Genomic DNA, 57671 nt, shown 5'->3' with positions numbered 1-57671 from the left:
CAAGGCCTTGCCAGCGAAGGTTCAGGCTGGTAAACCTTGGCCTCGCACTGTCGCCAGCGTCCAACAGGAACTGGCAACAACTCGCTGAAGATTCGGCGGCCTTACCCAGGCCGCCTCTCCAAGCACCTCAAAATCTCTACAAGTGCGCGCCGTCTCTACAGACCGCGTGCCTTGTGGTGTCTGCGTCACAGTAGTCTTTGAGTCGTTGCGGTCAAAATTAAAAAAGTTTTGACTAGCACAGCAGATCGCTTTAAACCTTTCACAAATGCGACATGAATTTGCGACATTTCGTCGTCAAATTTGTGAGCCTCTGTGTCGCTGTGTACAATGACCACCCTTTTGCCCCCGCAAAGCCGGCGTACGTTCGGCGCGGCAAGCAAGTGGTTGAATTGAAAAGAAATTTGCCTCGTTAAGAGGCAGCCTGGTGAGAAAGTGTCTATGAAAGCAGGTCTGTACCAACCAGATGAATTCAAGGATAACTGCGGTTTCGGCCTGATAGCCCATATGCAGGGCGAACCCAGTCATACCCTTTTGCAAACGGCCATCGAGGCCCTGACCTGCATGACCCACCGCGGTGGGATTAATGCCGACGGCAAGACCGGTGACGGTTGCGGTCTGCTGATTCAAAAGCCCGACGCCTTCCTGCGTGCAATTGCCCAGGAAGCCTTCAGCGTCGAGCTGCCCAAGCAATATGCCGTGGGCATGGTCTTCTTCAATCAGGATCCGGCCAAGGCCGAAGCCGCTCGCGAGAACATGAACCGCGAGATCCTGGCCGAAGGCCTGCAACTGATCGGCTGGCGCAAAGTGCCGATCGACACCAGCGTCCTCGGCCGCCTGGCCCTTGAGCGCCTGCCGCAGATCGAGCAGGTGTACATCGGCGGCGAAGGCCTGAGCGATCAGGACATGGCGGTCAAGCTGTTCAGCGCCCGTCGTCGCTCGTCCGTGGCCAATGCCGCCGACACCGACCACTACATCTGCAGCTTTTCCCACAAGACCATCATCTATAAAGGCCTGATGATGCCGGCCGACCTGGCCGCGTTCTATCCGGACCTGGGTGACCAGCGCCTGCAAACCGCGATCTGCGTGTTCCACCAGCGCTTCTCCACCAACACCCTGCCGAAATGGCCGCTGGCTCAGCCATTCCGCTTCCTCGCCCACAACGGCGAGATCAACACCATCACCGGCAACCGCAACTGGGCGCAGGCCCGTCGGACCAAGTTCACCAACGATCTGATGGATCTGGAAGAACTCGGCCCGCTGGTCAACCGTGTCGGTTCCGATTCCTCGAGCATGGACAACATGCTCGAACTGATGGTCACCGGCGGCATCGACCTGTTCCGTGGCGTGCGGATGATCATTCCGCCAGCGTGGCAGAACGTTGAAACCATGGATCCGGATCTGCGTGCGTTCTACGAGTACAACTCGATGCACATGGAGCCGTGGGACGGCCCGGCCGGCGTGGTCATGACCGACGGTCGCTACGCGGTGTGCCTGCTCGACCGTAACGGTCTGCGCCCGGCGCGCTGGGTCACCACCAAGAACGGTTTCATCACCCTGGCTTCGGAAATCGGCGTCTGGAACTACCAGCCTGAAGACGTGCTCGCCAAGGGCCGTGTCGGCCCGGGCCAGATCTTCGCCGTGGACACCGAAACCGGGCAGATCCTCGACACCGATGCGATCGACAACCGTCTCAAATCCCGTCATCCGTACAAGCAATGGTTGCGCAAGAATGCCCTGCGTATCCAGGCGACCATGGAAGACAACGATCACGGTTCGGCTTTCTACGACGTCGATCAGCTCAAGCAATACATGAAGATGTATCAGGTCACGTTCGAAGAGCGCGATCAGGTGCTGCGTCCGCTCGGCGAACAAGGCTACGAAGCCGTTGGCTCGATGGGCGACGACACGCCGATGGCGGTGCTGTCCCAGCGCGTGCGCACGCCGTACGACTATTTCCGCCAGCAGTTTGCCCAGGTGACCAACCCGCCGATCGACCCGCTGCGTGAAGCGATCGTGATGTCGCTTGAAATCTGCCTCGGTGCCGAGCGCAACATCTTCCAGGAATCGCCGGAACACGCCTCGCGCGTGATCCTCAGCTCGCCGGTCATTTCCCCGGCCAAGTGGCGTTCGCTGATGAACCTCGACCGTCCGGGTTTCGAGCGGCAGATCATCGACCTCAACTACGACGAAAGCGTCGGCCTCGAAGCGGCGATCCGCAACGTCGCCGATCAGGCTGAAGAAGCCGTGCGTGCCGGTCGTACCCAGATCGTTCTGAGCGACCGCCATATCGCTCCGGGCAAGCTGCCGATCCACGCCTCGCTGGCCACTGGCGCGGTGCACCACCGCCTGACCGAAAAAGGCCTGCGCTGCGACTCCAACATCCTGGTGGAAACCGCCACCGCCCGCGATCCGCACCACTTCGCGGTGCTGATCGGCTTCGGCGCCTCGGCGGTCTATCCGTTCCTGGCGTACGAAGTGCTGGGCGACCTGATCCGGACCGGTGAAGTGCTGGGCGACCTCTACGAGGTGTTCAAGAACTACCGCAAAGGCATCACCAAAGGTCTGTTGAAGATCCTGTCGAAGATGGGCATCTCGACCATCGCCTCGTACCGCGGTGCGCAGCTGTTCGAAGCCATCGGCCTGTCCGAAGAAGTCTGCGAGCTGAGCTTCCGTGGCGTGCCGAGCCGTATCAAGGGTGCGCGTTTCGTCGACATCGAAGCCGAGCAGAAAGCACTGGCCACCGAAGCCTGGAGTCCGCGCAAGCCGATCCAGCAGGGCGGTCTGCTGAAGTTCGTCCACGGTGGCGAATATCACGCGTACAACCCGGACGTGGTCAACACCCTGCAAGCCGCCGTGCAGCAGGGCGACTACGCCAAATTCAAGGAATACACCTCGCTGGTGGACAACCGTCCGGTGTCGATGATCCGCGACCTGTTCAAGGTCAAGACCCTCGACACGCCGCTGGACATCAGTGAAATCGAACCACTGGAATCGGTGCTCAAGCGCTTCGACTCCGCCGGTATCTCGCTGGGCGCGCTGTCGCCGGAAGCTCACGAAGCCCTGGCCGAAGCCATGAACCGCCTCGGTGCGCGTTCCAACTCCGGCGAAGGCGGCGAAGACCCGGCGCGCTACGGCACCATCAAGAGCTCGAAAATCAAGCAAGTTGCGACCGGCCGTTTCGGGGTGACCCCGGAATACCTGGTCAACGCCGAAGTGTTGCAGATCAAGGTCGCCCAGGGCGCCAAGCCGGGCGAGGGCGGGCAACTGCCGGGCGGCAAAGTGAACGGGCTGATCGCCAAGCTGCGTTACGCAGTGCCGGGCGTAACCCTGATTTCGCCACCGCCGCACCACGACATCTATTCCATCGAAGACTTGTCGCAGCTGATCTTTGACTTGAAACAGGTCAACCCGAAGGCGCTGGTCTCGGTGAAACTGGTGGCTGAAGCGGGCGTCGGCACCATCGCTGCCGGTGTGGCCAAGGCCTACGCGGACTTGATCACCATCTCCGGCTACGACGGCGGTACCGGTGCATCGCCGCTAACCTCGATCAAATACGCTGGCGCTCCGTGGGAACTCGGCCTGGCCGAAACCCACCAGACCCTGCGCGGCAACGACCTGCGCGGCAAGGTTCGGGTCCAGACCGACGGCGGCCTGAAAACCGGCCTCGACGTAATCAAGGCAGCCATCCTCGGCGCCGAAAGCTTCGGCTTCGGTACTGCGCCGATGATCGCGCTGGGCTGCAAATACCTGCGTATCTGCCATCTGAACAACTGCGCCACCGGCGTCGCGACCCAGAACGAGAAGCTGCGCAAGGATCACTACATCGGCACCGTCGACATGGTGGTGAATTTCTTCACCTACGTCGCCGAAGAAACCCGCGAGTGGCTGGCCAAGCTCGGCGTGCGCTCCCTCGAAGAGCTGATCGGCCGTACCGATCTGCTGGAAATCCTCGAAGGCCAGACCGCCAAGCAGCATCACTTGGATCTGACCCCGCTGCTGGGCAGCGATCACATCCCGGCGGACAAGCCTCAGTTCTGCGGCGTCGAGCGCAACCCACCGTTCGACCAGGGCCTGCTGGCCGAGAAAATGGTCGAGATGGCGACGTCGGCGATCAACGACCTCAGCGGCGCCGAGTTCGATCTGGATATCTGCAACTGCGACCGTTCGATCGGCGCACGGATCTCCGGCGAAATCGCGCGCAAGCATGGCAACCAGGGTATGGCGAAAGCGCCAATCACCTTCCGCTTCAAGGGCACTGCAGGTCAGAGCTTCGGCGTGTGGAACGCCGGCGGTCTGAACATGTACCTGGAAGGCGACGCCAACGACTACGTCGGCAAAGGCATGACCGGTGGCAAGCTGACCATCGTGCCGCCGAAGGGCAGCGTTTATAAGACTCAGGAAAGCGCCATCATCGGCAACACCTGCCTGTACGGCGCCACGGGCGGCAAGCTGTTCGCCGCCGGCACCGCAGGCGAGCGTTTCGCCGTGCGCAACTCCGGTGCCCACACGGTTGTGGAAGGCACTGGCGATCACTGCTGTGAGTACATGACCGGTGGTTTTGTCTGCGTTCTGGGCAAGACCGGTTACAACTTCGGCTCTGGCATGACCGGCGGTTTCGCCTACGTGCTCGACCAGGACAACACCTTCGTTGACCGGGTCAACCACGAACTGGTGGAAATCCAGCGGATCAGCGGCGAGGCGATGGAAGCCTATCGCAGCCACCTGCAGAACGTGCTGAACGAGTACGTCGCGGAAACCGACAGCGAGTGGGGTCGTGAACTCGCCGAGAACCTCGATGACTACTTGCGCCGTTTCTGGTTGGTCAAGCCGAAGGCTGCCAACCTGAAGTCGTTGCTTTCCAGCACCCGTGCCAACCCGCAGTGATATGCGCCTGAAGAGTTTGATGAGGTTTTAACAATGGCTGAACGTCTGAATAACGACTTCCAGTTCATCGATGTCGGGCGCAAGGATCCGAAGAAGAAACTGTTGCGTCAACGCAAGAAAGAGTTCGTGGAAATCTACGAACCGTTCAAACCCCAGCAGTCGGCCGACCAGGCCCACCGCTGCCTGGGTTGCGGCAACCCGTATTGCGAATGGAAGTGCCCGGTGCACAACTTCATTCCGAACTGGCTGAAGCTGGTGGCCGAGGGCAACATCCTCCAGGCCGCCGAGCTGTCGCACCAGACCAACACCCTGCCGGAAGTCTGCGGCCGGGTGTGCCCGCAGGATCGTTTGTGCGAGGGTGCCTGCACCCTTAACGACGGCTTCGGCGCGGTGACCATCGGTTCGGTCGAGAAGTACATCACCGACACTGCGTTCGCCATGGGCTGGCGCCCGGACATGTCCAAGGTCAAGCCGACCGGCAAGCGTGTCGCGATCATCGGCGCGGGCCCGGCGGGTCTGGGTTGTGCCGACGTGCTGGTGCGTGGCGGCGTGACCCCGGTGGTGTTCGACAAGAACCCGGAAATCGGCGGTCTGCTGACCTTCGGCATCCCCGAGTTCAAGCTCGAGAAGACCGTGCTGAGCAATCGCCGCGAAGTCTTCACCGGCATGGGCATCGAATTCCGTCTCAACACCGAGGTCGGCAAGGACGTGACCATGGAGCAACTGCTCGCCGAGTACGATGCCGTGTTCATGGGCATGGGCACCTACACCTACATGAAGGGCGGTTTTGCCGGTGAGGACCTGCCGGGCGTTTATGACGCGCTGGACTTCCTGATCGCCAACGTCAACCGCAACCTGGGCTTTGAAAAGTCGCCGGAAGATTTCGTCGACATGAAAGGCAAGAAGGTCGTGGTGCTGGGCGGCGGCGACACGGCGATGGACTGCAACCGCACGTCGATCCGCCAGGGCGCAAAATCGGTGACCTGCGCCTATCGTCGTGACGAAGCAAACATGCCCGGCTCGCGCAAAGAGGTGAAAAACGCCAAGGAAGAAGGCGTGAAATTCCTCTACAACCGTCAGCCGATCGCTATCGTTGGCGAAGACAAGGTCGAAGGCGTGAAAGTGGTCGAGACCCGTCTCGGCGAGCCGGACGCCCGTGGCCGTCGCAGCCCCGAGCCGATCCCGGGCTCCGAAGAGATCATCCCGGCCGACGCCGTGGTCATCGCTTTCGGTTTCCGTCCGAGCCCGGCGCCGTGGTTCGAACAGTTCGAAATCCAGACCGACAGCCAGGGCCGCGTCGTTGCGCCCGAGCAAGGTCAGTACAAGCACCAGACCAGCAACCCGAAAATCTTCGCCGGTGGCGACATGGTGCGCGGTTCCGACCTGGTGGTGACGGCGATCTTCGAAGGTCGCAATGCGGCTGAAGGGATCCTGGATTACCTGGGCGTCTGATTACATTTCAACCTGAAATGCGATCAAAAATGTGGGAGCGGCGGTGCGACGATTCGACTTGCTCGCGAATGCTTTGTATCAGTCACCTGATGTATTGACTGACACACCGCTTTCGCGAGCAAGCCCGCTCCCACATTGGTTTCCGGGTGTTGCTGAAATCCGCCAAATCATTGCGACAAATTGACCCGATAGACAAAAGGCTGACCTGCATCCGTGCCTTTTGCGTCGCGCTCTGAGAAAATGCCCGCACTTTTTTTCCGGATGCCGACATGACTGCCCTGAAGAACGACCGTTTCCTCCGCGCCCTGCTCAAGCAACCCGTAGACGTCACCCCTGTGTGGATGATGCGCCAGGCCGGCCGCTACCTGCCGGAATACCGCGCCAGTCGAGCCCAGGCCGGTGATTTCATGAGCCTGTGCATGAATCCGGAATTCGCCTGCGAAGTCACGCTGCAACCGCTGGACCGCTATCCGCAACTGGACGCGGCGATCCTGTTCTCCGACATCCTCACCATTCCCGATGCCATGGGCCAGGGCCTGTACTTCGAGACCGGTGAAGGTCCGCGCTTCAAGAAAGTCGTCAGCACCCTGGCCGACATCGAAGCCCTGCCGATCCCCGATCCGCACAAAGACCTCGGTTACGTGATGGACGCGGTCAGCACCATCCGCCGCGAACTGAACGGCCGTGTACCGCTGATCGGTTTCTCCGGCAGTCCGTGGACCCTCGCCACGTACATGGTCGAAGGCGGCTCGTCGAAAGACTTCCGCAAGACCAAGGCGATGCTCTACGACAACCCGCAAGCCATGCACCTGCTGCTGGACAAACTGGCGCAGTCGGTGACTTCGTACCTCAACGGCCAGATCCAGGCCGGTGCGCAAGCGGTGCAGATCTTCGATACCTGGGGCGGCAACCTGTCGGCGGCGGCGTATCAGGAATTCTCCCTGGCCTACATGAAGAAAATCGTCAGCGGCCTGATCCGCGAGCACGACGGTCGCAAAGTGCCGGTGATCCTGTTCACCAAGAACGGCGGCCTGTGGCTGGAAAGCATCGCCGAGGCCGGTGCTGATGCGCTGGGCCTGGACTGGACCTGCGACATCGGCAACGCCCGCGCCCGCGTGGGCGACAAGGTCGCGCTGCAAGGCAACATGGACCCGACCGTGCTGTACGCCAAGCCGGAAGCGATCCGCACCGAAGTCGGGCGCATCCTCGCCAGTTACGGCAAAGGCAGCGGCCACGTGTTCAACCTCGGCCACGGCATCACCCCGGAAGTCGATCCGGAGCACGCTGGCGCGTTCCTGCGTGCGGTGCACGAGTTGTCGGCGCAGTATCACGAGTAATCGGCGCTCAGCTCTAATAGTAGAAAACAAAAACGCCCGGCTTATGCCGGGCGTTTTTGTTTGCGATGGGTTTAGCGACCGAGGAGTTGTTCGGCGTAGCGGGCGATGATGTGGTCGAAGGGTTTTTGATTGGGAATCGCGGTATTTCTGATCGCCGTCACCAACCGCTCAAGCTCTTCCTCGCTGACGTGCATGACGAACTCATCATCGAAGAGGCGGCGGATTGTGTCCTGACGTCGATTTTTGAGATAGGCGATGTCTAACGCCAGCACTTCAATCATCTTGGCAGCAGGAGGGTCTTCAGCGTTTTTCGGTTGGATTTCGCCGGTTCGCAGATATCGGAAACGCTGTTCACAATTCTCGTCGGTGGGAGAAATGTGTTGGTTTTCGTCGAACCAGTTGCCTTTCTTATGGCCGCAGTGCAACGGGTTGCCGGGTTTGGTTTCTCGCAGGCAGGAGGCATGAAGGTTGTGAAAATCCAACGCTAGCTCTTCAAAATGCTCTTGTGGTCTGAAGTGCTCGATATGGCTGGTCGAGGCATCTATTTCCCGGCCGCAATAACAGCAGAAGAAGCCTTGCTCCTTAAGCAGAGCATTATGCAAATCCCGCTTTTGCGGGTTTTGTAGCGTTGGGTAAGTTGGACTCCACTCGTCGTTCGCCGAGTTTTTCCAATCTGTAAATGAAGCTGGTTCAGTTCCTTTGAGCACTCGCTTCATTTGCCGAGAATCTCCTTGCGCCTGATCAGTGCTTCGGCGCCGGCAAATTCCGGTAGGTCGGGGGCTTTCTTTTTCAGCGCCTCAAGTTGTGACTTTGCCTTTTCGAGGTCGTTGTCTTCCAACGTGGAAAAAAGTTCGGACAGCAGATCTTCGATTTCTGGTTCGCGCTGCGTAACGCCCATTACCTCTTCAAGCACGCTGCTGGAATCCAGACCGTAGGTGACCCGCGGATGAGTCGGATCTCCGTTCTGCAACACGATCACTTCCTCAGGTTTCAGGCTGCCGATGATTTGCGGGGAGTGGCTTGCAGCGATGAACTGGACTTTGGGGAATGCCTGTCTCAGCGATGGCACGATGCTGCGTTGCCAGGCCGGGTGAAGGTGGATGTCCAGTTCGTCGATGATGACCACCCCGGAGGTGTTCTTCAAAACGTCTTTGCCCATTTGGGGGTTGAGGATGCACATGCGGCGGGCGATATCTGCGAACAACGCAATCATCCCGCGTTGACCGTCGCTAAGCTCATTGAAAGGAATGGTTTTTCCATCCAAGTCGATTAACAAGCTTTGCAGCCTGAGGTCGTAGCGCAAATTTTGTGCGTGGGGTATAGCGCGCTCAATCGCAGTGTTTACCCAGTAAAGTTCGTCGTCGAACTCAAGTGACTGAGTATTGGAGTCAAGAAGGTTCTGCATCCGCTCCAGCGTTCTGCCGATTAACCAGCTTTCAAAATCTCTGAGATCCGCAACCGCATCGAACCAGTTAACGTAGGCATCGAAGCGCGAGACGCGCTGTTTTGCGGCGAACTCAGCAGATACTCCCACCCCCTGCCAGCGGCGATTGGATCGGTAGAAAGCAAGCACAGGCAAATCGACCTGAATGGCCAAATTTATTTTCTGTTGTAGTTTTTCTATCTCTGCGTCGAATACTGAATCTACAAGATGGGGCAAGTCTTCTGCATCTCGTTTCAGAACCCAGTCTGTAGCTCCGAAGAAGCTGCCTATGCCATGTACCAGTAATGGGAACTTGCGCTCGAAGCGGCTTCTGTTTTCAAAACGATCTATGACAAAACGAATGTCTTCATTTTTTATAGAGGTCTGACTTGGCTTCATAGCATTGCCAAGTTCGATGAACGAAACGGCAACCGCCTGCAACAACGACGTCTTCCCGCTCCCATTAACTCCCACCACCAGATTGAATCCCGGCTGAAAGTCGAACGTGGCATCTTCGTAGCAACGAAAATTCTGAATGTGGAGACGGTCCAGGCGCATTCTGGCTTCCTTTACCAAAGCAGGTGAATGCCGTCAGTGTACCTTGGCCCGTGATTACCGCTAGGGCGCAGTTGTGGCTAAACCTTTTCGCCACCCCCCAGCGGCGGCAACTTCGCCAGCTTCAACGCCACCAACAGTGCCACCAGCAACAGCGCGCCGATAAACAGCCCAATCCCGTTCCACCCGGCCATGTGCCAGAACACCCCGCCCGCTGTCCCGGCGATGCTCGACCCGGCGTAATAGCTGAACAGGTACAACGACGACGCCTGGCCCTTGGCCTTGAGCGCCCGGCGGCCGATCCAGCTGCTGGCGACCGAGTGGGCGCCGAAGAAGCCGAAGGTGAAGATCAGCATGCCGATGATCACCAGCGGCAGCGGTGTGAACATCGTCAGGGCGAGGCCGGCGAACATCAGGGCGATGGTCGCCCACAGCACTTTGCGGCGGCCCAGTTTGTCGGCCAGCGAACCGATTTTTGCCGAGCTGTAGATGCCCGACAGATACACCACCGACAACAGCCCCACGAACACTTGATCCATGTGATACGGCTCGGCCAGCAGGCGGTAACCGATGTAGTTGAACAGGGTGACGAACGCGCCCATCAGCACGAACGCCTCTAGGAACAGCAGCGGCAGGCCGGCATCGCGAAAGTGCATGGTGAAGCCGTCGAGCAGGCTACGCGGATGCAGCGAGCGGGAGCGGAAGTTGCGCGACTCCGGCAGGATCTTCCAGAACACTGCTGCGGCGATCAACGCCAGGCCGCCGATCACCATCATTGCCGTGTGCCAGCTGACGAAGTCGATCAGCACCCCGGTGATCAACCGCCCGCTCATACCGCCAATCGCGTTGCCGCCGATGTACAGACCCATCGCCAGACCGATGTGCTGCGGATGGATTTCCTCGCTCAGGTAAGTCATGGCCACCGCCGCCAGGCCACTCAATGACAGCCCGATCAGCGCACGCATGATCAGCACGCCATGCCAGCTCGGCATCATCGAACTGGCGATGGTGCACAGCGCCGCGGCAAACAGCGCGGCGACCATCACCGGTTTGCGCCCGACCCGATCGGAAATCGGGCCGGTGATCAGCAGACCGAACGCCAGCATGCCGGTGGCCACCGACAGGATCAGGCTGCTCTGCGCGGCGTTGATCGAATATTCGTGGGACAGCAGCGGCATCATCGGCTGCACGCAGTACAGCAGGGCGAAGGTGGCGAAGCCGCCGCTGAACAGCGCGAGTACCGTGCGCATGAACGCGGGCGTACCTTTCTCGATGTAGATCTCTTGCAGTTCGGTCAGTACATCGTCCGCCGCAGCGGGCGGAACTTCATGGGCCAGTGGAGCGACGGCGGTTTTCACATCAGACCTCGGAGGGCGCAGGCAGGCAGGCAATGAAAAAATCATATAGCTGGCTAATGTTTCTATCCAATATATTGTTCGACCTGTTTGATAGCTTTAACGACCTAATGGGGTGTTCATGGAATTGCGTCATCTGCGCTACTTCATCGCCGTCGCCGAAGAACTGCACTTCGGTCGCGCCGCACAGGTGCTGGGGATCTCCCAGCCACCGCTGAGCCAGCAGATTCAGGCGCTGGAACAGGAAGTCGGCGCGCGACTGTTCGAGCGTACCAATCGTCGGGTCGAGCTCAGCGAGGCCGGGCGGTTGTTTCTGGAGGAAGCGCGGCTGGTGCTGGCTCAGGTCGATAAAGCGGCGGACGTGGCCCGCCGCGCGCAGCTTGGAGAACTGGGGGAGCTGAAGATTGGCTTCACCTCATCGGCGCCGTTCAACTCGACCATTCCCCAAGCGATTTTTTCCTTCCGCCAACGCTTCCCGGCGGTGCATCTGAACCTGCGGGAGATGAGCAGCACCATGGTGGCCGACGCGTTGGTGGACGAATCGATCGAGGTCGGCATCATGCGACCGCTGGGCCTGCCGGATTCGCTGAGCGTGGTCGAACTCATGCGCGAGCCATTGGTGGCCGTGCTCAGCTCCAAACATCCGCTGGCGCAGGGCTCTGAAGAGGGGCTGTTCCTCTCGGCGCTGGCCCTTGAGCCGTTCGTGTTCTTCCCGCGCAGTTACGGCAGCGGACTGTATTCGCAACTGATCAGCCTGGCCCGCGATGCGGGGTTCAGTCCGCACTTCGCCCAGGAGGCCGGCGAAGCCATGACCATCATCGGGCTGGTGGCAGCCGGTCTGGGCGTGTCAGTGATGCCGGCGTCGTATCAGCGGATGCGCATCGACGGCGTGGTCTATCGACCGCTGCTCGATCCCGAGGCCGTGACGGCGGTGTGGCTGGTGCAGCGCAAGGACCAGAAATCGCCGATGGCCAAGGCGTTTGTCGAACTGCTCACGCGCAAGGTCGAAGCCGGTTGATCAAGGCAGCCGCACCAGATCACCCTTCAACGCCACCCGCGTGACAAAGATGCCGGCCCGACATTCGTAAGTGTTCAGATCCTTGCGCACATGCTGGTCGTAGTAGCTGACGATGTTGGTCACCGCATTCGCCCCGACACGCTTGGCCTCGGCCTGCAGCGCAATCAGATTCGACTGCAACACCCACTCGCAGGAGTCGTGATCGCTCTTGTTGAAGCCGTTGGTCTTCAAGTCACTGATCACTCCGCGCTGCAACAACCGCTGAGTGCCTTGAGGCCCGTTGCCGACCAGATAAAACGTTGTGGTGCATGGATTTGGTTGGTTTGGCTCCGTACATTTCGAGTAACGGAACTGTCGTAGGGAATATGGCCGTTGTTGCGCAAAATCAGTTCTTTTTCAAACGAGTGTCACGGATGCCACTTCGATATCAGCCTAAGGAGGGCAGCGTTTTGATTTGCGATTTCAGGGGTTATGAAATCCCCGAGATGGTCAAAGTCAGACCTGTTGTTGTGATACGTAAACATCGAACCAACAGCCTATTGGTAACAGTAGTGCCGCTGAGTACCACCGCCCCTGATTGCTTGCTCGGGCACCATCTTGAACTTGCAAGTCACCTTCAGGGAGCCAGCCCGACCTGTTGGGCAAAGTGCGACATGATTGCCACGGTCAGTCTTTCGCGGCTTGATCGGATCAAAAGCCGTGATCGGCAAGGCAAGCGCATTTACTTGATCTCACATCTTGCAACAGACGAATTTCACGCCATTAAAACCGCAGTCAGACGGGCGTTGGGACTGTGATGGCAACGGAAGTGGCGCATCGAAGCCAAATGCCAGCCGTTGCTCGACATGAGGTTTCAGGCAATACTGCCGGCGTTCCCGAAAGGGGCTTGTGAGACTCTGAGGATCCTGGGCAACCAGCCATCGCAGAGCCAGACAGGTGACAGGCGATGACAAGCCAACCTGTTTGTGAAAGGGCGCCGAAAGGCGCCCTTTGTCGTTTCCGGCCGTTACTTAACCGTCGCCAGATCGCCCTTCAACGCTACGCCGGCCATGATGGCGCCCGCGTGGCATTCGTAGGTTTTCGCATCCTTGCGCTCGTTGCTCTTGTAGAAGCTGACGATGTTGGTCACGGCGTTGGCGCCGGCATTTTTTGCGGCCTGGTGCAGGCTGATGATCGCCGATTGCACGACCCACTCGCAGGCTTCCTGGTCGGTCTTGTTGAAGGCGTTGGTCTTTTTGTTGGTCACGGCGCCGGGGCTGACAACGGTGACTTTGCCAGCCGGGGCGTTGCCCGCCAGATAGAACTTCACGCTGCCATCGATCTTGCCGGTGCGGGTCGCTTCGGCGACGGCCTTGTCGAACGGCAGATAGACCGCCGTGTCACGGGCCTGACTGACGGCCGGCAAGGCGCAGATGAGCAGGGTGGCAGCGAGTTTCTTGAAGTGCATGAAGGTCTCCTTGACCTGGATTAATTCGGTTGGGGCCAGCGGCGGAAGATCAGCGAGGTGTTGACCCCGCCGAAAGCGAAGTTGTTGTTCATCACGTATTCGTGGCTCATCTGTCGGAACTCGCCGCGCAGGTAGTCGAGCTTGCCGCAGTGCGGATCGACCTCGTCGAGGTTGAGCGTGTGCACGTACAGGTCGCGGTTGAGCATCTCGATGCTGAACCACGATTCCAGCGCCCCGCAGGCACCGAGGGTGTGGCCCAGGAAGCTCTTTTGCGAACTGATCGGCATGCGTTCGCCGAACAGAGCACTGGTGGCCAGGGTTTCGGCGACATCGCCCTGTTCGGTGGCGGTGCCGTGGCCGTTGACGTAGCCGATGACGTCCGGCGCAAGGCCTGCGTCTTCCAGCGCCAGTTCCATCGCCCGGCGCATGGTGACTTGTTCGGGGCGGGTGGTGTGCTGGCCGTCGGCGTTGCTGCCGAAGCCGACGATCTCGGCGTGAATGTGCGCACCGCGCGCCAGGGCATGTTCCAGCTCTTCAAGCACCAGCATGCCGCCGCCTTCACCGATCACCAGACCGTCGCGGCCCTTGTCGTAGGGGCGTGGCGAGGTATGCGGTGCATCGTTTTTCAGGCTGGTGGCGTACAGCGCGTCGAACACCATGGCTTCGGTTGGGCACAGCTCTTCGGCGCCACCGGCGAGCATCAGCGGCAGGCGGCCGAACTTGATCGCCTCGTAGGCATAACCGATGCCCTGGCTGCCGCTGGTGCAGGCGCTGGAGGTCGGGATCAAGCGGCCGGTGAGGCCGAAGAAGATGCTGATGTTCGCCGCCGTGGTGTGCGGCATCATCCGCACGTAGGAGTTGGCGTTGAGGCCTTCGGCCACCGAGTTGAGCAGCATGTTGCCGAACGCCTTGATCTCGTCGGTGCTGCCGGTGGACGAACCACAGGCCACGCCCATGCGCCCGTCCTTGATCGATTCGTCGCCGAGCAGGCCGGCGTCGGCCAGCGCTTTTTCCGCCGCGCCGACGGCCAGCCGCGAAACACGGCCCATGCTGCGCAGCTGTTTGCGTGTCCAGTGCGCCGGCACCTGGAAATCATCGATGGGCCCGGCCAGGCGCGTGTTGAGCTCGCTGAAGCGATCCCACTCGTCCATCCGGCGAATTCCGCTGCGGTTGGCGGCGAAATTGCCGGCGATGGTGTCCCAGTCGCTGCCCAGCGAGGTAATGCCGGCCATGCCGGTGACGACGACGCGCTTCATCAGCACAAGCCTCCGTTGACCGCCAGCACCTGGCGGGTGATGTACGACGCTTCCGCCGACATCAGGAAATTCACCGCACCGGCCACCTCTTCAGGCGTGCCCATGCGTTGTGCGGGGATCATTTTCAGCAGTTCTTCCACCGGCACGTTTTCATCCAGCATCGCCGTATCGATCAGGCCCGGCGCGACGCAGTTGACCGTGATCTTGCGCTTGGCCAGTTCGATCGCCAAGGCTTTCGCGGCGCCGATCACGCCGGCCTTCGAGGCGCTGTAATTGACCTGACCACGGTTGCCGATCAGCCCCGACACCGAGGTGATGCACACGATGCGACCAGCGGCGCGGCGGCGGATCATCGGCATCATCACCGGGTGCAGGACGTTGTAGAAACCGTCGAGGTTGGTGCGCAACACCACGTCCCAGTCATCGTCGCTCAGGGCCGGAAACGCGCCGTCGCGGGTCAGGCCGGCATTGAGCACCACGCCGTAATAGGCGCCGTGGGCTTCAACGTCGGCTTCGAGGATGGCTTTGCAGGTTTCGCGATCCGCCACGTCGAATTGCAGGATGCGCGCGTTGCGCCCGAGCGCTTCGACTTCGGCTTTCACCGCTTGCGCGTCGCTCACGCCGCTGCGGCAATGCAGAACGATATCGTGGCCGGCGCTGGCCAGACGCAGGGCGATGGCGCGGCCGATGCCACGGCTGGAGCCGGTGACCAGGATGGATTCAGTCATCGTTCGACTCCTTGTTGGTTTCGTCGCGGGATTGTTCCAGATAGTCCGCCGCCTGCGGCGGGCGGAACACGTTCAGCCGGGCGCTGGCCTCGATGCCGGGCGCGTTGATGTGGCATTCGAATACGCCCATGCCGTTGTCGTCTTCCAGCGAGCGCAGGCCATGGATGGTCAGTTCGCTGCCAACCGGAAAGGCCGCCACATTGCATTCGAACTTGCGTGTGCCGAGCAGAAAGCCCAGCTCCACCGGGTTGCCTTTCTGCCGCGCATGGCAGCCGGCGAACGCGGCGACGCTTTGCGCCATCAGCTCGACGCCGACCCAGGCCGGCAGGCTGCCGTCGGGCAGGCTGAACAGGCCGCCAGGCCGGACGGTGAGGGTGGTGTGGATCTGTTCGTCGTCAAAGCTCAGGATCCGGTCGATCAGGATCATGTCGCCAGCGTGGGGCAGCAGTTCGGCGAGCGGCCAGTGGCTCATGGGGCGTCTCCGATAATCAGGCTGACGTTATTGCCACCGAAGGCAAACGAGTTGCTCATCAGGTAGCGGGGTGCAATGGACGCCAGGCGTTCGCTTGCGGTCACCCACTTCAGCGCTGGCAGGTCGGGATCTGGTTGGCCATCCCAGACGTGCGGCGGCAAGGCGTTGTCGGGGTTGTCGGCACTCAGGCTCAACCAGCAGAACGCCGCTTCCAGTGCGCCGGCGGCGCCGAGGGTGTGGCCGGTCATCGGTTTGGTCGAGGAACATGGCACGCCTTCGGGAAACAGGGAGGCGACGGCCAGACTTTCCATCGCGTCGTTGTGCTGGGTCGCGGTGCCGTGCAGGTTCAGGTAACTGATGTCGCCGGCGTGCAGATGGGCTTGGTCGAGCGCCTTCTGCATCGATTGCAGGGCGCCACGGCCGGTCGGTTCCGGTGCGGAAATATGGTGCGCGTCGGAGCTGGCGCCGGCGCCGAGCAGGGCGATGCCCGGCCCAGCACCGCGCTGTTTGCTCATCACGAACAGCACCGCCGCTTCGCCGATGTTGATGCCGTTGCGGTTGGCGGAAAACGGATTGCAGCGCTCGTCCGACACCGCTTCCAGCGCACTGAAACCGTTGAGGGTCAGTTTGCACAGGCTGTCGACACCGCCGCACAGCACCGCGTCGCACAGGCCCAGATCGAGCAGGCGTCGGGCGCTCATCAGCGCGCGTGCGCTGGAGGTGCAGGCAGTGGAAATCACATAGGTCGGGCCGCTCAGTTGCAGCCAGTCGGCGAGGAAATTCGCCGGGGCGCCGAGTTCCTGTTGCCGGTAGTCGTAATCGGCCGGGAACTGTTGGTCGCGAATGTAGTGCGCAAGGCCTCGGCTGGCTTCGTCGATGCCCGAAGTGCTGGTGCCGAGCACCACGCCGATGCGCTCGCGGCCGTAAGTCTGGATCGCCTGCTCGATGTCATCGCGAATCTGCAACGCGGCTTCCAGCAGCAGTTGGTTGTTGCGGCTGCGCTGGTCGGCCAGCGCCTCGGGAATCGGCGCCAGATCGCCGTGCACGGCGGCCACCGGCAGTTCGCGCTCCGGCACCCAGCCGGACTCGCGGCGCATGCCCGAACAGTCGCCGGCAAACAGGTTGCGTGCCACGGCTGGCTTGTCGCGCCCCAGGGCGCAGATCACGCCAAGGGCATTGAGGTAGGCGGTCATGACGTCGGTTCACCGAGTGGCGTTACGCGATAGTGCGGGCCTTGTGGCAGGTTCAATTCGAAGCTCAAGGGTTGGGTGTAGCGGATGTCCCAGCGCGCTGGCAGGGAACGTTGGCCGCCCTGTTGCTGCGCGTCGGGGTAGTTGCGCGACAGCTCGCCCGCTGGAGTCAGGGCGAACAGCAGCGCGGCGAACAGCTCCCGGGCTTCCGGGTTGGGCGGCAGCAGGCCGTCGGCCTGCCAGTGCCCGTCGATCAACTGCTGACGCGCCTGGGGAATGCCCAGCGGATCCATCATCGACCAGCGGATGCCGGGCCCTTCACGCTGAATTACCAGCAACCAGTCTTGCTGCTGTCCGGCCAGGTGCCGCTCGATATGCAATTGCAGGGGCAGCGGCAGGTTCGGGTTGCCGGCCGGCAGCGGCGCCTGACTGGCGCAGGCACCGAGCAGGCTGATGCAAGCCAGCAGAATAAGTCGTATCACCGCGGAAAATGTGGGAGCGAGCCTGCTCGCGATGGCGTCGGAACATCCAGCATTGAAGCCAGCTGATCCACCGCTATCGCGAGCAGGCTCGCTCCCACCAGTAAAGTGCGACATCAGCAAATCCCTTCAAGCGGTTTGCGGGCCACCACGTTGACCAGGGTTTCTTCCCGCTGGCCAAAGGGCTTGGGTTGGCGCAGACCAAAACGTTCGAGCAGACCGAAATCCTTCGACCGGCTCCACCACAGGTACGGGTACGAAACGTTCTGTTCGCCGAACTCGAAACCCTGCTGGCGAATCATCTCCAGGTACTGCGCCGCGCTCTTTTGCACGTGCATCGGATGCCGGAACAGCCAGCGAATCACCCACGTATCAATGTAAGCCTCGGTGGACTCGGCGAACAGCAGGTAACCGCCCGGCTTGAGCACCCGATAGAACTCGGCGAGGGCTTTTTCCTGCTCCACCAGATGATGGAAGGTCTGGTGACAAAACAGCAGGTCGACGCTGGCGTCCGGCACATTGAGCGTCGCGCAGTCGCTGCCGATCAGCTCGACGTCGAAGCCCAGACGCGCGGCCTCGGCGGCGCTCAGTTCAAGGCTGTGCGGGTCGGCATCGACGCCGATCAGGCGCTGTGGCGCGAAGGTCTGGCGCAGATGGCCGAACGACTTGCCCTGACCGCAGCCGGCATCCAGCAGCACCGGGTTGGCGGGCAATGATTCGCTGAACAGCCCGCGCAGATCGTTGATTGCCACGCGCAGCACATGGTGCTGCCAGGTGTGGCTGCGCAGGAACCAGAAGCCGAAGCGGGTTTCCTCGACGTAGTTGTCGCTCAAGTAATTCAAGTGTCGTCCCTTGCACAGAGTTCGGAGATCGTCTTCAGCCGACGGCGCGCTTCACTGACGAACGGGTTGCGTTCGTCCCAGGCGTAACCGGCGAGGATCGAGCAGATCATGCGGCGGATTTCCGGGGAGCCTTGCTCGTGGAAAATCACGTCCTGGAAAGTGCCGGCGTACCAGCCTTCGACGTAGCAGCGGAAAGTGTCGACCCCGCGTTTCAGCGGCTCGGCGAATTCCCGTTGCCAGTCCACCGTTTCGCCCTGCAACTGTCGATGCAGCACAGCGGCGGCCATGCTCGCCGAACGCATGGCGATGGTCACGCCCGAAGAGAACACCGGGTCGAGAAATTCCGCCGCGTTACCCAGCAGCGCAAAGCCCGGGCCGTGCAGGGTTTTGACGTTGGCCGCATAGCCGCCGAGAGTGCGCGCCGGGGTATCCCACACCGCGTTGTGCAGCACTTTGGCCAGGCTCGGGGTCTCGGCGATGAACCCGCGCAGGCAGGCGTCGAGGTCGGTATCGCGCCCTGCGAAATGTTCGGCGGCAGCCACCACGCCTACCGAGCAGCGACCGTTGCTGAACGGGATCGACCAGAACCAGATATCGCGGTGCTGCGGGTGGGTGGTGATGAGAATCTTCTCGCGGTCGAAGCCGGGATGATCGATGTGGTCTTCGACGTGGGTGAACACGGCTTGGCGAACCGGGAAATTCGACGGCGCTTCCAAGTCCAACAGGCGCGACAGCACGCGGCCGTAGCCGCTGGCGTCGAGGACAAAGTCGGCTTCGACGCGGTACTCGCTGCCGTCTTCGCGACGCACATTCAGCTGTGGTCGCGGACGTTCGAAATTGACGCTGACAATCGCGTCGCCATAGCGGATTTCCGCGCCCTGCAACGCCGCCTGATCGGCCAGCAGCTTGTCGAAGTCGGCGCGTTGCACCTGCAGGGTCGTGGGCTTGCCGGCGGTGAAGGTGTCGCCAAAATCGAAGGCGCTGTAGCGCTCGCCCCAGGCGAACGCCGCACCGTTCTTGCGTTGGAAACCGGCGGCATTCACCGCCTCGAGCATGCCGGCCTCTTCGACGAAATCCAGGCAATGGCAGAGCAGGCTTTCACCGATGGAGAACCTCGGGAAATGCTGACGCTCGATCACCAGCACGTCGTGCCCCTTGCGCTTGAGCAATGCGGCGGCGATGGCGCCGGAGGGGCCGGCGCCGATGATCACGACCTGACGGGATTCCATTTCAACGATTGGCACGTGAGCTCCTGGGTACGGCAATAGGGTTCAGTGACGCCCGGTGCAGGCCGATGAAGGCCGGCAACAGCGTCGCGATCAGACCCATCAGCATCAGCGCAAAGTACAGCGCCGGGCTGATGAGTTGTTGTTGCAACAGCAGGTTGAGAAAGACGATTTCGCTCAAGCCGCGAATGTTCAGCAGCACGCTCTCGCGCCAGCGGCTGGCGCCTTCGAACGACGCGCCGGCCCAGCCGAGGCCGAGCCAGTTACCCAGGATTTTGCTGGCGACCGGCAACAGCAGCAGCGCCGTCCATTGCACGGCACCGAGGCTGGCAAGGGCGCTGTGCACGTCGATCTGGACGATGCCGAAAGTCAGGATCAGCGGAATTGCGACCCAGGTCTGCAAGCGGTTCATCCAGTGCGCCGGCAGCGGCAACACCAGTGGCACCTTGAGCGCGGCCATGCACAGCAGATAGCCGATGCCAAAAATCAGCGCGTTGAGTTTGTAGTGTTCGGCCAGCACCAGCAGCGCAAAAAAGCCGAGGCTGTAGGTCAATGGCCGGCGGATGCCGAACACCCGCAGCAGCACGGGTACGCAGGCCAGCCCCAGCGGCAGCAACAGACTGCTCAGGTGCAGGCTGCCCTGGGCGAGACCGAACAGGGTCCAGCAGGTCAGGTCGATCAGGATCGCGGTCTGCACCAGACGCCGGGTGGCGGCGGGCGGGTAGTCGATGTGGCGCAGGTACAGGTACAACACCGGAATCGCGGTGATAGCGAACACCAGACCGATGGCCAGCGAGTTGATCCACGGTTGTGTCGGCAGCAGCCAGTACGCCGTCGCCAGGCCGCAGGCGAACGGTACGGCGAAACTCGGCAGGGCGATCTTCACGCTCTGACGGTCCAGGCGCAGGTCGATCACGTCGCTGAGGATGTGCCCCAGCAACAGGGCGAAGCTCAGGCTGTAGAGATTTTTCAACCAGCCCGGCGCGATCAGTGCGGCGCCGTTGAGTTGCCAGCCCGGTTCGATCCAGAAGTACATCAGCAGCGGCAGGCCGAAGCTGGCCAGCAGCAATTGACTGACGATCGGGATCAGCCCGAAATGCCGGCCGACCCGGGTGGCGACGAAGAACAGCGCCAGGGCCATCAGCCAGAAAATCACCACCATCATGCTGCAGGCTCCGTGACGGAAACCGCATGGGCCTGACGCCCGGCCCACGGCGCGAGCATGAAGCTGAACGCCAGACCGAGGCTCACCGACAGGCCGAAGTTGCTCACCGCCGGGGTGCTCGACACCGCCAGCAGTCCGAACGACAGCCAGGTGGTGGCGGCTGCGAGCAAAGTGCCGAGCAGGCTGACGGCCGCGCCGCCGACCTGTTCGCGCATGAGGATCGCGTAGTCGACGCTGATCGCCGTCACCAGCAACAGGCCGAACAGGCTGAACAGGGTCAGCGGCTGACCGAGCCAGCCCAGGCTGGCCAGGCTGCACAACGCAGCGAGCAGCGGTAGAGCAACGATTCGCAGGGCGCCACCGAGACCGAACGGCAGCATCAGCACCAGCACGATCAACACGCAGGACGCGAGTTTCAGTTCCGCGGCGCTGATCTGGGTCTGGGCGAACACCTTGTTCAGATCGCCGAGCCGGTCCACCAGCATCACGCCCGGCAGATCCAGCGCCTGCACCCGCAGCAGCGACGGATTGTTCAGGCCTTGCAGGCTGACCATCGCCGCCACGCCGTCCTCGGTCGGGCCGAGCCACAGCGTGCGGTAGGGCTCGCCGAGCGGGCCGGCCAGCGCCGCATCGATGTCCTCGGCGGGCAGGGCCTGCAACTGTTGCAGTTCGGTTTGCAGCGCCGCCAGCGGTACGCCGACCTCCAGCAACGGCTGCCAGAATTGCGGCAACTTGCTCAGCGCTTCCCGCACCTGTTGCTGCTGAGCCGGCGGGCAGACCAGTTGATTGAGCGCCAGATAACCCTGCAACTTGTCGAGATTGACCAGTTGATCCAGCCGCTCGCTCAGGGCTGCTTGCCGTTCCAGCAATTGCTGCTGATCGGCGGCGCGCACCAGGAAGAATTGGCTGGTCGGCTGATAGCCGGTAATCCGCGCGATGGTCTGCGCTTCATCGGTCAGGCGTTGCGGCGCACCAACCCACTGGCGGATGTCGTTCTTGCTCTCCAGTTGCAGCAGGCCGCCGACGCAGAAGGCGATCAGCAGGGCCAGCAACACTGGCGTCCTGACGTGCTCGAGCAGAGTTTCCCGCAGTCGCACCAGACGCTCGGCCAGTTGCAGCGGCCATTGCGCCGGGCGCAGTTCGACGTTTTTCAGCAGCGCCGGCAACAGGCACACCGCCGACAGGTAGGCGCCGAGCAAACCGGCGGCGGAGAACACGGCGATTTGGGTCAGGGCCGGGAAGGGCGTCCAGGCCAGCGCCAGGTAACCGATGGCGCTGGTGATCAGGCTCAATGTCAGCCCGGACAGGGTCAGGCGCAACGCCGGCCAGCTGTGCCAGGGCTTGAGGCTCCAGCTCTTGGACAGATAGTGCAGCGGGTAATCCACTGCCACGCCGATCAGGCTGGAGCCGAGCACCAGCGTCATCACATGCATGTGCCCGAACAGCGCGACACAGGCCACCGCGCCGAACAACATGCCCACCAGCACCGGAATGAACGCCAGCAGCACCCGCCAGCGGCGGAAGGCGAGCAGCAACAGCAACAGGATGCCGATGGTGGCGCCGCCGCCGACCCAGGTCATTTCCCGGGTCGCCTGCTGCTGGCCGTTGGCGGCGTACAGCAGGCCGCTGGCGGCCAGCAATTGCACGTCGGCGCGAGCCGCTTGCTCACGGCTGTGTTGCAGCAGGGCGGCAACTTGCAGCGGTTGATTCATGTCGAAGGCGTTGCCGGTGGTGCGTGCGCGCAGCAGCACCCAGCTTTTGCCGTCGGCGTCGGCGATCAACGCGCCGCTGCCGATGTCCAGTTGCACCGCGCCATGTTGCGGCTGGCTGTTCTGGATGCGTCCGGTCAGGCCCAGCCAGTCGTCCTGACTCGGCACCAGACTGAACCCGGTGAAAGGGTCGAACAACGCCTGTACCCGTTGCTGGATAAAGGCGTCGGGATGTTCGATCAGCAGTTGTCGGTCATCCGCCGAGAGCATCGCCAGCCGTCCTTGCAGCAGTTGCGTGCGCAGGGCCGGCAGATCGGCTTGCAGGTTCCACTGGACCTTTTCGAACAGCCCGCTGGCCTGCCATTGCTCGCCCAGGGTCTGGGCCATGGCGACGGCTTGCTGGCGATCGGCGTGGCCGACCAGCACCAGCATGTCGCGGTTGAGCGGTTCCTGCATGCGTTGTTCGGCGCGCAGTTCGAGGGCGTCCGGGTGGGTGCCGGGCACCAGTTCCATCAGGTTGGCCGACAGCGGCGCGCCGTCGCGCCACTGCCAGGCGCCCAGTGCGACGACAGCCAGCAGCAGGATCAGGAACAGCCAGGGCAGCCTGCGTTCACTCGGCAAAGTCATGTTGCTCCGCGTCGCTCAGAGGTTGGCCGGCAGTGCTGTCCTGCATGCGCAGCACGGTGCTGTCGCCCTGGGTTTCCAGCAGTTCGATGGTGTTCACCAACGTGCCGCCGCTGATGTTGATCTGGTTGAAGACCTGCTTGAGCAGCACCGAGCGCGGGGTCAGGGTCAGTTGCCATTTCTGTGCATCGCCGCTCAGGGCCAGTTCGAAATCCCGTTGCAGACCGCTGCTGTCACCTTGCAGCACCGCCAGGAACAAGCGGTTCTGCTCGGCCCCGGCGCTCTTGTTCGGCAGCAGTTGCCAGCCGGTGGCATCACGCCGGGCGATACCCTTGGCGCTGATCCGGTAATCCTGTTGCAGCGGGGTTTTCAGTAGCCACAGCAAGCCGTGGTTTTTGGCGAGGACAAAACTGCCCTTGCTGATCAGCGGCTGGGGCAGGGCGCGCAGGTGTTTTTCCTGGATGAACCGACCGTGGATCACGTCCGGCTTCGCCAGTTGCTCGCTCAACTGTTGCAGGTCGAAGGCGTTGGCCAGCGACGACAGCGTCAGCAGCGCCAGGGCCCCAAGGGATTTCAACCACACATTCATCGCAGCATCCTTTCCACGGCATCGGTGAAGACTTTTGGCGAAGCCAGTTGCATCTCGCGGCTGCTGACTTCGACGGCGACCTGCACCGAGCTGGCGCGGGTCAGGCGTTCGCCGGTCTGGGCGTCGGTGATCAGGTAGTGGATCTTCAGGCGGTTTTCCCACTCCACCAGACTTGCGCGCACGTTCAACCGTTGACCGAACACCGCGCCGCGCACATAGCGCAGTTGCAGGTCGATCACCGGCCAGGCATAGCCCGAGTCGACCATCTGGTTGTAGTTGTGGCCGATCTTGTCGAGCAGTGCGCAGCGCGCCACTTCCAGGTATTTCACGTAATGGCCGTGCCAGACGACGTGCATGGTGTCGACGTCAAAGAACGGCACAAGGATTTCCGTATCGGCGTGAAGCACTCCGGCACTACGCATGCAGCCTCCAGTGTTGCTCGGCGATGCGTTGCAGGCACAGGCGCAGTTCGCCTTCCAGGGCGCGGTCTTCGATCACTGGCGGGAAGTCCTGGGCCAGTTGTTCATGCATGGCGGCCAGCGACGGTGGCAGCGCACGCGCGTCTGCATCGCGGCCGCGCAGCCACACGCCCTGATTGGCCGCGAGCAGCGTGGCGGCGGCGACCTGTTCGGTCAGCTCCAGCACACGAATGGCGTCGCGGGCGGCGATGGTGCCCATGCTCACCTTGTCCTGGTTGTGGCACTCGGTGGAGCGTGAGAACACGCTGGCCGGCATGGTGTTTTTCAACGCTTCGGCGGTCCAGGCGCTGGCGCCGATCTGCACGGCCTTGAAGCCGTGGTTGAGCATCGCGCGGTCGGCGCTGGCGCCGGACAGGTTGCTCGGCAAGCCGTGGTTGTAACGTTCGTCCACCAGCAGCGCGAGTTGTCGGTCGAGCAGGTCGGCGACGTTGGCCACGAGGTTTTTCAGGCTGTCCATGGCGAACGCGATATGCCCGCCGTAGAAGTGCCCGCCGTGTAGCACGCGCTCGGCTTCGGCGTCGATGATCGGGTTGTCGTTGGCGCTGTTCAGTTCGGTTTCGATGAACGAGCGCAGCCAGTTCAGGCTGTCGGCCAGCACGCCGAGCACGTGCGGTGCGCAGCGCAGCGAGTAGCGATCCTGCAAACGGTGCAGCGGCGCGGTCGGCGCGTCGATCGCCAGATCCTTGCGCAGCCACGCGGCGACCTGCATTTGCCCCGGATGCGGCTTGGCGGCGAACAGGCGCTCGTCGAAGTGCTCGGGATTACCTTGCAGCGCCACCACGTTCAGCGCGGTGATGCGAGTGGCCAGTTGCAGCAGGTAATCGGCGCGGGCATAGGCCAGGCAGGCGAGGCCGGTCATTACGGCGGTGCCGTTCATCAGTGCCAGCGCTTCTTTCGGCCGCAGCACCAATGGTGTCCAGCCCAGTTCGCGATGCACATCGGCAGCCTGGCGGCGTTCGCCACGGAACATCACTTCACGCTCGCCGGACAGCGTCGCGGCGACGTAGGACAACGGCGTCAGATCGCCGCTGGCGCCCACCGAACCCTCTTCGGGGATCAGCGGCAGAATGTCGTGTTCAAGAAACGCATGCAGGCGTTCCAGCAGTTCTATGCGCACCCCGGACACGCCGTGGCACAGCGACTGCAAACGCGCCGCCAGCACCGCGCGGGTGGCCTGGGCGTCGAGCAGTTTGCCCAGTCCGCAACCGTGGAACGTGTAGAGATGACGCGGCAGCGCCTCGACGTGATGCAACGGCACCGCGACCACGCAGGAATCGCCGTAACCGGTGGTCACGCCGTAGATCACGCCTTCCTTGTCCAGCAGCGAATCGAGAAACCGCGCGCCCTTGGCGATGCGTTCGCGATAAGGCGCGTCGCTCTGCAACTGCACGGGCGCCTGACGGTTGGCCAGGGCCAGCACGTCTTCGATGCGCAAAGGGCGTTCGCCGAAGGTGACCGGCTCAGGAGTTGGCGTTGTCATCGGTTTTCCAGAATGGGTAAAAGTTGAACCATTGGCACGGTGCTTCGAGGCAATAGTGACTCAGGCGTTGCGCATAGCGGGTGGCCCACTGATGAATGACCTGTTCGCGCTCGCGGCGTGACCACACCACGGCGTCGGCGAACGGCTCGAGGGTCAGACGATAGTGGCCGTCGGGCTGTTTCAGGCACATCAGCAGGTTGACCGGGCATTTCAGCAGGCCGGCCAGCAGCCACGGCCCTTGCGGGAACGGCGCCGGGTGGCCGAGAAAGTCCACGGTCACACTGCGCCCGCCATGCAGTGGCACGCGGTCGCCGGCAATCGCCAGCCACTCGCCGCGCTCCAGGCGTTCGTGCAGTTGCAGCATGATCACCGGGTCCAGTTCGCTGACCTGGATCAGCCGCAGGTTGGTCGCGCCGGCCTCGCCCAGCAGCCGATTGAATTGCTCGGCGTGCTTGGTGTGCACCAGCACGTTCATGGTGACCTTTTCGCCCAGCTCCGCCAGCGCCCGGCACACTTCGAGGTTGCCCAGATGCGCGCCCACCAGCAGTTGCCCGCGACTGCCGCGCAACTGATTACGCAACAGCGCCGGGTCGATGATTTCGATCTGCTCGATCTTCAGCTTGCCATTCCACACGTCGAGCTTGTCGAGCAGCGAATCGGCGAATGCCATGAACTGGCGGAACACCCGCCACCGGGTCGGGCGCAATTCGTGGCGACCGCTCCAGTCGGCGAGGCGCTGCTGATACTGCCAGGCACTGCGCCGGGCGGTGCGACCGAACAGGAAAAAGTACAGGACGATGCCGTACAGCAACGGGCTCAGCAGGCGTCGGCCAAGGACTTTGGCGGCGAACGCGGTGAATTTCATCAGCAGGAAACTGCCGCGCTCTTCGCGGTCGGCCCAGTGCTTCTTGTCGGTCTCGACGGTCATGCGCGCCACCGTCGCCAGAGGATCACGGGCAGGCGCAGCAACATGCCAAAGAACAGGCGCGTGTGCATGCTCGAGATCAGCACGTTGTCGTGGAACAGGCGAAAGTGCGACACGCCGTCCAGCGGGTAATGCACGCTGGTCTGCAACCAGCGCATCGGCTGATTGCGCCACGCCAGGCGCACCAGAATGTCCGAGTCGAAATCCATGCGCTTGCCGATCCGCGCCGAGTCGATCACGCCCAGCGTCGGTTGCAGCGGATACACCCGGAAGCCGCACATCGAGTCGCGGATCTGCAGCGACAGGGTGTTGATCCACACCATCACGTGGGTCAGATAACGCGCATACAAACGGCCCTTGGGCACGCTGGCGTCGTACAGCGGATAACCGCAGATCAGCGACTTGGGGTGAGCGCGGGATTCTTCGATGAACCGCGCGACATCCTGCAGGTCATGCTGACCGTCGGCATCGACCTGCAAGGCATGGCTGAAGCCCAGTCGCGCGGCTTCACGCAGACCGGTCATCACTGCGCCGCCCTTGCCCTGATTGGCAGTGAGGCGCACCAGATGAACCCGCTCGCGCTCGGCCAGCACGTCCAGCACCGCCGCGCACGATTTGCTGCTGGCATCGTCCACCAGAATGCACGGCAGATCCTCGGCGAGCAGGGCGTCGACCACCGTGCCGATGGCGGTTTCGTGGTTGTAGACCGGGATCACGGCGCAAGGATTATGCATCGCCAGCCCCCAGCAGAATCCGCCCGCTGGAGCAGGTGGCGGTGTCGTTGCGGTAGGCGAAATACAACTTGCCGCGTTCCGGATCGAAGCGCAGGTGCAACTGGACTTCATCGCCGGGGCGCACCAGTTGCTGGAACTTCAGCACTTCCATGCCGGCGAACGCGCCGGGCAGGTTCAGCAGTTGCCGACCCAGATTCAGTGCCCATTCGACCTGTACCACGCCGGGCAGCACCGGGGCCTTGGGGAAGTGGCCGCTGAAATAGGCCAGATCCGGCGGAACGCTCAACTGCAGGTTCCATTCGCCCTCGGTTTCGGCCTGCTCCAGAATCTCCGGCGCTTTTGGCCGTGGCGCCAGCAGCAGGGCTTCGACGTCGGCCTGAGGCAACTTGCCCTGCGAGTTCAGCGGCAACTGTCGCAGCAGGCGCCAGCGGCGGGGCAGGGCCAGGGCTTCGCAGTGGTCGCCGAGATGACGGCGCAGGGTTTCGGTCAGACTGCGCCGACCGTGTTCGCGCAGGGCAAACAGGCCCGATTCGCTGAGCACCAGCAGAGCGCCGAGGGACGCGCGGTTTTCCTGCACCACGCCCAGACGCGCTTCGGCGACCCAGTCGTGGGCCACCAGCGCCTGTTCTAGCATCGGCAGAGAAATACGTTTTTCTTCGAGTTTGACGATCCGGTCGAGCCGTCCGAGCAATTCAAAGCGGCCATCGGCCTGAATGCGTGCCGCATCGGCGGTGTGTTCGACATGCCCGGCGGGCAGGTAAGGCGAAGCGATCAGCAGGGCGCCGTCGCTGTCCTGGCTCAACTCGACACCGGCAAACGGCTGCCACAACGATTCGCCCTGGCGCCAGGCGATGCCGCCGGTTTCCGAGCTGCCGAGGATTTCTGTCGGCCACTGTCCCAGGCGTTGATGCAGGCTTTGTGCGGCGTCTGCCGGCAGTGCGCCACCGGAGGAAAACACCCGGCGCACGGCGCTCAGGGCCGGCCAGTCGAGGTTGTCGCCCATACGTTTGAGCAGCGCCGGGCTGGCGACCCAAGCGAAGGCCGGGTGTTCGCGGCTGGCGCGTTGCAGGTCTTCCGGGAAGGCCAGTTGCTTGCGCAGGAACGGACGCCCGGCGCACAGCGGCCACAGCACGCGGAACAGCAAACCGTAGATGTGCTGGGTGGCGACGCTGCCAAGAATGCAGGCCTCACCGAGATCGGCGCCCCAGAGTTGCTCAAGGGCTTCGACTTCGTTGGCCAGTTGCCGCAGGGATTTGTCGATGCGCTTGGGCTCGCCGCTGGAGCCGGAGGTGCACAGGCTCAGGCGGCACTGGTCGAGGTCCAGTTCGGCAGCGGGCAGGGGAGGTTGCAGCAGATCACTCAGGCGGGCGTCATCGGCATGGTCGGTCAGCCACAGATCGACGTCGTTCGACCAGCGCTGACGGGTCTGCGCTTGCAGATCCGAAGGCAGCAATACGCTGACCCCGGCGCGCCAGGCACCGAGCAGGGCGATAGCCAGATCGGCGGCATCTTCAAGATGCACGGCCAGACGCTGCACGCCCTTGGCTTGCAGACCGGCGGCCAGGCCCAGGGCCTGTTCGCGCAGTTGTGCGTGATCGAGTGCCGGTGCGCTTGTTACAGCACGCGCCGGCAGGGCCTTGAGCAACAGCTGCTCAAGTTTTATCCAATTCATGGGCGACCTCTTACCCGTTGTCGTATCAGCCATTCAATGGCAAACATCAGGCCGATCAATCCGTAGGAGATCAGGCCGGTGTACAACATCCACCAGTTCAGCGGCGCCCACAGTGTCAGCAGGGCGGCGCACAAACCGTTGCAAAAGAAAAACACGCTCCAGGCCACGGTGACCTGGCGGGTGTAACGAATCGCCTTGGGCGGCAGTTGCGGCTCACGCAGGCGCGCCAGACGCTCGACCATCGGCGGGCCGTATTTCAGGCTCAGGCTGAACAGCACCAGCATGAAGCCGCTGATCAGCACCGGGTACCAGCGCAACAGCAAAGGGCTGTCGAACACCGCCAGCAGCAGGCAGAACACGATCGCCACGAAGGCCATCCACAGGCTGCCGGGCTTGCGTTCGCCGGTCAGCGCCCGGGCCAGCCACAGGCCGCCCAGCAGCAGGCCGAACTGCCATGGCGCGAAATGCTCCATGCCGAAATACACCGCAAAGGGATACAGCAGGCCTGCCAGCAGCAGGCCGAGGCCGATCAGTCGGCTCATGCGGCCGGTTGAACCAGACGGTAGACCGCCTCGACCACGTCGCTGACGGTGCGCACCGACTTGAATTCCTCGGCGGCGATTTTCTTGCCGGTCTGGCGCTTGATGTGATCGATCAGGTCGACGGCGTCGATGCTGTCGATTTCCAGATCCTGATACAGGTTGGATTCCAGGCTCACGCGGGCCGGGTCCAGTTCGAACAGCTCGACCAGGGCATCGCGCAGGGTGTTGAAAATGTCGTCACGAGTTTGCATGGTCCGGTCTCAAGCTGCCTGTTTTGCCGTGACGAACGCCGCAAGGCTCGCCACGTTGGTGAAATGGTTGCGGGTGTCCTTGGCGTCGGCATCGATCTTGATGCCGTACTTTTTCTGGATCGCCAGGCCGAGCTCCAGGGCGTCGACGGAGTCCAGGCCCAAGCCTTCGCCGAACAGCGTCTGGTCGTCGCCGATGTCCTCTGGGCTGATGTCTTCGAGGCCCAGGGCGTCGATGATCAGCTCTTTTATGTCACGGTTTAGATCGCTCATCTTCGGCGAGCTCCTTGATAAAGAATTGGTGCAAATAGTCGTTGAGCTTGCGCGAAGCCTGGGGCGGGGGGCCCTGCGCGGCGAAAGTCTGTGGGTCTATATCGGCCCCGACGTGAAAACTGAAGTGCACGCGGCGACTGGGAATGCGATACCAGGGCTCGGCTTTGGTCAGGGTGGTCGGATTGACCTTGATCACCACCGGGGTGAGGATTTTCGCACCGCGCAGCGCGATGGCCGCCGCGCCCCGATGAAAGGCCGGCGCCTGACCCGGCTGGGTGCGGGTGCCTTCGGGAAAAATGATCAGGGTCTGCCCGCTCTGCAATGCGCCGGCGGCGGCGTCGAGCATGTCCATGCTGCCGTCGTTGCTGATGTATTCGGTGCTGCGCAGCGGGCCGCGGGTGAAGGGGTTTTCCCACAGGCTTTTCTTCACCACGCAATTGGCCCCGCGCACCAGACCGATCAGGAATACCACGTCGATCAGCGACGGGTGGTTGGCGATGATCATCTGCCCCGGACGGCCGAGCCGTTCGGCGCCCTGGATGTCGTAGGTCAGCACGCCGGTACGGGCCATGAACCGGACGAAAAACCAGAACAGCCGACTGACGGTCTGGCGTGCCCGCTCGCGATGCGCAATGGCGTCGCCCGGCAGGCAACCGAGCAATGGAAATACCAGCAGGCGCAGGCACAGACCACCGAGCCCGAACAGGGCGAAGCTGGTGGCAGTGGCCAGCAGACGCCAGTAATAGGCGTCGCGGTTTTTTCCGATCACGGGTTGCGTTGCCAGGTCCATAGACGATTCTTCCAGGCATGTTGGCAATGGGGTTGCTGACCGAGCAGGGTTCGCAGCAGATTCAGTGCGTGGGGCCACTGCGGTTTTGACCGTGCTTGCGGGGCGCTGTTCAGGGTCAGCCGCCAGTCGGTACCGGGGGTGAGCAACAGCCCGACCGCGTAGGGAAACGGTACGTCGTCGATCCACGTCGAATAGGCTTCGGGCGGTTGTTCCTCGGTGATCACCAGCAGCACGGCGGGGGCCCCTTCGTTCAACAACGTCGCCGCTTCGAGCATGCCGTGTTCGAGGCCGTCGCCGGCCGCGGCGAGTGCGGTCATTTCGCTGGTTTCGCCGCGCATGATCGACCACAGGCCGATGATCGCGTTGTGCACCGACAGGCTGAACTGGGTCGGCGACAGCGGCTGTTCGTTGGCCAGATCGCTGAGGATTTCAAAGGTGCGCGGGGTTTCGCCGTGCCGGGAGACGAACACCAGCGGCAGATTTTCCCGACCGTCGGCCAGCGGCCAGCCGACACTGAACGCCATCCGCGCCAGACGGCTGAGACGACGGCGCTGCATGGCCGGCAGAAACGAAACATCGGGTGCGGCATCGCTGCCTTCGAGCACGACCGGCTGTCGGCTCCAGGCTTGCCAGGCTTCCACACTGTCGAGCCCGGGAGCCCAGGCGCGCCATTGGGCGATGTTGAAGTTGATCACGGACATTTATCCCGCCCCTGCGGGCTGAGTTGACGCGGTTTCGCCAACGTCGCCGCTGAGCTGATTTAGCCAGAAATGGCATGGCGCGTGGCGCCGGGTGGCGCGCATTATCCCGGTGCGACGAGTGTGTAGCAAATGCTGGTTACGTTTTGAACGACGAAATGAACCGAATGGTACGCGGCAAGAGCTGTCACTTGGCCATTATCCAGATTGTCGGGTGTCTATCTGTCAGGCGAATCCGCAATCAAGGAGTGTCTTTGCGCCGTATTCATTGGGAGATTGGCGCCTGACTTTGTAGTCCGCGTCCATCGAGGTAGCGAACCGGCACCGGGCACCACTACACTCGGTCATTCTTTGATACACGGAGGTTTTGTCATGCGGCGCGTGGTGTTCAATCAGAAAGGTGGCGTGGGCAAATCCAGCATTGCCTGCAATCTGGCGGCGGTAAGCGCCAGCGAGGGTTATCGCACGCTGTTGGTCGACCTCGATGCCCAGGCCAATTCCACTCAGTATCTGACCGGCCTCACAGGTGATGACATTCCGATGGGCATTGCCGATTTCTTCAAGCAGACCCTTTCTTCCGGACCGTTCTCGAAAAAGAACCAGGCGGATATCTACGAAACGCCCTTTGACAACCTCCACATCATTACCGCCACTGCCGAACTGGCCGACCTGCAGCCCAAGCTCGAGGCCAAACACAAGATCAACAAGCTGCGAAAGCTGCTCGACGAGTTGTCGGAGGATTACGACCGGATCTATCTGGATACGCCGCCGGCGCTGAATTTCTATGCGGTCTCGGCACTGATTGCCGCCGATCGGGTACTGATTCCCTTCGACTGCGACAGCTTCTCGCGTCAGGCCCTCTACGGTCTGATCGCCGAAATCGACGAGTTGAAGGAAGACCACAACGAAGGCCTGGAAGTCGAAGGCATTGTGGTCAACCAGTTCCAGGCCCGGGCCAGCCTGCCGCAGCAGATCCTCGACGAACTGATCGCCGAGGGCCTGCCGGTACTGCCCGTCTACCTCGCCAGTTCAGTGCGCATGCGCGAATCGCATCAGGCCAACACGCCGCTGATCCACCTCGACCCACGGCACAAGCTGACGCAACAGTTCGTCGAGCTGCATAACCTGCTCGAAGACGCCTGAATCCTTGTCAGATGCCCTGGCTGCGCAGCCAGGCCATCAACTGTGGCAACGGGAAGGCCCCGCTCTGACGGGCCACTTCCCGGCCGTTGCGCAACAGAATCAGGCTCGGAATCGAACGAATCCCCAACTGCGCCGACAACTGCTGATTGGCCTCGCTGTCCAGCTTGGCCAGCCGGCACTTGCCCGCCAACTGCGCAGCCGCCTGCTCGAACACCGGCGCAAACGACTTGCACGGCCCACACCAGTCCGCCCACACGTCCACCAGCAACGGCAGATCGCCCTTGATCTGACTGGCGTAATCGCCTTGCTTGAGTTCGAACGGCTTGTTCAACAGCACCTCGGACTTGCAGCGCCCGCACTTCGGGTGGTCGTTGAGGCGCTCGGCGGGGATGCGGTTGAGGCCGTTGCAGGAGGGGCAGGGGATGAGGAGTGGGTCGGTCATGATCGGCTCAATGAATAAAACGGGATCGTACGACTGATCTGGAGCCGTACGGATCGATTATCAAGGTTCAGTCGTTCCCGCTTACGACGAACAACTGATCTCCAAATGCTTGCCCCACTCCGGCGGCCGTTGCGCGTAACTCTCCATTCCAGGCTGTTCCTCGAATGGATTGCTCAGCACCGCGTGCAGCCGTCGCACTTCTGAATAGTCACCCTGCTCGGCAGCATCAATCGCCTTCTGCGCCAGGTAATTGCGCAGGATGTACAGCGGATTCACCGCATGCATCCGCGCACGGCGCTGTTCCTGATCGGTCGCGCCATCGCGTGCGACGCGGGCGACATAGCGTTCGCCCCAGGCATCGAAACCTTTGATATCGACGAAGTCATCGCGCAGGCGGGAGACGGCCTGTTCGGCTGACTCTTCGCCCAGACGACGGAAGAACAACGTGTAATCGACGCCGCTGTTCTGCATCAGTTGCAGCAGTTGTTCCAACAGTTGCTGGTCGTCGTCCTCGGCGGTGGTGAAGCCGAAGCGGCGGCGCATCAGGTCGAGGTAGTGCGCCTGGAACAGCGGCAGGTACAGGCCGAGGGTTTCGCGCAGGGCTTCGACGCTGATGAACGGCGTCAGGGCCTGGGCCAGGGCGCTGAGGTTCCACTGGCCGACCGGCACCTGATTGCTGAACGAGTAGCGGCCCTGATCATCGGAGTGGTTGCAGATGAAGTTCGCGTCGAAATCGTCGAGGAAGGCGAACGGGCCGAAGTCGAAGGTGATGCCGAGGATCGACATGTTGTCGGTGTTCATCACCCCGTGGCAGAAGCCGTATGCCTGCCACTTGGCAATCAGTTCGGCGTTACGCTCGACGATTTCGCGGAACATCGCCAGATACGGTTCCGGCTGCTCCAGGCATTCGGGGTAGTGCATCGCCAACACGTGTTCGCCGAGCTGCTTCTGCTGTTCGGGACGCTTGGTGTAATAAAAGTATTCGAAGTGGCCGAAACGGATGTGGCTCGGCGCCAGGCGCAGCACCATCGCGGCGCGTTCCTGTTTCTCACGCCAGACCGGGGTGTCGGAGCCGATCACGCAGGCGGCGCGTGAAGACGGGATGTTCAGCGCATGCAGCGCTTCGGAGGCGAGAAACTCGCGGATCGACGAACGCAGCACCGCGCGACCGTCGCCCATGCGTGAGAACGGCGTCTGCCCGGCGCCCTTCAGATGCAAGTCCCAATGTTCGCCGGCCGCGTTGTAGACCTCGCCCAGCAACAACCCACGACCGTCGCCCAGTTGCGGGGTGTAACCGCCGAACTGATGCCCGGAATAGACCATCGCCCGCGGCTCGGCATCGGCCCACAGCTTGTGGCCGCCAAACAGCTCGGCAAATTCCTGGGTGTCGGCCACCGCCGGGTCGAGATCCAGCAGCGCCAGGGCCGCAGGGCTGGCCACCACCAGTCGCGGATTGTCGATCGGTTCGGGCAGCACATGGGCCGAGAACGCATCGCCCAGGCGGGCGAAGCGGTTGTCGAAGGTCAGTTCGTCGAGGGCTTTCAAGGACCGGCTCCAGCAGAATGTCCGAGCATTCTGCTGGGATTAGCCGGGTTAGTCGAGTTTGGCCGGCGGCGGTTCCTGCAACGGTTTCTGGTCGTCGCTGACCGGCACGATGGTTTTGGTTTCCGGCTCGATCGGCACCATCTTGTATTCCTGGCCGTGAAGGTTCTTCAGGTAAACCTCCATCTGGCGGAACGAGATGTTGATGTGCTGCTTCTTGAACTCACGGTTGATGAAGCGGTTGACCTCGTCGAGTACCGGGTTGCGGTCGCCGAGATCACGCACATGCATGCGCAGTTCGTGGTCGAGGGTGCTTTCGCCGAAATTGAGGAAGTACACATGCGGCTCGGGTTCCTTGAGCACGCGCGGGTTTTCCCGGGCGGCCTTGAGCAGCAGTTCCTTGACCAGATCCAGATCCGAACCGTAATCGACGCCCAGTTTCAGGGTCACCCGGGTGATGGTGTCGGTCAGCGACCAGTTGATCAGTTGCCCGGTGATGAACGTCTTGTTCGGGACGATGATGTCCTTGCGGTCGAAGTCGGTGATGGTCGTGGCGCGGATGCGGATCTTGCTCACCGTGCCCGACAGGTTGCCGATGGTGATGGTGTCGCCGATCCGCACCGGGCGTTCGAACAGGATCATGATGCCGGAGATGAAGTTCGCGAAGATCTCCTGCATGCCGAAACCGAGGCCCACCGACAGCGCCGCCACCAGCCATTGCAACTTGTCCCAGCTCACGCCGAGGGTCGACAGGGTCGAGACGAAACCGACCCCGGCGATCACGTACGACAGCAGCGTCGTGGTCGCGTACGCACTGCCCTGGGCCAGATTGAGTTTCGACAGTACGAACACTTCAAGCAGGCCCGGCAAGTTGCGGGCGAGGGCAAAGGTGATGCCGATGATGATCAGCGCGCCGAGCATGTCGCCGATGCTGATCGGCACCATGCTCATGTTGGCGCCGGTGCCGCTGGTGTATTCGTAGAGGGTGATGTTGTCGAGGTACGAGAACACCGTGATCAGGTCGGCCCAGACCCAGTACAGCGCGGCGATGAAGCCGCCGAGCAGTGCCAGACGGATCAGGCGCAGGGACTGTTCGTTGACCTTTTCGATGTCCAGGGTTGGCTCTTCGATCACCGCTTCGCCGTCGCCGGCTTCCTTCGCTGCCTGACGTTTGGCCAGGGCGCGCTGGTAGGCCAGACGGCGTGCCGCGACCGCCAGACCTCGGACGAAAGTCGCTTCGATCACCAACCAGAACATCAGCAGGTACAGAGTGTTGATCAAGCGGTCGCTGAGCTTCAGCGCGGTGTAGTAGTAGCCGAAGCACACGGCGACGAACAGCGCGATGGGCAGCAGGGTAAACATCACGCCCACGGCCTTGCGAAACAGCGAGGCGTTTTCGTGGGTCGGGCTGCTGATCAACAGGCGGCTGAGCAGCCACGCCATCAGCGCATAGCAGGTCAGCACCACCGGCATGCCCAGTACATCGTCGGCCAGCGCCGCCGGTTGCAGTTCGGCAACCGCCACCACGGCCACCAATGCCATGACCACCAGTCCGAGGCGACGGACCCAGCCTTGCAGGAATTCGACCTGCGGCTTTTCCCAGCGGAAGTGCAACTCGGCCACACCGCCCGGCGCGAGGATCCGATAGGCGGTGTAGAACACCAGCCACGCCTGGGCCATTTGCAGCAGCGCCGCGCCCATGTTCGCGTTCTGCCCACGGGCGTCGATCTGCAACGCCAGCCCGCACAGGGCCAGGCCCAGCGCCACCGGCATCGCCAGCAGAATATTGATCAGGATCGCCTGCGGCGTGTGCCACTGGCTGTCACGTTTGAAGTGGCCGATGTCCTGATGAACCTTGTTCAGGCGCGAATAGAGTTGCTTGCGCCGCCACAGCAACGCGCCGATCAGCAGCGCCAGCGGCAGGAACAACAGCGGTCGCTGGGTCAGGCCGTCGGTCAGTTCGCTGAAGCTTGAGGCCAGCGGCAAGGTGTCGACCTGACGCTTCAGGCGCTCCGGCACGCCGCGCATCCATTCGGTGTCCAGCGGCTTGTTGCTCGGGATCCAGAACATCTGCTCGTCGAGGGTCGCGCGCAGGCTTTGCGCGGTGCTCAGCAGTTGTTTCTGGTTCAGTTGCAGGGTGATCGATTCGTTGAGCATCGCGCTCAGTTCGCGGCTTAGCCGTTCCAGCAGATCAACGCGGGTGTTGGCCAGCTCCAGCAGGCTCTTGCGCAGTTGCGGTGTGACTTGTTCCGGCGGCTGAGTGGACAGCAGGTTGTCGACGTAAGTCGCCGGATTGCTCAGCTGTTCGCGCTGTTGGTTGATTTCGAACTGGTACAGGCGAATGTCGGCGATCTGGTCCGCCAGATCGCGGTCGACCTTGAGGCGCGGCAGCGCTTGCTTCTGCTTATAGAGAATCTTCGACAGCAGCAGGCTGCCCTTGAGCACGTTGATCTGCTCGTCGAGGGCCGAGTCGCTCTGGGTCACGCTGTCCAGTTGCTGCTTGGTCTGCAGGTTCTGCTGGGTGAGTTCGTTGAGACGGTCGGTGCTTTTGAGCAGGTAGTCGGAGAGCTTGAGGTTGGCCGCGCTTTCCGTGGCGAGCAGGGCGCTGCTGCCGGACTTTTGGGCCTCGATCGACTGCTGCGTCACGGTTTCCTGCGACAGGGTCAGACGTTTCTGGTTGATCAGGGTTTGCAGTTCCTGGATCTCGCGATCCAGACGGTCGGACTTTTCCGAGAGCAGGTCATGCTGACTGTTGCCCAGATCCTGCAACTGGTTGTTGCCGGCCAGTTCCTGACGGCGCAGCGGGATCAGCGCGTTCAGGGCGGCCAGCTCGGCGTTGAGCAGGTCGCGCTGCTCGGCGCTGACGGTTTTGCCGGCGTCCTTGCCGGTCTTGAGGATGTTGTTGATCTGCTGGATGCGCGTCTGGCTGCTGGAAATCTCGGCCTGGGCGCGCTCGGGACGCGTCTGGGCGGTGATGATCAGGCTGTTGGCGTCGGCCAGGGCTTTCTGCAGATCGCTTTGCTGGGTCGAGCGCTCGGTGAGCATCTGCTCCAGCTGCTGGATGTTTTCCTTGGGAAAGCGCTGCGCTACCGGTACCACTGCGCTGGCCTTGAGGCGGGTCAGTTCGCGCGAATTCTCGATGGTCTGCTTCGGCGCAGTGGCCAGCTGCTGCTTGAGGTCAATCAGCTTCTGCTCGTAGTCACGCCGGTTGTTGAGCTGGTTCAGCGTGTTTTGCAGGACCGTCTGCAGGGCCTTCTTGTCGGCCTCGGGCAGTTTGCTGTCGGTGAGCTTGTCCAGGCTGGCCTGCACGGCGTCGCTGGACGGTGGTTCGGCGGCTTGCAGCGGGCCGACGGAAAGACTCAGGCCCAGCAGGGCCGCGAGGAAAAAGGAGCGCAGGGTAGGCATAGAGACCGGTCAAGCAAGTGAGAGTGGACGCAGTTTAGAGGAAGAGCCCGGGCCCCGGGCGACTTCCTTCGGGGAATCTGACGCCCACTTTGGCGATCTTGTTCCCGTCCATGACCGCAACCGTCCAGTGGGTGTTGTTCCATTCCACCTGGTCGCCAACGATTGGCGCACCGCCGACTTTCTGGGCAATGAAGTGGCCCAGGGTCATGTCCGGATCGATGCCTTCGGCGGGCAGGCCGTACAGGGCGGCAACCGCTTTGAGCTGGGCGTCTCCTTCGAGTACGAAGTCGCCGAAGAAGCGCAGATCGAGGCCGCGTTGCGGCGCCTGGCTGAACAGTTTTCCGAGGGCCGGAAGGTTGTGTTCATGGCCGATAACACACAGCAAATCATCGACTTCCAGCACCGTACTACCCGACGGATGGAGCAGTTGCTGGCCGCGAAACAGGGCGGCGATACGGGTGCCTTCGGGCATTTTCAGTTCGCGCAGGGGCGAACCGATGCACCATTTTTCCGCGCCGAGCTTGTAAACGAACAGTTCCCACTCGCTGGTGACGTGCACTTCGAGGGCGGCGCGGGAGATCGGCGCCGGCTCCGGCGGTACGGTCACCTTCAGCAGCTTGGCCACCCACGGCAGGCTCGTGCCCTGCACCAGCAGCGACACCAGCACGATAAAGAAGGCGAGGTTGAAATACAGCTGCGCATTCGGCAGCCCGGCCATCAGCGGGAACACCGCCAGAATGATCGGTACCGCGCCACGCAGGCCAACCCAGGAAATGAAGGCTTTCTCGCGACCGTGGAAGGCCTTGAACGGCAACAGCCCGACCAGCACCGACAGCGGCCGAGCGAACAGAATCATCCACAGCGCCAGACCCAGCGCCGGCAGGGCGATCGGCAGCAGATCATGCGGCGTGACCAGCAGCCCCAGCACCAGGAACATGCCGATCTGCGCCAGCCACGCCATGCCGTCGAGCATGTGCAGGATGCCGTGACGGCTGCGCACCGGGCGGTTGCCGATCACCAGACCGCACAGGTACACGGCGAGGAAGCCGCTGCCGTGCAGGGCGTTGGTCAGGGCGAACACCACCAGACCGCCGGCGATCACCAGAATCGGATAGAGGCCGGTGGCGAGGTTGATCCGGTTGACCAGTTGCAGCATCAGCCAGCCGCCGCCCAGACCGATCACGCCACCGATGCCGAACTCGCGGATCAGGTGGGTCAACAGGCTCCAGTGCAGGCCGGTCTGGCCGCTGGCGAGCATGTCGATCAGGGTCACGGTGAGGAACACCGCCATCGGGTCGTTGCTGCCGGATTCGATTTCCAGGCTGGCGGTCACCCGTTCGTTCAGGCCCTTGCCACCGAGCAGCGAGAACACCGCCGCGGCGTCCGTGGAACCGACGATGGCGCCGATCAGCAGGCCTTGAATCAGATTGAGGTCGAACAGCCACGCGGCGGCCATGCCGGTGAGGCCGGTGGTTATAAGGACGCCGACCGTCGCCAGCGACAAGGCCGGCCACAACGCCACGCGGAAACTGGACACCCGGGTTCGCAAGCCGCCGTCGAGCAGGATCACCGCCAGCGCGAGGTTGCCGACCAGATAGGCCGTCGGGTAGTTATCGAAAATGATCCCGCCGCCATCGACCCCGGCAGCCATGCCGACCGCGAGGATGATCACCAGAATCGGGATGCCGAGACGGGAAGACAGGGAGCTGACAAGAATACTTGCGCCTACCAGCAACGCGCCGATCAAGAACAGGCTGTTGATGGTCGTCGCGTTCAAAGGCAGTACTCCAGAAGCGGAAAGACGGGCACAAACTGACCATGCAGTCTGCGTGCCAGCGATTCTAACCTGTTGAAATGTGATGCTGTCAAAAAGCTTTTTCAGCTTTGCGCAAGATCGTTCCCACGCTCCGCGTGGGAACGATCAATGCAGAGGGTTAGAGGCTGAACCGCCCAACCATATTGTTCAGATCCAGCGCCAATCGCGACAGCTCATTACTCGCCGCACTGGTCTGATTCGCCCCGGTCGCCGATTGCACCGACAGATCGCGGATGTTCACCAGGTTGCGATCCACTTCCCGTGCGACTTGCGCCTGTTCTTCGGCGGCGCTGGCGATCACCAGGTTGCGCTCGTTGATTTCGACGATGGCCGTGTTGATGGTGTCCAGCGACAGGCCGGCGCCACGGGCGATATTCAGCGTCGACTCTGCACGCTCGGTGCTGTTGCGCATCGAATCCACGGCGTGTTCGGTGCCGCTCTGGATGCTGCCGATCATGCGCTCGATTTCGCTGGTCGACTGCTGGGTGCGGTGGGCCAGGGCACGGACCTCATCAGCCACCACGGCAAAACCACGACCCGCTTCACCGGCACGGGCCGCTTCAATTGCCGCGTTGAGCGCCAGCAGGTTGGTCTGGTCAGCCAGGCCGCGAATCACGTCCAGCACCTTGCCGATGTCACGGGATTCGTTGGCCAGATCGCCGATCAGGGTCGCAGTGCTCTGCACGTCGGCGCTCATGCGTTCGATGGCGCTGACGGTCTCCTGCACCAGATCGCGGCCGTCGCCGGCGGAGGTGGTGGCGTTCTTCGAGGCTTCCGAGGTGCTGACCGCGTTGCGCGCTACTTCCTCAACGGCGCTGGTCATCTCGTTGACGGCGGTGGCGGCCTGCTCGATTTCGTTGTTCTGTTGGGTCAGGCCACGGGCGCTTTCGTCGGTGACGCTGTTCAGCTCTTCGGCGGCGGAGGCCAGTTGGGTGGCCGAGCCGGAAATCCGCTGCAGCGTGTCGCGCAGCTTCGACTGCATCTTGGCCATGGCCGCCAGCAGGCGTCCGGCTTCGTCGGTGCCGTCAACGTGGATCGGCTGGGTCAGGTTGCCCTCGGCGATGGTTTCCGCTGCATCCAGCGCCTTCGCGATCGGCTTGGTGATGCTGCTGGTCAACAGCCAGGCGAACAGCAAGGTCAGGCCGGTGGCAATCACCAACAGGGTCACCACCAGATTGAACGACATCGAATACTGATCAGTGGCGCCCTGATTGGTCTCGGCGATCTGTTGGGTGTTGATCTCCAGCAAACGCGCGAGAGCGGTATTCACCGCTTCGGAATTGGCGAGCAAATCGGTGTTGAGCATCTGCCGCAATTCGTCGACCTGATTGTTGCGCGACAGAGTCTTCATCCGGTCTTCGAGCTGATGGTACTGCGCCAGCAACTGCACGTACTGATCGTAAGCCGCGCGTTCTTGCGGGCCATCGATCAGCGGCTCGTAGGCGCGTTGCGCGTCGGCGATCTGCCGGTTGCGCAAATCGAACAGTTCGATGGTTTTTTGCTGGACGTCTGGCTCACGGTTGATCAGCAACCGATACGACAGCACGCGCAGGCGCAGGGTCAACTGGGTGAATTCGTCGAGGGCCTTGATCGAAGGCACGCTGGCCGTGGCGATGTCTTCGCCTGCCGCGCGGATCTTGCTCATCTGATTCAGGGCGAACACGCCGAGAATCAGCATCAGGCCGCCGATCAGGGCGAAACCGGTGAACGCCCGGGGGGCGATGTTCATATTGCGAAGGGACATGGAGGCGGATACCAGGGAAGGGCCGCATCCGTGCGGGCTGAGACTGCTGTTGGGTGACTTATCGGTCATACGACTAAAGTCTTGAGGCGGTGTGCGTATTTTGTCGCATGGGGCGTCGGGCGACGAAGTGCAGGAACCAGATCGGCAGATCACAGTCTCTAACACTCGCAAGAACGGTCGGCCGCCAGGAAAATCAAGGCCTTGCGCCGGTTTAACCCTGGCGTCAACGATGACTTTTCTTTATCGTACGCGCCCTTTGAAAAAGCCCTGGAAGATCAAAATGTTGGAAGCATCCCTCAGCCAATTGGAACAGCTCGTCAGCGACCTGGTGCAACAGAACCAGACCCTGTCGGAAGCCAACCAGACCCTGTCCACGGAACTGGCCCAGGCCAAGGATGAAAACGAAAGCCTGCAACTGAGCCTGATGGAACAGGAAGAAAAGCACGGCGCCACCGCCGCGCGCATCCAGGCCCTGGTTGATCGCGTCAACGCAGGTCCTGTCAGCGCATGAACCACGGCACAGCAGGGGTAAAAGTCATCTCCATCATGGGGGAGGACTATTCGATCAAGGCACCGGCCGGGGAAGAACAGACCCTGCTGGACGCTGCGTTGATGCTCAAGGCCGCACTGGCCGACACCAAGAAGAAATACCCGACCCTGATCGGTGACCGCCTGCTGGTGCTGGCGGCGATGAATCTGTGCTCGCAGCAGATTGAAATGAAGAAGCAGCATCAGGAAGAACTCGAGCGTTACCAAGAGCAAGTCAGCGCCACGGTCGAGACCATCGCCAAGACCATCAATCAGGGTTGATGGGTTGCGCACAACCAAAGAATAAGATTGTCGATTGCGCTGTATACAATCGGCACGGCTGTTGCAGTGTTTCAGCCTCTTATTCTTTGGGGGTGCTCCATGCAGTTCTGGCGTCGCAGTATTCAATGGCAGCTGATCCTCGGTATGGGCACCGCCCTGCTGGTCAGCATTCTGATAGTGGTTGGCATTTATACCCTGGTGGTCAACCGCCTCGCCCAGAGCTATCTGGTCGAACAGGCGCTGCCGTCGAGCATCGAAGCGACGCGCAACGACATCGAACGAATCCTCGTTCAACCTCTCACCGCCGCCAAGGACATCGCCAGCAACACCATGGTCCGAGACTGGCTGGCCAATGGTGAAGACTCCGCCAAAACGGCGGGCTTCGCGCAGTATCTGGAAGGCATCCGCGCCGAACACAAGGCGTTTACCGCGCTGATCATCGGCACCGAATCCAATCACTACATCACCGAAAAAGGCCTGGATCGCACCCTGAGTCGCGACAAACCGGCCGATGCGTGGTTCTACTCCTTCCTCGACAGCAATCAGCCGCGAACCCTGAACATCGACAACGACGGGGCGACCGGAGAGCTGGCGCTGTTCATCGATTTGAAGGTGGAGCAGGCCGGCAAAGTGGTCGGTGTCGCGGGCCTTGGTCTGAGCATGAAAGAGCTGTCGGAGCTGATCCACAACTTCAGCTTCGGCGAGCGTGGGAAGGTCTATCTCGTGCGTTCCGACGGTTTGATCCAGGTCCATCCCGAGGCGCAGTTCAGCGGCAAGCGCACCTTGAGCGAGCAGATCGGCACCTCGGCAGCACAAGCAGTCATGGGTCATAAAGCGGCGAGCAACAGCAGCTTCCAGCGCGATAGCGAAGATTTCCTCGCCTTCAGCCTGCCCCTGCGCGACTTCGGCTGGACCCTGGTGGCCGAAGTGCCGCAGTCGCAGATCTACGCCGAAGCCCGCCGGGCGATGTGGATGAGCAGCGGCATCGGCCTGGTGGTGGCGCTGGTTTGCCTGGCGCTGGTGATCTGGCTGGCTCAGGGGTTGGTGAGACCGATTCGTCAGGTAACAGCTGCATTGGTAGCGGTGGTGGAGATTTGACTCACCGGTTAGATTCCAGCCGCGCCGATGAACTCGGCGACCTCGCGCGGGGCTTCAACCGTTTCCTCGACAGCCAGCGCGGGATGATCGGCGAAGTGCTGACCACCAGCGAACGTCTGCGCGTTGCCGTCGGCCAGGTGGCCAGGGTTGTGGATAACACCGCCGAACGCTCCGGTCGCCAGCAGGAAATGACCGACATGGTCGCCACTGCCGTCCACGAAATGGGCCTGACCGTGCAGGAGATCGCCCAGAACGCCGGCAACGCCGCGCTCGCCTCGCAAACCGCCCGCGATGAAGCGATGCAGGCGCGGGAAGTGGTCGGCGGCTCGATTCGCCATATAGAAAGCATGTCAGATGAAATCGGCGTTGCGGCGGGCGCGGTGGGGGAGCTGGCGCATCAGGTGGCGTCGATTGATCAGGTGCTGGCGGTGATTCGCGGGGTGTCGGAGCAGACCAATCTGTTGGCGCTGAACGCGGCGATTGAAGCGGCGCGGGCCGGGGACATGGGGCGTGGTTTTGCAGTGGTGGCCGACGAGGTGCGCACGCTGGCGCGCCGGACTCAGGCGTCTACCGACGAAATTCAGCAGATGATCGGCAGCCTCAAGCAGGGGGCGGAGAATGCGGTGTCATCGATGCGCACCGGGCAGGCTGCGACGGGGACTGGAGTCGAATCGAGCCAGCGTACCGGGGCGTCTTTGACTGCGATCACCGGGCAGGTCGAGCGCATCAGCGACATGAACCATCAGGTGGCGACGGCGACCGAGGAACAGTCGGCGGTGACCGAGGAGATCAACCGCAACGTACAGGGCATTTCCGATCTGGCCCGGGCGACGGCGGGGGAGGTCCGCGCCTGTCGTGAGGATTGTCAGATGCTGCAGCGGTTGGCGGATGATCTGGCGCGGCAGATGGGTGGGTTCAAGTTGAGCTGATGTGTCGCCAGTTCCGGCCCTTTCGCGGGCAAGCCCGCGAAGACGGTATCAGCCGCAACGCATAATCCGGATCAGAACCACGCATCCTGCATTGCCAGACACGTATCATCCCGCGCCTCCAGCAACGCCAGCTCATGCTGGCACCCCGGCACTTCCCACGTCAGGAAATACCGCGCCGCCTGCAACTTGCCCTGATAGAAGTCGGCATCCGCCGCATTTCCCTTGGCCAACCCTTCCTCGGCGCGAATCGCCTGTTCCAGCCAGCGCCAGCCAATCACCGCGTGCCCGAACACTTTCAGGTACAACGCCGAATTCGCCAGGCTGCTGTTGACCTTGCCCTGTGCCAGATCGGTCAGCAGACCGATGGTCACTGTCTGTAGGCGCGCGACCAGTTTCTCCAACGGCTCACGCAGTGCGGTCAACGATTCGTACGCGACTGCGCGCTCGGCGGTGTTGGCAATCAGGCGAATCAGTTGCTTGAGCCCGGCACCACCGTTCTGCGCCAGTTTGCGTCCCAGCAAGTCCAGCGACTGAATGCCGTGGGTGCCTTCGTGGATCGGGTTCAGGCGGTTGTCGCGGTAGTACTGCTCCACCGGGTACTCGCGGGTGTAACCGTGGCCGCCGAGAATCTGGATCGCCAGTTCGTTGGCCTTGAGGCAGAACTCGGAGGGCCAGGATTTGACGATCGGTGTCAGCAAATCCAGCAGTTCATGGGCCTGTTTGCGCTCGGCCTCGGTTTCCAGCGTAGTGGTGTCATCGAACAGCCGCGCCGCGTACAGACCGAGATCGAAAGCACCTTCGACGTAGGATTTCTGCGTCAGCAGCATGCGTCTGACATCGGCGTGCTGAATGATCGCCACCGGCGCCGTCGTCGGATCCTTGCTGTCCGGCACTCGGCCTTGCGGGCGTTCGCGGGCGTATTCCAGTGAATACAGGTAACCGGCGTAACCGAGCATCACCGCGCCCATGCCGACGCCGATCCGCGCCTCGTTCATCATCTGGAACATGTAGCTCAAGCCGTGATGCGGCTTGCCCACCAGATAACCGACGCACTCGCCGTTATCGCCGAAGTTCAGCGCCGTTGACGTGGTGCCGCGCCAACCCATCTTGTGGAACAGCCCGGCGAGCAACACGTCATTACGTTTGCCCAAACTGCCGTCATCGTTGACCAGAAACTTCGGCACGATAAACAGCGAAATGCCTTTCACCCCGGCCGGTGCGTCCGGCAGTTTGGCCAGCACCATGTGCACGATATTTTCCGAGAGCGGGTGATCACCGCCGGAGATGAAGATCTTGTTGCCCTTGAGGCGATGAGTGCCGTCGGACGAAGGCTCGGCGCGGGTACGAATATCCGACAGCGACGAGCCGGCGTGGGGCTCGGTCAGGGCCATGGTGCCGAAGAAGCGGCCGTCGATCATCGGTTGCAGGAAGCGTTGCTTCTGCTCTTCGGTGCCGAAGCTTTCGATCAGGTTGGCCGCGCCCATGGTCAGGAACGGATAGGAAGTCGACGCCGCGTTGGCCGATTGGAAGTGGGCGAAGCAGGCCTGGGACAACAATGTAGGAAGTTGCATGCCGCCGGCGTCGAAACTGCGCGCCGCGTTGAGGAATCCGGCTTCGAGGAAGGCGTCCACCGCCGGTTTCACTTCGGGAATCAGAATCGCCTGACCGTTCTCATAGCGCGGCTCGTTCTCGTCGCCCTTGCGGTTGTGCGGCGCGAAGTATTTCTCGGCAATGTTGCGCGCTGTACCGATGGCGGCATCGAAGGTTTCGCGATTGTGCTCGGCAAACCGCTCGCGCCGGGTCAGGCCCTCGGCATCGAGGACTTCGTACAGCTCGAAAGCCAGATTGCGGGAACTGAGCAACGTCTCGGACATGGCGGCCTACCTTTTTTTGGAATGGGCCGAGTCTAGGCGTGCGAATAAAGGCTGAACAGGAAGATTGATAACGGTGATATTGGAGCCGAGCAGCGGCTTAACAAACTCCACAAAACAAATGTGGGAGCGGGCTTGCTCGCGAAGGCGTCGTGTCAGTCGATATCAATATCGAATGATCTACCGCTTTCGCGAGCAAGCCCGCTCCCACAGGGGAATTACATTCCAGGCGACCATTGCGGTCGCCTGGCGTTACAGCCGTTTAGCCGATGGTCATCAGGCTGGCGTTACCGCCCGCCGCCGCGGTGTTGACGCTCAACGCGCGCTCGATCACCAGACGCTCCAGCGCAATGTTGGTCTCGCCCTGGGACAGGCCCTGAACCCCGACGATGGCGCCGGGACGCTTGGCGATCTGCTGGCAGACCGCACGCAACTGGTCGGAATGGCCGTGATGCAGAACCGCATCGAACACCACGTCGTCCTTGTTCCAGTCGGAAACCAGTTTGATCCGCGCCTGAATTTCCTTCGGCAGGCGTGCGAACAATGCCTTGCTGGTGTCGGATTCCGGCCAGACCGCCGAACCGCCCACCGCCAGTACCGCAGCGAGCTGGGTCAGCAGATCACCTTCGATGTCCGCCAGGCACAGCACGTGTTCGCGTGGCAGGATGGCGTAGCTGTTCTTCTCGCCGGTCGGGCCGGCCAGCACGCGGGTGATACCGCTTTGCGACTGGGCTGCGTACTGCACGCACAGGGTGCTCAGATCGGCGAACTTGTTGCTGTCGGCCCAGGCTTTCAGAGCGGTCAGCGGTTTGCTCATGGCGTCGCGCAGACGAACGTCCGGCGCCACGGCAGCATCACCGCGAGCGAAGGACTGTTCGATGGCATCCGTAGGACGCGTCGACAGCAGACGGTACAGGTACAGCGGGCCACCGGCTTTCGGACCCGTACCCGACAGGCCTTCGCCACCGAACGGCTGGACGCCAACCACAGCACCCACGATGTTGCGGTTGACGTAGACGTTACCGGCGTTGACGTTGTCGATCACCTTGGCGATGGTCTCGTCGATGCGGGTGTGCACGCCGAGGGTCAGGCCGTAACCGGAGGCGTTGATCTGGGCGATCAACTGGTCGATCTCTTTACGCTTGTAGCGCACCACGTGCAGCACCGGGCCGAAGATCTCGCGTTGCAGCTCGTCGAAGCTTTCCAGTTCGATCAGGGTCGGCATGACGAAGGTGCCGCGTTTGACTTCCTCGGTATCGGCGATGGCCACCTGGTACACGTTGCGACCTTTGTCGCGCATGCCCTGGATGTGCTTCTCGATACCGGCCTTGGCTTCGGCGTCGATCACCGGGCCGATGTCTACCGACAGACGCTCCGGGTTGCCAAGACGGCTTTCAGCCATCGCGCCCTTGAGCATTTCGATGACGCGATCGGCGGAATCTTCCTGCAAGCACAGAACGCGCAGGGCCGAGCAACGCTGACCGGCGCTGTCGAAGGCCGACGACACCACGTCAATCACCACCTGTTCGGTCAGTGCCGAAGAGTCGACGATCATCGCGTTCTGGCCGCCGGTTTCGGCGATCAGAGGAATCGGACGGCCCTGGTTGTCGAGGCGACCGGCGATGTTGCGTTGCAGCAGACGGGCGACTTCGGTGGAGCCGGTGAACATCACGCCTTTGACGCGCTCATCGCCAACCAGACCGGCGCCGACGGTTTCACCGCGACCCGGCAGCAGTTGCAGCACGCCTTCCGGAATCCCGGCTTCGAGCAGCAGACGCACAGCTTGTGCGGCGACCAGCGGAGTCTGTTCGGCCGGTTTGGCCAGCACCGGGTTACCGGCGGCCAGTGCGGCGGCAACCTGACCGCTGAAGATCGCCAGCGGGAAGTTCCACGGGCTGATGCAGACCACCGGGCCCAGTGGGCGGTGGGCGTCGTTGCTGAAATCGTTGCGTGCCTGCACCGCGTAATAACGCAGGAAGTCGACCGCTTCGCGGACTTCGGCGATGGCGTTGGCGAAGGTCTTGCCGGCTTCGCGGGCCAGCAGGCCCATCAGCGGCTGGATCTCGCCTTCCATCAAGTCAGCGGCACGTTCCAGAATCGCGGCACGTTCGGCCGGCGGGGTGGCCTGCCAGATCGGTGCGGCGTTCAGGGCGCATTGAATGGCGTTGTCGACGTCTTCGACCGTGGCTTCCTGCACATGGCCGACCACGTCACGCAGATCGGACGGGTTCAGCACCGGTGCCGGCGCTTCGTTGCTGGAGGCGCAGCCGAGCATCGGCGCGGCTTTCCAGTTGTTGTGCGCAGTGGCCAGCAGGGCGCAGGACAGCGAGGCCAGACGATGTTCGTTGGCCATGTCGATGCCGGCGGAGTTGGCGCGCTCGGAACCATACAGGTCACGCGGCAGCGGAATGCGCGGGTGCGGCAGGCCGAAACCACCTTCCACGGTTGCCATCTGCTCGATCTGCGCAACAGGATCGGCCACCAGTTCCTGGATCGAAATCGACTGGTCGGCGATGCGGTTGACGAACGAGGTGTTGGCGCCGTTTTCCAGCAGACGACGTACGAGGTACGCCAGCAGGGTTTCGTGGGTGCCGACCGGAGCGTACACGCGGCACGGACGGTTCAGCTTGCCCTCGGAGACTTTGCCTACAACCTGCTCGTACAACGGTTCGCCCATGCCGTGCAGGCACTGGAATTCGTACTGGCCCGGGTAATAGTTCTGACCGGCAATGTGATAAATCGCCGACAGGGTGTGGGCGTTATGCGTGGCGAATTGCGGGTAGATGACTTCCGGCACCGACAGCAGTTTGCGCGCGCAGGCGATGTAGGAAACGTCGGTGTACACCTTGCGGGTGTAGACCGGATAGCCTTCCAGGCCTTCGACCTGGGCGCGCTTGATTTCGCTGTCCCAGTACGCGCCTTTCACCAGGCGGATCATCAGGCGATGACGGCTGCGGCGAGCCAGGTCGATCACGTAGTCGATCACGTACGGGCAACGCTTCTGGTAGGCCTGGATGACGAAACCGATGCCGTTCCAGCCGGTCAGTTGCGGCTCGAAGCACAGGCGCTCGAGCAGATCCAGCGACAGCTCCAGGCGGTCGGCTTCTTCGGCGTCGATGTTCAGGCCGATGTCGTATTGCTTGGCCAGCAGGGTCAGCGACAGCAGGCGCGGGTACAGCTCGTCCATCACGCGCTCGTACTGGGCACGGCTGTAGCGCGGGTGCAGGGCCGACAGTTTGATCGAGATGCCCGGGCCTTCATAAATCCCACGGCCGTGGGACGCTTTGCCGATCGAGTGAATGGCTTGTTCGTACGAGGCCAGGTACTTCTGGGCGTCGTGTTCGGTCAGCGCCGCTTCACCGAGCATGTCGTAGGAGTAACGGAAGCCCTTGGCTTCGAACTTGCTCGCGTTGGCCAGGGCTTCGGCGATGGTTTCGCCGGTGACGAACTGCTCGCCCATCAGGCGCATGGCCATGTCGACGCCCTTGCGGATCATCGGCTCGCCGCTCTTGCCGATGATGCGGCTCAGGGAAGAAGTCAGGCCGGCTTCGTTGTGGGTGGAGACCAGTTTGCCGGTCAGCAGCAGGCCCCAGGTCGCCGCGTTGACGAACAGCGACGGGCTGTTGCCCAAATGCGGCTGCCAGTTGCCGGTGCTGATCTTGTCGCGGATCAGCGCATCGCGAGTGCCTTTGTCCGGGATACGCAGCAGCGCTTCGGCCAGGCACATCAGCGCCACGCCTTCCTGGGACGACAGGGAAAATTCCTGCAACAGGCCCTGAACAATGCCTGCACGACCGCCGGCACTCTTCTGGTTACGCAGTTTTTCCGCGATGGTTGCGGCGAGTTTGTTGGTAGCTTCGGCCATCGGCGCCGGCAGGCGCGCCTGCTCGATCAGCATCGGCACCACTTCCGGCTCGGGGCGACGGTAAGCGGCGGTGATCGAGGCGCGCAGCACCGATTGCGGCAGGATGCTTTCAGCAAATTCGAGGAAGCATTGGTGCGCGTGATCGGTGTGGACTTCACCTGCGTCGTCGGTGTCCTTGGCGGACAAACCGTTCAGCTCGGTCAGGGTTGCACCACCCTCGAGTTTTTCCAGGTAATTGAAAATTGCCTGCTTGATCAGCCAGTGCGGTGTGCGATCAATCGAGGTTGCGGCGGCCTTCAGGCGCTCGCGGGTCGGGTCGTCAAGTTTGACCCCAAGGGTGGTGGTAGCCATATTTTTATCCTCATAGGTGCCGCAGTTGCGCGACAACAGCTGGCGGCAAGATTAGCCGCGAGCCGAAATAGGTGCAACCGGGTGCAACCCTTTTTTTGTCGGAATATTCTGCAGCTCGTCAGGAAATAATTTCTGGTACGAAAGTACTGCTCTCGCTTGGTGCTTTTGCTTCTAGAAAAGCGTTGTCTCTGCGTTAAAAGGGAGCAAAAAGCCACTTCCGTAGGATAAATCCGACTGGGTGCAACTAATTCTCAAGAAACTGGTTGCACCTGTTTTGCTTTGTTGCATAGGATTCGCGCCCAAGGTGCAACCGGGGAAACCCGACGCACCGGCCAATGGCTTTCCTGGGGAAACATTGGTCATAAATGCGCGGCCGTGCGAATCGTCTGTCAGGCATCAGTCTGCAAACGGTGCAACCGCCGCCGCTACATAAAAACAAAGCCAGGGCACGTACGTAATGAGCGCAAGCAATCCAACCCTGATCACGTTCGTGATCTACATCGCAGCAATGGTGCTGATCGGCTTCATGGCCTATCGCTCCACCAACAACCTTTCCGACTATATTCTGGGCGGCCGCAGCCTGGGCAGCGTGGTGACGGCATTGTCCGCCGGCGCTTCCGACATGAGCGGCTGGTTGCTGATGGGCCTGCCGGGCGCCATCTACATGTCCGGCCTGTCCGAAAGCTGGATCGCCATCGGCCTGATCGTCGGTGCCTACCTGAACTGGCTGTTCGTCGCCGGCCGTCTGCGTGTTCAAACCGAGCACAACGGCGATGCGCTGACTCTGCCGGACTACTTCTCCAGCCGTTTCGAAGACAAAAGCGGTCTGCTGCGCATCATTTCGGCGGTGGTGATTCTGGTGTTCTTCACCATTTATTGCGCTTCCGGCATCGTGGCCGGTGCCCGCCTGTTCGAAAGCACCTTCGGCATGTCCTACGAGACCGCGCTGTGGGCCGGTGCTGCGGCGACGATTGCCTACACCTTCGTCGGCGGTTTCCTCGCGGTGAGCTGGACTGACACCGTACAAGCCACCCTGATGATCTTCGCCCTGCTGCTGACGCCGATCATCGTGCTGCTGGCTACCGGCGGCGTCGACACCACGTTCCTGGCCATCGAAGCACAGGACCCGAGCAACTTCGACATGCTCAAAGGCACCACTTTCATCGGCATCATCTCGCTGATGGGTTGGGGTCTGGGCTACTTCGGCCAGCCGCACATCCTGGCGCGCTTCATGGCTGCTGATTCGGTGAAATCGATCGCCAACGCCCGTCGCATCTCCATGACCTGGATGATCCTGTGCCTGGGCGGCACCGTGGCCGTGGGCTTCTTCGGTATCGCCTACTTCTCGGCGCACCCGGAAGTCGCGGGTCCAGTGACCGAGAACCACGAGCGTGTGTTCATCGAACTGGCGAAGCTGCTGTTCAACCCGTGGATCGCCGGTGTGCTGCTGTCGGCCATTCTGGCTGCCGTGATGAGCACCCTGAGCTGCCAGTTGCTGGTGTGCTCGAGCGCCCTGACCGAAGACTTCTACAAGGCTTTCCTGCGTAAATCCGCTTCGCAAGTCGAGCTGGTATGGGTCGGTCGCGCCATGGTGCTGCTGGTTGCACTGATCGCCATCGCGATGGCCGCCAACCCGGACAACCGTGTGCTGGGCCTGGTGTCCTACGCCTGGGCCGGTTTCGGTGCAGCCTTCGGTCCGGTCGTGCTGATCTCGGTGATCTGGAAGAAAATGACCCGTGACGGCGCTCTGGCCGGCATCCTGGTCGGCGCGATCACCGTGATCGTGTGGAAGCATTTCGAACTGCTGGGTCTGTACGAAATCATCCCGGGCTTCATCTTCGCCAGCCTGGCGATCTACTTCGTCAGCCTGATGGGCCAGCCGAGCGCCGGCATGGTTCAGCGCTTTGAAGCGGCCGAGAAGGACTTCCATCTGAACAAGTGATGGGAATGAGCTGAGGCTCACAAGAAAACGGCCCGCGTCCTACAGGAAGCGGGCCGTTTTTTATTGCCTGCGATTTATCGGGTTCACCCGAGCAACCTGTGGGAGCGAGCAGGCTCGCTCCCACAGGGTTTGGTGATATTTCTGAAAGAAATGTCTGTAGTCGAATGCGCCAATTCTTGAAGGGGAGATCGAAGTTTCAAGTAGGGAAAATCTGATTTTTCAGTCACCCAACCTGCACCCCTTGCCCCTCATGCAGAATCGCCCGCCCTCAATCTGCAGAGAGACATCGGATGTTCGCGTCTGCCAATCAACCGCGTTTCACGTTGACCGTCGAAGGCGCCCAGTTTGACCTCAAAGTCCTTGAGTTCACGGGCAAGGAAGCCATCAGCCAACCCTTCCGTTTTGACCTGGAGCTGGTCAGTGAGCGGCCGGACCTGGATCTGGAAAGTCTGCTGCACTGTCAGGCGTTTCTGAGTTTTGATGAAGACGGTTCCGGTATTCACGGTCAGATCTATCGGGTCGGGCAGGGGGATTCCGGCAAGCGTCTGACCCGCTATCACGTCAGTCTTGTTCCGCGTCTGGCCTATCTGGGTCACCGGATCAATCAGCGAATCTTCCAGCACCAAAGCGTGCCGCACATCGTTACGCAGATCCTCAAGGATCACGCGATCCTGCGCGATGCCTTCGAATTTCGCCTCGGCAGCGACTATCCGCCGCGTGAATACTGTGTGCAGTACGCCGAGAGCGATCTGGCGTTCATACAGCGCCTGTGTGCCGAAGTCGGCATTCATTTCCATTTTCAGCACAGCCCGAACGGGCATCTGCTGGTGTTCGGCGATGACCAAACGGTGTTCCCGCGTTTGGCTGAGCCGACGCTGTACCTGCCGGGCAGCGGCATGGCTGCATCGGCACCGGCGATCAAGCGTTTCACCGTACGCGTTGAAACCCGCACCAGCGTGGTCACCCGGCGTGATTACGACTTCACCAAACCCCGGCTGGCGCTGCAAAGTCGCGCCGAAAGCGAGCAGCGCCCGGTGCTGGAGGATTACCACTTTCCCGGCCAGTTCACCGAGCGCGAAACCGGCAAGCAACTGGCCCAGCGCACCCTTGAGCGGCATGTCGCCGATTACCGTCAGGCCGAGGGACGCAGCGATCAATCTGCCTTGGTCAGTGGACATTTCCTGCAACTGACCGAGCATCCGCGCCAGGATCTGAATGACCTCTGGCTGCTGACTGCGATCGAGCACCGTGGCCGACAGCCGCAAGTGCTGGAGGAATCGGTGACCAGCGACGGTGATGACTTCCAGGGCTACCGTAATACCTTTCTCGCCACACCGTGGGACGTGTTCTTCCGCCCGCCGATGGGCCCGGAAAAACCACGGATGCTCGGCTATCAACCCGCCGTGGTCACCGGCCCGAAAGACAGTGAAATCCATTGCGACGAGTATGGCCGGGTCAAGGTGCAACTGGCCTGGGATCGCGACGGTGAGCTCAATGAGCATTCCAGCTGCTGGCTGCGGGTCGCCAGCGGCTGGGCCCACGACCGTTATGGCAGCGTGCTGATACCGCGGGTCGGCATGGAAGTGCTGGTGGGATTCATCGATTCCGACGCCGACAAACCGCTGGTCATGGGTTGTCTGCCGAACGCCGCCACGCCGGTGCCGCTGGATCTGCCGGCCGACAAGACCCGCAGTATTTTCCGCAGCCAGAGCAGTCCCGGCGGCGGGGGCTACAACGAATTGCGCATCGAGGATCGCAAAGGCGCCGAGGAAATTTACCTGCGCGCCCAGCGAAACTGGACCCAGCACGTGTTGAACGATCAGCAGGTGCAGGTGGATAACCAGCGCAGCGTTGTCGTCACCGGCCTCGCCAAACACGAGCTCAAAGCCGATGAGCAGCGCATCACCCACGGCCAGCGCCAGACCGAGGTGAAGCAGGACGACCACCTTACGGTGGCCGGCGACCGGCACATCCGCGTGAGCAATCAGGCGATCAACGCCAGTGCTCAATTCCACGTCAGCGCCGGCCAGCAAGTGGTGATCGACGGTGGTGCGAGCGCGACGATTCAGGCGGGCGGGCAGTGGATCAACATCGGCCCCGGCGGGATCTTCAGCAGCGTGCCGATTGTGGTGGGTGGTGCGCCGATGGCGGCGATGAGTGCGGCGCCGACAGTGCCGGGGTTGCCGGAAAAACTGGCGGCAGCCCCGGCTGCGATTCTGACTGCTGCGCAAATCATGAGCCTGAAAGGTGATGCGCCTTTCTGTGAAGAATGCGAGCGCTGCAAGGACGGTGTCTGTGCAGCCTGATCAATGGTTGAAGGATCAGCCGCTGAAACCCTCGGAGCAGTTGTTCGCGGTTTTCAGCAGCTCGAGTGCGGTAGAACCGCTGAAAGCCTGGCCTTTGAATGCGCAGATGCCGAAGCCGGTGTGGGCGGAAACGATCTACGCCGAGTGGGATACGGTGATGCCCTACGTGGGAATCGTCGACGCGGGCAGTGAGTTTCTGGATTGGGTCGCGGCCATCGAATCCCGTGACTGGGGTTGGCTGGCGGTTTCTTCGGCGGGGCTTGAGGCGGTGGTCGAGCACTTTCGCAGCTTGACCCAAGTGCTGATGCCGGACGGGAAAGCGGTGTTCTTCCGGTTTTGGGATGGGCGGTTTTTGTTGCCGATCCTTGAGTCGTCCGAGGTGGATGCCGGGCAATTGCTGCCGGTTCTCACGCGAGGCTTTATCAACGGTCAGGCCGTCGAAATCGGGGGCAGGGCGCAGGTCTCGGGTCGGGAGTTTCCTTGGTGGCAGGTGCCGGAAAAGCTGCTGGCGCAGTTCGGCGATGATGCCCGGATCAACAACGCCTTGCAGTGGTTGAGCGAGGAGCAGCCGGCGTTGTTCGAGGCGTTTCCCGCCGATGTCTTGCGCTGCAAGGTTGTCAGGTTTTTTGCGGTTTCGACGTCGGACGAATCGTCGGCTTCGGCATTGCTGGACTACTTGCGAGACGAGTCAGAGTGAAATTTCCGGGCAAAGGCTTCGGACGTTTCCTGCGAGTTGCGGCGGTTTGCGTGAACTGGTGGGCGCGGTGCTGCGGGGATAGTCTTTGGCTGTCTCCGCAAGTGTGGAGACAGGGCGTAGGAGCCCTGATTTCAGAGCAGTGCATAAGCGTCGTTGCCCGATTTGCGGCAGTCTTCGCTCGACCGTAAGATCCTTTGCGGCGGTTATGCGCGGGCACGCTTCGGCGTGGCTGAGTGCTCTGGTCTCAGTCCTCCTACCCCGCGCATGGCTGCCACCCAATCCGTAGGAGGAAACGGTGGACGTTCACTTCACTACCAGAGGTTAAAAAATGAGCAAGCTTCATCCCGATCCACCCTACGAACCCTTCATCCCCCACCCCGACAACCGCCTCATGGCGCTGACCAGCAACTGCAACGACATGCCCACCCTGTTCATCGACACCCACGCCCCGCTCGACATCCTGATGGACGCCGCCAACTACCGCATCCGCGCGGTGATCCAGGTCCTGGAAAACATGTGCATGCGCGGCTCGGTCGAGTGCGACTCGGTCATCCTCAGCGACTTCGCCCAGCTCTGCGTGATTCCACTGCGTGACGGCTGTGATGTGCTGGATGTGATTGGCAAGCGCTTACGCTCGTAGCTTTAGTAGGCGAGGCATAGCCTGAGACGAGGGAGCTTGTCGGCTCACCGCACCGTACCGCATGAGCGCGCCAAACAAGCTCTCTCCATTTGTTTTTTCAGATTTTTATAACTTCACTCATGAGTTTTCCCTTTGGGCCATCGGTGATCGTAACCCTGACTCTGTCTCCAACGATTACGGACGGCTTTGTTTGCGTTGTTTCCTCCAATGTTCCACCTCCGTTATCAACGGTTACGCTGATGCTGAATGTCTGACCAAACCTCGCATATTTCGGGTGCGGGATTGTGATGTCTTCGACTGACACAACAGTGCCAGTAGCTGATGTGGTAGTAATAGGTTGTGCCATTGATGACGATCCTCTTTGCAATGGATTGAAACATTACAAGCGTTAACGAACGCTGGTCCTGTCACCTGATTAAGTGTTGTTTTCGGCGAGATGGATACTGTCAAAGTTGACAGGTAGAGGCTGTAATTCCATTTAAAAAGAGACCGTTCGTCGTAATCAGGCTAATGTCGCACTGAATTGGTTGGGCGACTCCACTCATTGCAATTCCGTTTTATCAGGGGCTTTTGAAGGGTTGTCAGCCACTCAGCCCCCAACCCCTGACTTGCCGCCCGGTAAAAGGTAAACTTCACGGCCCTCGCAGGAGCAGCCATGAATTATCGTCACGCCTTCCATGCCGGCAATCACGCCGATGTGTTCAAACACCTGACCTTGACCCGCCTCATCGCCCTGATGTCGCGCAAGGAGCAGCCGTTTGCCTATCTCGACAGCCACGCCGGCATCGGTCTGTATGACCTGCAGGGCGATCAGGCCAACCGTACCGGCGAGTACCTGGAAGGCATCGCGCGCTTGTGGGATCAGCCGGATCTGCCGGCGCTGACCGCCGACTACATGAAAGTGCTGCACGAGATGAACCCGGACGGCCAGTTGCGTTATTACCCGGGCTCGCCGGAGCTGGCGCGGCGTCTGACCCGTTCCCAGGATCGCGTGTTGCTCAACGAGAAACACCCGGAAGACGGCGTGCTGCTCAAGGACAACATGAAGGGCGACCGCCGTGTGGCCGTGCATCTGGGCGAGGGCTGGCACGTGGCGCGGGCGCTGCTGCCGGTGACCGAGAAGCGTGCGGTGATGCTGATCGATCCGCCGTTCGAGAAGCTCGACGAGATGCAGCGTTGTGCGGCGTCGCTGAAAGAGGCGATCTCGCGGATGCGCCAGACCGTGGCGGCGATCTGGTATCCGGTGAAGGATCAGCGTGCGCTGCGTCGTTTCTATCAGGATCTGGCCGGCACCGGTGCGCCGAAGTTGCTGCGGGTCGAGCTGCTGGTGCATCCACTGGATACGCCGAACAGCCTGAACGGCTCCGGCCTGGCGATTGCCAATCCGCCGTGGGGGCTGGAGGAAGAATTGCGTGAGCTGCTGCCGTGGCTGTCCAAGAAACTTGGGCAGACCCAGGGCGGATGGCAGATGGATTGGT

General features: G+C 61.8%; 45 protein-coding genes and 3 pseudogenes (2 of these 48 running past the window's edge). 15 read left to right on the top strand and 33 right to left on the bottom strand.

Annotation, left to right across the window (positions count from 1 at the left end; all coding sequences use genetic code 11):
* The 4 genes from CAG25_RS04205 to hemE all read left to right on the top strand — a co-directional run.
* A protein-coding gene (locus CAG25_RS04205; protein WP_085611133.1) for an AAA family ATPase crosses the window boundary here: on the top strand, nucleotides 1-88 show its final stretch. The gene continues 1514 nt to the left of window position 1, outside the view; the window shows 88 of its 1602 coding nt (coding positions 1515-1602); the start codon falls outside the window, past its left edge; the stop codon is at nucleotides 86-88.
* A 350-nt stretch (nucleotides 89-438) separates the two neighbouring features.
* The gene (gene gltB, locus CAG25_RS04195) at nucleotides 439-4884 is read left to right on the top strand and encodes a glutamate synthase large subunit (RefSeq protein ID WP_085611132.1); all 4446 of its coding nucleotides are present in this window, start codon (nucleotides 439-441) and stop codon (nucleotides 4882-4884) included.
* Nucleotides 4885-4917: 33 nt separating this feature from the next.
* Nucleotides 4918-6336 (top strand): FAD-dependent oxidoreductase, encoded by a 1419-nt coding sequence (locus CAG25_RS04190; protein WP_007909438.1) that lies wholly within the window; start codon nucleotides 4918-4920, stop codon nucleotides 6334-6336.
* A gap of 269 nt (nucleotides 6337-6605) precedes the next feature.
* On the top strand, nucleotides 6606-7673 hold the full coding sequence (gene hemE, locus CAG25_RS04185) for a uroporphyrinogen decarboxylase (protein ID WP_007968321.1): 1068 nt from the start codon (nucleotides 6606-6608) through the stop codon (nucleotides 7671-7673).
* Nucleotides 7674-7744: 71 nt separating this feature from the next.
* Here hemE and CAG25_RS04180 read toward each other — a convergent pair whose 3' ends face one another.
* The 3 genes from CAG25_RS04180 to CAG25_RS04170 form a co-directional block, all read right to left on the bottom strand.
* Nucleotides 7745-8389: a retron system putative HNH endonuclease gene (locus CAG25_RS04180; RefSeq protein WP_085611131.1), complete on the bottom strand. Its 645-nt coding sequence runs from the start codon at nucleotides 8387-8389 to the stop codon at nucleotides 7745-7747.
* Nucleotides 8386-9654 (bottom strand): AAA family ATPase, encoded by a 1269-nt coding sequence (locus CAG25_RS04175; protein WP_085611130.1) that lies wholly within the window; start codon nucleotides 9652-9654, stop codon nucleotides 8386-8388. Before CAG25_RS04175 ends, CAG25_RS04180 begins: the two co-directional genes overlap by 4 nt.
* Before the next feature lie 77 nt (nucleotides 9655-9731).
* Complete coding sequence (locus tag CAG25_RS04170; RefSeq protein ID WP_085611129.1) at nucleotides 9732-11009, bottom strand: MFS transporter; 1278 nt, start codon at nucleotides 11007-11009, stop codon at nucleotides 9732-9734.
* Nucleotides 11010-11127: 118 nt separating this feature from the next.
* On the opposite strand from CAG25_RS04170, the gene CAG25_RS04165 reads away from it, so the two are divergent.
* Complete coding sequence (locus tag CAG25_RS04165; protein WP_039766450.1) at nucleotides 11128-12024, top strand: LysR family transcriptional regulator; 897 nt, start codon at nucleotides 11128-11130, stop codon at nucleotides 12022-12024.
* On the opposite strand, the pseudogene CAG25_RS04160 reads toward CAG25_RS04165, so the two are convergent.
* Nucleotides 12025-12321: pseudogene (locus tag CAG25_RS04160) on the bottom strand (excinuclease); the annotation flags it as partial.
* 11 nt (nucleotides 12322-12332) lie between these two features.
* On the opposite strand from CAG25_RS04160, the gene CAG25_RS04155 reads away from it, so the two are divergent.
* Nucleotides 12333-12821: a type II toxin-antitoxin system PemK/MazF family toxin gene (locus CAG25_RS04155; protein WP_371857701.1), complete on the top strand. Its 489-nt coding sequence runs from the start codon at nucleotides 12333-12335 to the stop codon at nucleotides 12819-12821.
* 209 nt (nucleotides 12822-13030) lie between these two features.
* Here CAG25_RS04155 and CAG25_RS04150 read toward each other — a convergent pair whose 3' ends face one another.
* The 21 genes from CAG25_RS04150 to CAG25_RS04050 form a co-directional block, all read right to left on the bottom strand.
* Nucleotides 13031-13471, bottom strand: a complete 441-nt coding sequence (locus CAG25_RS04150) for a hypothetical protein (protein ID WP_064592917.1) — start codon at nucleotides 13469-13471, stop codon at nucleotides 13031-13033.
* 20 nt (nucleotides 13472-13491) lie between these two features.
* Nucleotides 13492-14727 carry a beta-ketoacyl-ACP synthase gene (locus CAG25_RS04145; protein ID WP_085611127.1) on the bottom strand — a complete coding sequence of 412 codons (1236 nt, stop codon included), beginning with the start codon at nucleotides 14725-14727 and terminating at the stop codon, nucleotides 13492-13494.
* Nucleotides 14727-15455 (bottom strand): 3-ketoacyl-ACP reductase FabG2, encoded by a 729-nt coding sequence (locus CAG25_RS04140; protein WP_085611126.1) that lies wholly within the window; start codon nucleotides 15453-15455, stop codon nucleotides 14727-14729. Before CAG25_RS04140 ends, CAG25_RS04145 begins: the two co-directional genes overlap by 1 nt.
* A complete protein-coding gene (locus CAG25_RS04135) occupies nucleotides 15448-15927 on the bottom strand; it encodes a hotdog family protein (RefSeq protein ID WP_085611125.1) in 480 nt (159 codons plus the stop codon). The genes CAG25_RS04140 and CAG25_RS04135 overlap by 8 nt, the downstream gene beginning before the upstream one ends.
* A complete protein-coding gene (locus tag CAG25_RS04130) occupies nucleotides 15924-17120 on the bottom strand; it encodes a beta-ketoacyl-[acyl-carrier-protein] synthase family protein (protein WP_085611124.1) in 1197 nt (398 codons plus the stop codon). Before CAG25_RS04130 ends, CAG25_RS04135 begins: the two co-directional genes overlap by 4 nt.
* Entirely contained in the window at nucleotides 17117-17599 is a 483-nt protein-coding gene (locus CAG25_RS04125) for a hypothetical protein (RefSeq protein ID WP_085611123.1), read from the bottom strand. The genes CAG25_RS04130 and CAG25_RS04125 overlap by 4 nt, the downstream gene beginning before the upstream one ends.
* Nucleotides 17600-17712: 113 nt before the next feature.
* A complete protein-coding gene (locus CAG25_RS04120) occupies nucleotides 17713-18438 on the bottom strand; it encodes a class I SAM-dependent methyltransferase (RefSeq protein ID WP_085611122.1) in 726 nt (241 codons plus the stop codon).
* On the bottom strand, nucleotides 18435-19682 hold the full coding sequence (locus tag CAG25_RS04115) for an NAD(P)/FAD-dependent oxidoreductase (protein ID WP_085611121.1): 1248 nt from the start codon (nucleotides 19680-19682) through the stop codon (nucleotides 18435-18437). The genes CAG25_RS04120 and CAG25_RS04115 overlap by 4 nt, the downstream gene beginning before the upstream one ends.
* Complete coding sequence (locus CAG25_RS04110) at nucleotides 19669-20829, bottom strand: sodium:proton antiporter (protein ID WP_085611120.1); 1161 nt, start codon at nucleotides 20827-20829, stop codon at nucleotides 19669-19671. Before CAG25_RS04110 ends, CAG25_RS04115 begins: the two co-directional genes overlap by 14 nt.
* Nucleotides 20826-23165, bottom strand: a complete 2340-nt coding sequence (locus CAG25_RS04105) for an MMPL family transporter (protein ID WP_085611119.1) — start codon at nucleotides 23163-23165, stop codon at nucleotides 20826-20828. The genes CAG25_RS04110 and CAG25_RS04105 overlap by 4 nt, the downstream gene beginning before the upstream one ends.
* A complete protein-coding gene (locus CAG25_RS04100; protein ID WP_085611118.1) occupies nucleotides 23149-23751 on the bottom strand; it encodes an outer membrane lipoprotein carrier protein LolA in 603 nt (200 codons plus the stop codon). Before CAG25_RS04100 ends, CAG25_RS04105 begins: the two co-directional genes overlap by 17 nt.
* Nucleotides 23748-24173 (bottom strand): thioesterase family protein, encoded by a 426-nt coding sequence (locus tag CAG25_RS04095; protein WP_011332100.1) that lies wholly within the window; start codon nucleotides 24171-24173, stop codon nucleotides 23748-23750. The genes CAG25_RS04100 and CAG25_RS04095 overlap by 4 nt, the downstream gene beginning before the upstream one ends.
* Nucleotides 24166-25710 (bottom strand): histidine ammonia-lyase, encoded by a 1545-nt coding sequence (gene hutH, locus CAG25_RS04090; protein WP_085611117.1) that lies wholly within the window; start codon nucleotides 25708-25710, stop codon nucleotides 24166-24168. The genes CAG25_RS04095 and hutH overlap by 8 nt, the downstream gene beginning before the upstream one ends.
* Nucleotides 25691-26638: a glycosyl transferase gene (locus CAG25_RS04085; RefSeq protein WP_085611116.1), complete on the bottom strand. Its 948-nt coding sequence runs from the start codon at nucleotides 26636-26638 to the stop codon at nucleotides 25691-25693. Before CAG25_RS04085 ends, hutH begins: the two co-directional genes overlap by 20 nt.
* Nucleotides 26635-27369, bottom strand: a complete 735-nt coding sequence (locus CAG25_RS04080) for a glycosyltransferase family 2 protein (protein WP_085611115.1) — start codon at nucleotides 27367-27369, stop codon at nucleotides 26635-26637. The genes CAG25_RS04085 and CAG25_RS04080 overlap by 4 nt, the downstream gene beginning before the upstream one ends.
* On the bottom strand, nucleotides 27362-29041 hold the full coding sequence (locus tag CAG25_RS04075; RefSeq protein ID WP_085611114.1) for an acyl-CoA synthetase family protein: 1680 nt from the start codon (nucleotides 29039-29041) through the stop codon (nucleotides 27362-27364). Before CAG25_RS04075 ends, CAG25_RS04080 begins: the two co-directional genes overlap by 8 nt.
* Nucleotides 29038-29583, bottom strand: a complete 546-nt coding sequence (locus tag CAG25_RS04070) for a membrane protein (RefSeq protein WP_011332105.1) — start codon at nucleotides 29581-29583, stop codon at nucleotides 29038-29040. The genes CAG25_RS04075 and CAG25_RS04070 overlap by 4 nt, the downstream gene beginning before the upstream one ends.
* Complete coding sequence (locus CAG25_RS04065) at nucleotides 29580-29834, bottom strand: acyl carrier protein (RefSeq protein ID WP_007947135.1); 255 nt, start codon at nucleotides 29832-29834, stop codon at nucleotides 29580-29582. The genes CAG25_RS04070 and CAG25_RS04065 overlap by 4 nt, the downstream gene beginning before the upstream one ends.
* 9 nt (nucleotides 29835-29843) lie before the next feature.
* Nucleotides 29844-30104 (bottom strand): phosphopantetheine-binding protein, encoded by a 261-nt coding sequence (locus tag CAG25_RS04060; RefSeq protein WP_064592948.1) that lies wholly within the window; start codon nucleotides 30102-30104, stop codon nucleotides 29844-29846.
* Nucleotides 30085-30894 carry a 1-acyl-sn-glycerol-3-phosphate acyltransferase gene (locus CAG25_RS04055; protein ID WP_064592950.1) on the bottom strand — a complete coding sequence of 270 codons (810 nt, stop codon included), beginning with the start codon at nucleotides 30892-30894 and terminating at the stop codon, nucleotides 30085-30087. The genes CAG25_RS04060 and CAG25_RS04055 overlap by 20 nt, the downstream gene beginning before the upstream one ends.
* Nucleotides 30870-31595 carry a beta-ketoacyl synthase chain length factor gene (locus tag CAG25_RS04050; protein WP_064592952.1) on the bottom strand — a complete coding sequence of 242 codons (726 nt, stop codon included), beginning with the start codon at nucleotides 31593-31595 and terminating at the stop codon, nucleotides 30870-30872. Before CAG25_RS04050 ends, CAG25_RS04055 begins: the two co-directional genes overlap by 25 nt.
* Before the next feature lie 369 nt (nucleotides 31596-31964).
* Here CAG25_RS04050 and CAG25_RS04045 point away from each other — a divergent pair, with 369 nt between their 5' ends.
* A complete protein-coding gene (locus CAG25_RS04045; RefSeq protein ID WP_007952339.1) occupies nucleotides 31965-32735 on the top strand; it encodes a ParA family protein in 771 nt (256 codons plus the stop codon).
* Nucleotides 32736-32742: 7 nt separating this feature from the next.
* Here the strand turns inward: CAG25_RS04045 and trxC are convergent, their stop codons facing one another.
* The 6 genes and pseudogenes from trxC to CAG25_RS29020 all read right to left on the bottom strand — a co-directional run.
* Nucleotides 32743-33177, bottom strand: a complete 435-nt coding sequence (gene trxC, locus CAG25_RS04040; protein WP_011332109.1) for a thioredoxin TrxC — start codon at nucleotides 33175-33177, stop codon at nucleotides 32743-32745.
* Nucleotides 33178-33258: 81 nt separating this feature from the next.
* On the bottom strand, nucleotides 33259-34722 hold the full coding sequence (gene selO, locus CAG25_RS04035) for a protein adenylyltransferase SelO (protein ID WP_085611113.1): 1464 nt from the start codon (nucleotides 34720-34722) through the stop codon (nucleotides 33259-33261).
* Between the two features lie 48 nt (nucleotides 34723-34770).
* On the bottom strand, nucleotides 34771-38124 hold the full coding sequence (mscK, locus tag CAG25_RS04030) for a mechanosensitive channel MscK (RefSeq protein WP_085611112.1): 3354 nt from the start codon (nucleotides 38122-38124) through the stop codon (nucleotides 34771-34773).
* Nucleotides 38125-38158: 34 nt separating this feature from the next.
* A complete protein-coding gene (locus CAG25_RS04025; protein ID WP_085611111.1) occupies nucleotides 38159-39901 on the bottom strand; it encodes a potassium/proton antiporter in 1743 nt (580 codons plus the stop codon).
* Nucleotides 39902-40058: 157 nt separating this feature from the next.
* Nucleotides 40059-40922: a methyl-accepting chemotaxis protein gene (locus tag CAG25_RS29025; protein WP_371857704.1), complete on the bottom strand. Its 864-nt coding sequence runs from the start codon at nucleotides 40920-40922 to the stop codon at nucleotides 40059-40061.
* Nucleotides 40914-41669, bottom strand: a pseudogene (locus tag CAG25_RS29020) (MCP four helix bundle domain-containing protein); the annotation flags it as partial. The pseudogene CAG25_RS29020 and the gene CAG25_RS29025, both read right to left, overlap by 9 nt.
* A 295-nt stretch (nucleotides 41670-41964) precedes the next feature.
* Here CAG25_RS29020 and CAG25_RS04015 point away from each other — a divergent pair.
* From CAG25_RS04015 to CAG25_RS04005, 3 genes and pseudogenes are all read left to right on the top strand, one after another.
* Nucleotides 41965-42195, top strand: coding sequence for a hypothetical protein (locus CAG25_RS04015; RefSeq protein WP_085611109.1), 231 nt, complete (start codon nucleotides 41965-41967; stop codon nucleotides 42193-42195).
* A complete protein-coding gene (locus tag CAG25_RS04010; protein WP_064592966.1) occupies nucleotides 42192-42494 on the top strand; it encodes a cell division protein ZapA in 303 nt (100 codons plus the stop codon). The genes CAG25_RS04015 and CAG25_RS04010 overlap by 4 nt, the downstream gene beginning before the upstream one ends.
* Nucleotides 42495-42593: 99 nt before the next feature.
* Nucleotides 42594-44521: pseudogene (locus CAG25_RS04005) on the top strand (methyl-accepting chemotaxis protein).
* A 71-nt stretch (nucleotides 44522-44592) separates the two neighbouring features.
* Here the strand turns inward: CAG25_RS04005 and CAG25_RS04000 are convergent.
* Nucleotides 44593-46395: an acyl-CoA dehydrogenase gene (locus CAG25_RS04000; protein ID WP_085611108.1), complete on the bottom strand. Its 1803-nt coding sequence runs from the start codon at nucleotides 46393-46395 to the stop codon at nucleotides 44593-44595.
* 259 nt (nucleotides 46396-46654) lie between these two features.
* A complete protein-coding gene (gene putA, locus CAG25_RS03995; protein WP_064592972.1) occupies nucleotides 46655-50608 on the bottom strand; it encodes a trifunctional transcriptional regulator/proline dehydrogenase/L-glutamate gamma-semialdehyde dehydrogenase in 3954 nt (1317 codons plus the stop codon).
* A gap of 457 nt (nucleotides 50609-51065) precedes the next feature.
* On the opposite strand from putA, the gene putP reads away from it, so the two are divergent.
* The 5 genes from putP to CAG25_RS03970 form a co-directional block, all read left to right on the top strand.
* Nucleotides 51066-52550, top strand: a complete 1485-nt coding sequence (putP, locus tag CAG25_RS03990) for a sodium/proline symporter PutP (RefSeq protein ID WP_085611107.1) — start codon at nucleotides 51066-51068, stop codon at nucleotides 52548-52550.
* 290 nt (nucleotides 52551-52840) lie between these two features.
* Complete coding sequence (locus tag CAG25_RS03985) at nucleotides 52841-54856, top strand: type VI secretion system tip protein VgrG (RefSeq protein ID WP_085611106.1); 2016 nt, start codon at nucleotides 52841-52843, stop codon at nucleotides 54854-54856.
* Nucleotides 54801-55553: a DUF4123 domain-containing protein gene (locus tag CAG25_RS03980; protein ID WP_143492881.1), complete on the top strand. Its 753-nt coding sequence runs from the start codon at nucleotides 54801-54803 to the stop codon at nucleotides 55551-55553. The genes CAG25_RS03985 and CAG25_RS03980 overlap by 56 nt, the downstream gene beginning before the upstream one ends.
* Nucleotides 55554-55881: 328 nt before the next feature.
* Nucleotides 55882-56193, top strand: coding sequence for a hypothetical protein (locus CAG25_RS03975; RefSeq protein WP_085611104.1), 312 nt, complete (start codon nucleotides 55882-55884; stop codon nucleotides 56191-56193).
* A 655-nt stretch (nucleotides 56194-56848) separates the two neighbouring features.
* A protein-coding gene (locus tag CAG25_RS03970) for a 23S rRNA (adenine(2030)-N(6))-methyltransferase RlmJ (RefSeq protein ID WP_064592982.1) crosses the window boundary here: on the top strand, nucleotides 56849-57671 show its 5' portion. The gene runs 17 nt beyond the window's last position; only the first 823 of its 840 coding nucleotides appear in the window; it begins with the start codon at nucleotides 56849-56851; its stop codon lies off the right edge, out of view.

It is taken from the genome of Pseudomonas sp. B16(2017), assembly GCF_002113205.1.
In the GTDB taxonomy this organism is placed as follows: Bacteria; Pseudomonadota; Gammaproteobacteria; order Pseudomonadales; family Pseudomonadaceae; genus Aquipseudomonas; species Aquipseudomonas pharyngis.
Note: the sequence above shows the minus strand (reverse complement) of the source record. Positions and strands in the feature narration are given on the sequence as shown.

What these genes read in the sequence shown, in the direction of transcription:
- gltB (WP_085611132.1), top strand. Translation starts at nt 439, where the DNA reads ATGAAAGCAGGTCTGTACCAACCAGATGAATTCAAGGATAACTGCGGT.
- CAG25_RS04190 (WP_007909438.1), top strand. Translation starts at nt 4,918, where the DNA reads ATGGCTGAACGTCTGAATAACGACTTCCAGTTCATCGATGTCGGGCGC.
- hemE (WP_007968321.1), top strand. Translation starts at nt 6,606, where the DNA reads ATGACTGCCCTGAAGAACGACCGTTTCCTCCGCGCCCTGCTCAAGCAA.
- CAG25_RS04180 (WP_085611131.1), bottom strand. Translation starts at nt 8,389, where the DNA reads ATGAAGCGAGTGCTCAAAGGAACTGAACCAGCTTCATTTACAGATTGG.
- CAG25_RS04175 (WP_085611130.1), bottom strand. Translation starts at nt 9,654, where the DNA reads ATGCGCCTGGACCGTCTCCACATTCAGAATTTTCGTTGCTACGAAGAT.
- CAG25_RS04165 (WP_039766450.1), top strand. Translation starts at nt 11,128, where the DNA reads ATGGAATTGCGTCATCTGCGCTACTTCATCGCCGTCGCCGAAGAACTG.
- CAG25_RS04155 (WP_371857701.1), top strand. Translation starts at nt 12,333, where the DNA reads ATGGATTTGGTTGGTTTGGCTCCGTACATTTCGAGTAACGGAACTGTC.
- CAG25_RS04150 (WP_064592917.1), bottom strand. Translation starts at nt 13,471, where the DNA reads ATGCACTTCAAGAAACTCGCTGCCACCCTGCTCATCTGCGCCTTGCCG.
- CAG25_RS04145 (WP_085611127.1), bottom strand. Translation starts at nt 14,727, where the DNA reads ATGAAGCGCGTCGTCGTCACCGGCATGGCCGGCATTACCTCGCTGGGC.
- CAG25_RS04140 (WP_085611126.1), bottom strand. Translation starts at nt 15,455, where the DNA reads ATGACTGAATCCATCCTGGTCACCGGCTCCAGCCGTGGCATCGGCCGC.
- CAG25_RS04135 (WP_085611125.1), bottom strand. Translation starts at nt 15,927, where the DNA reads ATGAGCCACTGGCCGCTCGCCGAACTGCTGCCCCACGCTGGCGACATG.
- CAG25_RS04130 (WP_085611124.1), bottom strand. Translation starts at nt 17,120, where the DNA reads ATGACCGCCTACCTCAATGCCCTTGGCGTGATCTGCGCCCTGGGGCGC.
- CAG25_RS04110 (WP_085611120.1), bottom strand. Translation starts at nt 20,829, where the DNA reads ATGATGGTGGTGATTTTCTGGCTGATGGCCCTGGCGCTGTTCTTCGTC.
- CAG25_RS04105 (WP_085611119.1), bottom strand. Translation starts at nt 23,165, where the DNA reads ATGACTTTGCCGAGTGAACGCAGGCTGCCCTGGCTGTTCCTGATCCTG.
- CAG25_RS04100 (WP_085611118.1), bottom strand. Translation starts at nt 23,751, where the DNA reads ATGAATGTGTGGTTGAAATCCCTTGGGGCCCTGGCGCTGCTGACGCTG.
- CAG25_RS04095 (WP_011332100.1), bottom strand. Translation starts at nt 24,173, where the DNA reads ATGCGTAGTGCCGGAGTGCTTCACGCCGATACGGAAATCCTTGTGCCG.
- hutH (WP_085611117.1), bottom strand. Translation starts at nt 25,710, where the DNA reads ATGACAACGCCAACTCCTGAGCCGGTCACCTTCGGCGAACGCCCTTTG.
- CAG25_RS04085 (WP_085611116.1), bottom strand. Translation starts at nt 26,638, where the DNA reads ATGACCGTCGAGACCGACAAGAAGCACTGGGCCGACCGCGAAGAGCGC.
- CAG25_RS04080 (WP_085611115.1), bottom strand. Translation starts at nt 27,369, where the DNA reads ATGCATAATCCTTGCGCCGTGATCCCGGTCTACAACCACGAAACCGCC.
- CAG25_RS04075 (WP_085611114.1), bottom strand. Translation starts at nt 29,041, where the DNA reads ATGAATTGGATAAAACTTGAGCAGCTGTTGCTCAAGGCCCTGCCGGCG.
- CAG25_RS04070 (WP_011332105.1), bottom strand. Translation starts at nt 29,583, where the DNA reads ATGAGCCGACTGATCGGCCTCGGCCTGCTGCTGGCAGGCCTGCTGTAT.
- CAG25_RS04065 (WP_007947135.1), bottom strand. Translation starts at nt 29,834, where the DNA reads ATGCAAACTCGTGACGACATTTTCAACACCCTGCGCGATGCCCTGGTC.
- CAG25_RS04060 (WP_064592948.1), bottom strand. Translation starts at nt 30,104, where the DNA reads ATGAGCGATCTAAACCGTGACATAAAAGAGCTGATCATCGACGCCCTG.
- CAG25_RS04055 (WP_064592950.1), bottom strand. Translation starts at nt 30,894, where the DNA reads ATGGACCTGGCAACGCAACCCGTGATCGGAAAAAACCGCGACGCCTAT.
- CAG25_RS04050 (WP_064592952.1), bottom strand. Translation starts at nt 31,595, where the DNA reads ATGTCCGTGATCAACTTCAACATCGCCCAATGGCGCGCCTGGGCTCCC.
- CAG25_RS04045 (WP_007952339.1), top strand. Translation starts at nt 31,965, where the DNA reads ATGCGGCGCGTGGTGTTCAATCAGAAAGGTGGCGTGGGCAAATCCAGC.
- trxC (WP_011332109.1), bottom strand. Translation starts at nt 33,177, where the DNA reads ATGACCGACCCACTCCTCATCCCCTGCCCCTCCTGCAACGGCCTCAAC.
- mscK (WP_085611112.1), bottom strand. Translation starts at nt 38,124, where the DNA reads ATGCCTACCCTGCGCTCCTTTTTCCTCGCGGCCCTGCTGGGCCTGAGT.
- CAG25_RS29025 (WP_371857704.1), bottom strand. Translation starts at nt 40,922, where the DNA reads ATGCAGTCGAAGCTGCGCGACACGCTGCAGCGGATTTCCGGCTCGGCC.
- CAG25_RS04015 (WP_085611109.1), top strand. Translation starts at nt 41,965, where the DNA reads ATGTTGGAAGCATCCCTCAGCCAATTGGAACAGCTCGTCAGCGACCTG.
- CAG25_RS04010 (WP_064592966.1), top strand. Translation starts at nt 42,192, where the DNA reads ATGAACCACGGCACAGCAGGGGTAAAAGTCATCTCCATCATGGGGGAG.
- CAG25_RS04000 (WP_085611108.1), bottom strand. Translation starts at nt 46,395, where the DNA reads ATGTCCGAGACGTTGCTCAGTTCCCGCAATCTGGCTTTCGAGCTGTAC.
- putA (WP_064592972.1), bottom strand. Translation starts at nt 50,608, where the DNA reads ATGGCTACCACCACCCTTGGGGTCAAACTTGACGACCCGACCCGCGAG.
- putP (WP_085611107.1), top strand. Translation starts at nt 51,066, where the DNA reads ATGAGCGCAAGCAATCCAACCCTGATCACGTTCGTGATCTACATCGCA.
- CAG25_RS03985 (WP_085611106.1), top strand. Translation starts at nt 52,841, where the DNA reads ATGTTCGCGTCTGCCAATCAACCGCGTTTCACGTTGACCGTCGAAGGC.
- CAG25_RS03980 (WP_143492881.1), top strand. Translation starts at nt 54,801, where the DNA reads ATGCGCCTTTCTGTGAAGAATGCGAGCGCTGCAAGGACGGTGTCTGTG.
- CAG25_RS03975 (WP_085611104.1), top strand. Translation starts at nt 55,882, where the DNA reads ATGAGCAAGCTTCATCCCGATCCACCCTACGAACCCTTCATCCCCCAC.